Source organism: Campylobacter hepaticus (assembly GCF_001687475.2).
Lineage (GTDB): Bacteria > Campylobacterota > Campylobacteria > Campylobacterales > Campylobacteraceae > Campylobacter_D > Campylobacter_D hepaticus.
In genome coordinates this window covers 749,730-807,400 of record NZ_CP031611.1, presented here as the reverse complement: position 1 = coordinate 807,400, position 57,671 = coordinate 749,730, and the positions used below count along the sequence as shown (strand labels likewise).

Annotated in this window: 56 protein-coding genes and 3 tRNA genes (2 of these 59 cut by a window edge); 45 read left to right on the top strand and 14 right to left on the bottom strand. The window is 28.5% G+C overall.

Going from position 1 to position 57,671, the window contains the following annotated elements; all coding sequences use genetic code 11:
• The 5 genes from ccaA to putP form a co-directional block, all read left to right on the top strand.
• A protein-coding gene (ccaA, locus tag A2J15_RS04000) for an aspartate chemotaxis receptor CcaA (protein ID WP_066779406.1) crosses the window boundary here: on the top strand, positions 1-1,475 show its 3' portion. Its footprint begins 628 nt before the window's first position; 1,475 of the gene's 2,103 nt are visible here — the last part of the coding sequence; the start codon falls outside the window, past its left edge; the stop codon is at positions 1,473-1,475.
• 77 nt (positions 1,476-1,552) lie between these two features.
• Positions 1,553-2,125 (top strand): sulfurtransferase-like selenium metabolism protein YedF, encoded by a 573-nt coding sequence (gene yedF / locus A2J15_RS03995; protein WP_066779409.1) that lies wholly within the window; start codon positions 1,553-1,555, stop codon positions 2,123-2,125.
• Positions 2,126-2,131: 6 nt separating this feature from the next.
• Positions 2,132-3,154, top strand: a complete 1,023-nt coding sequence (gene selD, locus A2J15_RS03990; protein ID WP_083074311.1) for a selenide, water dikinase SelD — start codon at positions 2,132-2,134, stop codon at positions 3,152-3,154.
• A gap of 133 nt (positions 3,155-3,287) precedes the next feature.
• On the top strand, positions 3,288-6,797 hold the full coding sequence (locus tag A2J15_RS03985) for a proline dehydrogenase family protein (RefSeq protein ID WP_066779413.1): 3,510 nt from the start codon (positions 3,288-3,290) through the stop codon (positions 6,795-6,797).
• A gap of 2 nt (positions 6,798-6,799) precedes the next feature.
• Entirely contained in the window at positions 6,800-8,281 is a 1,482-nt protein-coding gene (gene putP, locus A2J15_RS03980; protein WP_066779415.1) for a sodium/proline symporter PutP, read from the top strand.
• A 31-nt stretch (positions 8,282-8,312) separates the two neighbouring features.
• On the opposite strand, the gene gltS is transcribed toward putP, so the two are convergent.
• The 4 genes from gltS to yedE all read right to left on the bottom strand — a co-directional run bounded on the left by gltS (position 8,313) and on the right by yedE (position 12,099).
• Entirely contained in the window at positions 8,313-9,503 is a 1,191-nt protein-coding gene (gene gltS, locus A2J15_RS03975; RefSeq protein ID WP_066779418.1) for a sodium/glutamate symporter, read from the bottom strand.
• Positions 9,500-10,372 (bottom strand): formimidoylglutamase, encoded by an 873-nt coding sequence (locus A2J15_RS03970; protein WP_066779421.1) that lies wholly within the window; start codon positions 10,370-10,372, stop codon positions 9,500-9,502. The genes gltS and A2J15_RS03970 overlap by 4 nt, the downstream gene beginning before the upstream one ends.
• 276 nt (positions 10,373-10,648) lie before the next feature.
• Positions 10,649-10,876 carry a sulfurtransferase-like selenium metabolism protein YedF gene (gene yedF, locus A2J15_RS03965; protein ID WP_066779425.1) on the bottom strand — a complete coding sequence of 76 codons (228 nt, stop codon included), beginning with the start codon at positions 10,874-10,876 and terminating at the stop codon, positions 10,649-10,651.
• Between the two features lie 11 nt (positions 10,877-10,887).
• Entirely contained in the window at positions 10,888-12,099 is a 1,212-nt protein-coding gene (yedE, locus tag A2J15_RS03960; RefSeq protein WP_066779430.1) for a selenium metabolism membrane protein YedE/FdhT, read from the bottom strand.
• Positions 12,100-12,248: 149 nt separating this feature from the next.
• Between yedE and A2J15_RS03955 the strand changes: the two genes are divergently transcribed.
• From A2J15_RS03955 to A2J15_RS03810, 30 genes are all read left to right on the top strand, one after another.
• Positions 12,249-12,346, top strand: a tRNA-Sec gene (locus A2J15_RS03955).
• Positions 12,347-12,369: 23 nt separating this feature from the next.
• On the top strand, positions 12,370-13,620 hold the full coding sequence (locus A2J15_RS03950) for an adenylosuccinate synthase (RefSeq protein ID WP_066779432.1): 1,251 nt from the start codon (positions 12,370-12,372) through the stop codon (positions 13,618-13,620).
• Positions 13,617-14,045 (top strand): flagellar export protein FliJ, encoded by a 429-nt coding sequence (locus A2J15_RS03945; RefSeq protein WP_066779435.1) that lies wholly within the window; start codon positions 13,617-13,619, stop codon positions 14,043-14,045. Before A2J15_RS03950 ends, A2J15_RS03945 begins: the two co-directional genes overlap by 4 nt.
• Entirely contained in the window at positions 14,038-14,556 is a 519-nt protein-coding gene (locus A2J15_RS03940) for a MotE family protein (protein WP_066779438.1), read from the top strand. The genes A2J15_RS03945 and A2J15_RS03940 overlap by 8 nt, the downstream gene beginning before the upstream one ends.
• A gap of 82 nt (positions 14,557-14,638) precedes the next feature.
• Positions 14,639-15,190, top strand: coding sequence for a DUF507 family protein (locus A2J15_RS03935; protein WP_066779441.1), 552 nt, complete (start codon positions 14,639-14,641; stop codon positions 15,188-15,190).
• Positions 15,190-16,308 carry a glutamine-hydrolyzing carbamoyl-phosphate synthase small subunit gene (gene carA, locus A2J15_RS03930; RefSeq protein ID WP_066779443.1) on the top strand — a complete coding sequence of 373 codons (1,119 nt, stop codon included), beginning with the start codon at positions 15,190-15,192 and terminating at the stop codon, positions 16,306-16,308. The genes A2J15_RS03935 and carA overlap by 1 nt, the downstream gene beginning before the upstream one ends.
• Positions 16,305-16,964 carry a sulfite exporter TauE/SafE family protein gene (locus A2J15_RS03925; protein WP_066779446.1) on the top strand — a complete coding sequence of 220 codons (660 nt, stop codon included), beginning with the start codon at positions 16,305-16,307 and terminating at the stop codon, positions 16,962-16,964. Before carA ends, A2J15_RS03925 begins: the two co-directional genes overlap by 4 nt.
• On the top strand, positions 16,961-18,166 hold the full coding sequence (locus tag A2J15_RS03920; protein WP_066779448.1) for a PAS domain-containing sensor histidine kinase: 1,206 nt from the start codon (positions 16,961-16,963) through the stop codon (positions 18,164-18,166). The genes A2J15_RS03925 and A2J15_RS03920 overlap by 4 nt, the downstream gene beginning before the upstream one ends.
• Before the next feature lie 14 nt (positions 18,167-18,180).
• Positions 18,181-18,861: a butyrate response regulator transcription factor BumR gene (gene bumR / locus A2J15_RS03915; protein WP_066779451.1), complete on the top strand. Its 681-nt coding sequence runs from the start codon at positions 18,181-18,183 to the stop codon at positions 18,859-18,861.
• 122 nt (positions 18,862-18,983) lie between these two features.
• On the top strand, positions 18,984-20,450 hold the full coding sequence (gene ccoN / locus A2J15_RS03910) for a cytochrome-c oxidase, cbb3-type subunit I (protein WP_066779454.1): 1,467 nt from the start codon (positions 18,984-18,986) through the stop codon (positions 20,448-20,450).
• Positions 20,451-20,462: 12 nt separating this feature from the next.
• Complete coding sequence (ccoO, locus tag A2J15_RS03905; RefSeq protein ID WP_066779460.1) at positions 20,463-21,128, top strand: cytochrome-c oxidase, cbb3-type subunit II; 666 nt, start codon at positions 20,463-20,465, stop codon at positions 21,126-21,128.
• 4 nt (positions 21,129-21,132) lie between these two features.
• Entirely contained in the window at positions 21,133-21,396 is a 264-nt protein-coding gene (locus A2J15_RS03900; protein ID WP_066779463.1) for a cytochrome c oxidase, cbb3-type, CcoQ subunit, read from the top strand.
• Positions 21,396-22,259 carry a c-type cytochrome gene (locus tag A2J15_RS03895; protein WP_066779468.1) on the top strand — a complete coding sequence of 288 codons (864 nt, stop codon included), beginning with the start codon at positions 21,396-21,398 and terminating at the stop codon, positions 22,257-22,259. Before A2J15_RS03900 ends, A2J15_RS03895 begins: the two co-directional genes overlap by 1 nt.
• Entirely contained in the window at positions 22,256-22,471 is a 216-nt protein-coding gene (locus A2J15_RS03890; RefSeq protein WP_116980488.1) for a DUF4006 family protein, read from the top strand. Before A2J15_RS03895 ends, A2J15_RS03890 begins: the two co-directional genes overlap by 4 nt.
• The gene (locus A2J15_RS03885; RefSeq protein WP_116980487.1) at positions 22,468-22,569 is read left to right on the top strand and encodes a hypothetical protein; all 102 of its coding nucleotides are present in this window, start codon (positions 22,468-22,470) and stop codon (positions 22,567-22,569) included. The genes A2J15_RS03890 and A2J15_RS03885 overlap by 4 nt, the downstream gene beginning before the upstream one ends.
• Positions 22,566-23,165 carry a hypothetical protein gene (locus A2J15_RS03880; protein ID WP_066779475.1) on the top strand — a complete coding sequence of 200 codons (600 nt, stop codon included), beginning with the start codon at positions 22,566-22,568 and terminating at the stop codon, positions 23,163-23,165. Before A2J15_RS03885 ends, A2J15_RS03880 begins: the two co-directional genes overlap by 4 nt.
• On the top strand, positions 23,152-23,673 hold the full coding sequence (locus A2J15_RS03875; RefSeq protein ID WP_066779478.1) for a FixH family protein: 522 nt from the start codon (positions 23,152-23,154) through the stop codon (positions 23,671-23,673). Before A2J15_RS03880 ends, A2J15_RS03875 begins: the two co-directional genes overlap by 14 nt.
• Positions 23,670-26,036, top strand: coding sequence for a PD-(D/E)XK nuclease family protein (locus A2J15_RS03870; protein WP_066779481.1), 2,367 nt, complete (start codon positions 23,670-23,672; stop codon positions 26,034-26,036). The genes A2J15_RS03875 and A2J15_RS03870 overlap by 4 nt, the downstream gene beginning before the upstream one ends.
• Entirely contained in the window at positions 26,033-28,795 is a 2,763-nt protein-coding gene (locus A2J15_RS03865; RefSeq protein WP_066779485.1) for a RecB-like helicase, read from the top strand. The genes A2J15_RS03870 and A2J15_RS03865 overlap by 4 nt, the downstream gene beginning before the upstream one ends.
• Before the next feature lie 83 nt (positions 28,796-28,878).
• Complete coding sequence (rplM, locus tag A2J15_RS03860) at positions 28,879-29,304, top strand: 50S ribosomal protein L13 (protein ID WP_066779488.1); 426 nt, start codon at positions 28,879-28,881, stop codon at positions 29,302-29,304.
• A 2-nt stretch (positions 29,305-29,306) separates the two neighbouring features.
• On the top strand, positions 29,307-29,696 hold the full coding sequence (rpsI, locus tag A2J15_RS03855) for a 30S ribosomal protein S9 (protein ID WP_066779492.1): 390 nt from the start codon (positions 29,307-29,309) through the stop codon (positions 29,694-29,696).
• A gap of 124 nt (positions 29,697-29,820) precedes the next feature.
• Positions 29,821-30,789, top strand: a complete 969-nt coding sequence (cadF, locus tag A2J15_RS03850; RefSeq protein ID WP_066779495.1) for a fibronectin-binding outer membrane protein CadF — start codon at positions 29,821-29,823, stop codon at positions 30,787-30,789.
• On the top strand, positions 30,789-31,433 hold the full coding sequence (locus A2J15_RS03845) for an HAD family hydrolase (RefSeq protein ID WP_066779498.1): 645 nt from the start codon (positions 30,789-30,791) through the stop codon (positions 31,431-31,433). The genes cadF and A2J15_RS03845 overlap by 1 nt, the downstream gene beginning before the upstream one ends.
• Positions 31,434-31,517: 84 nt before the next feature.
• Positions 31,518-35,078 carry a pyruvate:ferredoxin (flavodoxin) oxidoreductase gene (gene nifJ, locus A2J15_RS03840; RefSeq protein ID WP_066779501.1) on the top strand — a complete coding sequence of 1,187 codons (3,561 nt, stop codon included), beginning with the start codon at positions 31,518-31,520 and terminating at the stop codon, positions 35,076-35,078.
• A gap of 20 nt (positions 35,079-35,098) precedes the next feature.
• Entirely contained in the window at positions 35,099-35,395 is a 297-nt protein-coding gene (locus tag A2J15_RS03835; protein WP_066779503.1) for a transformation system protein, read from the top strand.
• Positions 35,373-36,791: a pilus (MSHA type) biogenesis protein MshL gene (mshL, locus tag A2J15_RS03830; protein ID WP_066779506.1), complete on the top strand. Its 1,419-nt coding sequence runs from the start codon at positions 35,373-35,375 to the stop codon at positions 36,789-36,791. Before A2J15_RS03835 ends, mshL begins: the two co-directional genes overlap by 23 nt.
• Positions 36,784-37,392: a TniB family NTP-binding protein gene (locus A2J15_RS03825; protein WP_066779509.1), complete on the top strand. Its 609-nt coding sequence runs from the start codon at positions 36,784-36,786 to the stop codon at positions 37,390-37,392. The genes mshL and A2J15_RS03825 overlap by 8 nt, the downstream gene beginning before the upstream one ends.
• A gap of 3 nt (positions 37,393-37,395) precedes the next feature.
• Complete coding sequence (locus A2J15_RS03820) at positions 37,396-37,971, top strand: transformation system protein (RefSeq protein ID WP_066779512.1); 576 nt, start codon at positions 37,396-37,398, stop codon at positions 37,969-37,971.
• 1 nt (position 37,972) lies between these two features.
• Positions 37,973-39,520: a GspE/PulE family protein gene (locus A2J15_RS03815; RefSeq protein ID WP_066779519.1), complete on the top strand. Its 1,548-nt coding sequence runs from the start codon at positions 37,973-37,975 to the stop codon at positions 39,518-39,520.
• Complete coding sequence (locus tag A2J15_RS03810; RefSeq protein WP_066779515.1) at positions 39,517-40,695, top strand: type II secretion system F family protein; 1,179 nt, start codon at positions 39,517-39,519, stop codon at positions 40,693-40,695. The genes A2J15_RS03815 and A2J15_RS03810 overlap by 4 nt, the downstream gene beginning before the upstream one ends.
• A gap of 34 nt (positions 40,696-40,729) precedes the next feature.
• Here A2J15_RS03810 and A2J15_RS03805 read toward each other — a convergent pair whose 3' ends face one another.
• The 4 genes from A2J15_RS03805 to A2J15_RS03790 form a co-directional block, all read right to left on the bottom strand.
• Positions 40,730-43,324 (bottom strand): autotransporter outer membrane beta-barrel domain-containing protein, encoded by a 2,595-nt coding sequence (locus tag A2J15_RS03805; protein WP_116980485.1) that lies wholly within the window; start codon positions 43,322-43,324, stop codon positions 40,730-40,732.
• Positions 43,325-43,680: 356 nt separating this feature from the next.
• Positions 43,681-44,361: a portal protein gene (locus A2J15_RS03800; RefSeq protein WP_066776453.1), complete on the bottom strand. Its 681-nt coding sequence runs from the start codon at positions 44,359-44,361 to the stop codon at positions 43,681-43,683.
• A gap of 20 nt (positions 44,362-44,381) precedes the next feature.
• A complete protein-coding gene (locus A2J15_RS03795) occupies positions 44,382-44,609 on the bottom strand; it encodes a hypothetical protein (protein WP_455906010.1) in 228 nt (75 codons plus the stop codon).
• A 25-nt stretch (positions 44,610-44,634) separates the two neighbouring features.
• Complete coding sequence (locus tag A2J15_RS03790) at positions 44,635-45,429, bottom strand: portal protein (RefSeq protein WP_066776459.1); 795 nt, start codon at positions 45,427-45,429, stop codon at positions 44,635-44,637.
• 482 nt (positions 45,430-45,911) lie between these two features.
• Between A2J15_RS03790 and A2J15_RS03785 the strand changes: the two genes are divergently transcribed.
• The 3 genes from A2J15_RS03785 to A2J15_RS03775 are packed head-to-tail and all read left to right on the top strand — an operon-like array spanning position 45,912 to position 48,187.
• A complete protein-coding gene (locus A2J15_RS03785) occupies positions 45,912-46,610 on the top strand; it encodes a helix-turn-helix domain-containing protein (protein WP_066776463.1) in 699 nt (232 codons plus the stop codon).
• The gene (locus tag A2J15_RS03780) at positions 46,603-47,010 is read left to right on the top strand and encodes a hypothetical protein (protein WP_066776469.1); all 408 of its coding nucleotides are present in this window, start codon (positions 46,603-46,605) and stop codon (positions 47,008-47,010) included. The genes A2J15_RS03785 and A2J15_RS03780 overlap by 8 nt, the downstream gene beginning before the upstream one ends.
• A gap of 22 nt (positions 47,011-47,032) precedes the next feature.
• A complete protein-coding gene (locus tag A2J15_RS03775; protein WP_066776472.1) occupies positions 47,033-48,187 on the top strand; it encodes a tyrosine-type recombinase/integrase in 1,155 nt (384 codons plus the stop codon).
• A 233-nt stretch (positions 48,188-48,420) separates the two neighbouring features.
• Here A2J15_RS03775 and A2J15_RS03770 read toward each other — a convergent pair.
• Positions 48,421-48,496 (bottom strand) — tRNA-Met (locus A2J15_RS03770).
• A gap of 33 nt (positions 48,497-48,529) precedes the next feature.
• Positions 48,530-48,604: transfer RNA gene (locus A2J15_RS03765), tRNA-Gln, on the bottom strand.
• 93 nt (positions 48,605-48,697) lie between these two features.
• On the opposite strand from A2J15_RS03765, the gene A2J15_RS03760 reads away from it, so the two are divergent.
• Genes A2J15_RS03760 through lpxD form a run of 5 tightly spaced genes read left to right on the top strand, consistent with a single transcriptional unit; the run spans position 48,698 to position 53,305 of the window.
• Entirely contained in the window at positions 48,698-49,717 is a 1,020-nt protein-coding gene (locus tag A2J15_RS03760) for a bifunctional 3,4-dihydroxy-2-butanone 4-phosphate synthase/GTP cyclohydrolase II (protein WP_066776474.1), read from the top strand.
• Between the two features lie 13 nt (positions 49,718-49,730).
• Positions 49,731-50,174, top strand: a complete 444-nt coding sequence (locus A2J15_RS03755) for a GatB/YqeY domain-containing protein (RefSeq protein ID WP_066776477.1) — start codon at positions 49,731-49,733, stop codon at positions 50,172-50,174.
• Positions 50,175-50,184: 10 nt separating this feature from the next.
• Complete coding sequence (locus A2J15_RS03750) at positions 50,185-51,888, top strand: acetolactate synthase large subunit (RefSeq protein WP_066776480.1); 1,704 nt, start codon at positions 50,185-50,187, stop codon at positions 51,886-51,888.
• On the top strand, positions 51,885-52,349 hold the full coding sequence (gene ilvN, locus A2J15_RS03745) for an acetolactate synthase small subunit (protein ID WP_002852211.1): 465 nt from the start codon (positions 51,885-51,887) through the stop codon (positions 52,347-52,349). The genes A2J15_RS03750 and ilvN overlap by 4 nt, the downstream gene beginning before the upstream one ends.
• Complete coding sequence (lpxD, locus tag A2J15_RS03740) at positions 52,346-53,305, top strand: UDP-3-O-(3-hydroxymyristoyl)glucosamine N-acyltransferase (RefSeq protein WP_066776483.1); 960 nt, start codon at positions 52,346-52,348, stop codon at positions 53,303-53,305. The genes ilvN and lpxD overlap by 4 nt, the downstream gene beginning before the upstream one ends.
• Here the strand turns inward: lpxD and queA are convergent.
• The 4 genes from queA to hemW are packed head-to-tail and all read right to left on the bottom strand — an operon-like array spanning position 53,300 to position 56,569.
• Entirely contained in the window at positions 53,300-54,319 is a 1,020-nt protein-coding gene (gene queA / locus A2J15_RS03735; protein ID WP_066776485.1) for a tRNA preQ1(34) S-adenosylmethionine ribosyltransferase-isomerase QueA, read from the bottom strand. The two genes, lpxD and queA, sit on opposite strands and share 6 nt — an antisense overlap.
• Positions 54,316-55,050: a twin-arginine translocase subunit TatC gene (gene tatC, locus A2J15_RS03730; RefSeq protein WP_066776488.1), complete on the bottom strand. Its 735-nt coding sequence runs from the start codon at positions 55,048-55,050 to the stop codon at positions 54,316-54,318. The genes queA and tatC overlap by 4 nt, the downstream gene beginning before the upstream one ends.
• Before the next feature lie 14 nt (positions 55,051-55,064).
• Positions 55,065-55,451 carry a Sec-independent protein translocase protein TatB gene (gene tatB, locus A2J15_RS03725; protein ID WP_066776491.1) on the bottom strand — a complete coding sequence of 129 codons (387 nt, stop codon included), beginning with the start codon at positions 55,449-55,451 and terminating at the stop codon, positions 55,065-55,067.
• Between the two features lie 50 nt (positions 55,452-55,501).
• A complete protein-coding gene (gene hemW / locus A2J15_RS03720; RefSeq protein WP_066776494.1) occupies positions 55,502-56,569 on the bottom strand; it encodes a radical SAM family heme chaperone HemW in 1,068 nt (355 codons plus the stop codon).
• Between the two features lie 95 nt (positions 56,570-56,664).
• On the opposite strand from hemW, the gene A2J15_RS03715 reads away from it, so the two are divergent.
• Entirely contained in the window at positions 56,665-57,135 is a 471-nt protein-coding gene (locus tag A2J15_RS03715; protein ID WP_066776497.1) for an RNA pyrophosphohydrolase, read from the top strand.
• Positions 57,136-57,137: 2 nt separating this feature from the next.
• A protein-coding gene (locus A2J15_RS03710) for an aspartate kinase (RefSeq protein ID WP_066776500.1) crosses the window boundary here: on the top strand, positions 57,138-57,671 show its start. The gene runs 669 nt beyond the window's last position; only the first 534 of its 1,203 coding nucleotides appear in the window; its start codon is at positions 57,138-57,140; its stop codon lies beyond the right edge, outside the window.

The window sequence follows — 57,671 nt, the reverse complement described above, 5'->3', positions numbered from 1 at the left end:
TGGGCGTTGTGGGTATGACTTTAGATTTTTCAGCGGTTTCTAATTATTTTCTTGATCCTAATACCCAAAAATATGATGGGGAATTAAGAGTTCTTTTACGATCAGATGGTCTTATAGCTATACATCCAAATGAAACCTTAGTATTAAAAAATTTAAAAGATATTAGCCCTAATCAAAAGACTCAAGCAATTTATCAAGCCATGAATCAAGGACAAAGTGGAGTGTTTAATTATATAGCTTCTGATGGTGATGATTCTTATGCTGCAATCAATAGTTTTAAAGTTCAAGATAGTTCTTGGGCTGTAATGGTAACTGCACCTAAATATTCAGTTTTTGAGCCTTTGAAAAAATTACAATTAATTATTATTAGTGCTTCTTTAATTTTTATTTTTATTGTTTTAGGCGTGGTGTATTATTGTGTTAAAAAAATTGTTGCATCAAGATTACCTATTATTCTTAGTTCTTTAGAGTCATTTTTTCGTTTTTTAAATCATGAAAAAATTGAACCTAAAGCTATTGAAATTCGCACTAATGATGAATTAGGTGCTATGGGTAAAATTATCAATGAAAATATTGAAAAAATTCAAAAGTCTTTAGAGCAAGATCAAGATGCTGTAGATGAATCAGTTCAAACTGCTAAAGAAATTGAAAAAGGTAATTTCACTGTAAGAATTACTAAAAATCCTGCAAACCCTCAACTTATAGAGCTTAATAATGTTCTTAATAGAATGCTCAGTGTTTTACAAAATAAAATTGGGTCTAATATGAATGAAATTAATAGGGTTTTTAATAGTTATAAAGATCTTGATTTTAGTACAGAGGTGTTTGAACCTAGAGGTGAAGTTGAAATTACTGCTAATATTTTAGGCAAAGAAATCAAAGAAATGCTTATTGCTTCTTCCAATTTTGCTAAAGATTTAGCTCATCAATCAGAAGAATTAAAAAGTTCTATGCAAAAACTTACTGATGGTTCTAATGCTCAAGCTAGCTCTTTAGAGCAATCAGCTGCAGCTGTTGAAGAGATTAATTCTTCTATGCAAAGTGTGAGTGGAAAAACAGTAGAAGTTGCTTCACAAGCTGATGATATTAAAAATATTGTTAATGTAATTAAAGATATAGCAGATCAAACTAATCTTCTTGCTTTAAATGCTGCTATTGAAGCAGCACGTGCGGGTGAGCATGGTAGAGGATTTGCTGTTGTGGCTGATGAGGTAAGACAACTTGCAGAAAGAACAGGAAAGTCTTTGTCTGAAATTGAAGCTAATATTAATATACTTGTACAAAGTGTTAATGAGGTTGCAGAGTCTGTTAAAGAGCAAACAACAGGTATTGCTCAAATTAATGATGCTATTGCAAAACTTGAAAGTGTGACTAAAGAAAATGTGGAAGTTGCAAATGCTACTAATGGTATAACAAATGAGGTAAATCGTATAGCAGGTGCTATTTTAGAAGATGTGAACAAAAAGAAAATTTAACTTTTTTACCTCCTTGATTTAAAGACAAAAAAAGCAAGAAAAGATTATTATTGTCTTTATTGAATTAAGGAGGAATGATGAGAATTGATTGTAGAAATCTTGAATGTCCTAAGCCTGTTGTTGAAACAAAAAAAGCTCTTTGTGAACTTAAAGATAATGAAATTTTAGAGATTTTGTTAAATTCTACTATTTCTAAAAATAATGTTTTAAAATTTTTAAATTCTTTAAATTTGTATGCTGAGATTGAAGAAAATGATAATGAGTTTTGTATAAAAGTAAAAAAACAAAATATTGATTTTTCTAAAACTAATATTCATGAATATAAAGTTTTGTTTTTAAAATCGGATAAAATAGGTAGTGGTGAATTAGGAAAAAATTTATTTGTAGGATTTTTAAATACTTTAAAAAATATAGAAAATTTACCTGATAAAATTCTTTGTGTGAATGAAAGTGTTTTGATAAATACAGATAAAAATCATTTAGCATATTTAGCTATGAAGGATCTTGAAAATTTAGGGGTTAAGATCATAAGTTGTGGAGCTTGTTTGGAATTTTTTAAAAAGAGTAATGAGCTTGAAATTGGGCATATTGGTAATGCTTATGAAATTTTAAATGAGCTTTTTGGTAGGGCAAAAATTATTAGTTTATAGGAAAATATGGAATATAAAAATCAAAATTTAACACATTTTACAAAAGCGGCAGGTTGAGCAGCGAAATTAAGCCCGGGTGGTCTTAAAACAATTTTAAATTTCATGCAAACAAGTCCAGCTTTGTTAAGTAGTATCGGTAATAATGAAGATGCAAGTGTTTTTCAAATAAGTCCTGATTTGGCTTTAGTGCAGACTCTAGATTTTATCACTCCTATAGTAGATAGTGCTTATCATTTTGGTGCTATTGCTGCAGCTAATGCTTTAAGTGATGTTTTTGCTATGGGCGCACAAGTAATTAATGCTTTAAATATAGTGGGTTTTGATACTTTTAATCATGATTTAAGCCTTTTAAAAGAAATATTAGAAGGTGCTAATGATAAGGTAAGAGAATGTGGTGCTTTAATTGTAGGAGGACATACTATAGAGAGTAATGAGCTTTTTTTTGGACTTAGTGTTACAGGAAAAGTACATCCTAGACAATTTGTTGCTAATAATAGCGCAAAAGAAGGTGATTTAATCCTTTTAACAAAGCCTTTGGGAACAGGTATTTTAAGCACTGCTTTAAAAGCTCAAATTTTAAATGAAAAATATTTAAATTCTATGCTTAAAAATATGATGGCTTTAAATTATAAAGCTAGTCAAATTGCACTTAAATTTGGGGTAAATGCAATGAGTGATGTTACTGGCTTTGGATTTTTAGGGCATTTAAAAGAAATGTTAAATGATCATATTTCTTTTGCTATTTTTAAACATGAACTTCCTTTTTTAGAAGGAGTGCATGAGTATTTTAATATGGGTTTGATTCCTAAAGGAGCTTATAAGAATTTAGAATTTATGCAAGAATTTCAAACTCATTGTAATGAAGAACATTTGTTATTATGCGATCCTCAAACTTCTGGTGGGCTGTTAATGGCTATAGATGAAAATAAGGCTTTGCAGTGCCTTAAAAATTTAGAAGATGAGAATATTGAGGCTAAGATTGTAGCTCAGGCTGTGATTAGACAGGAATATAAATTTATTTTTAATTAATTTTTGTTACTTATATACTCATATATATCTTCATAAAATTTTTTTATTCCTTTTTTTAAAATGAATAATCTTATTTTTATTTTATTTATATTATTTTAACCAAAGACCTTATTTTATCATTAGGAGATTAAAAATGATACAAAAAGTTTTAGCTTTAGCTGAAGAATTGCAAAATAAAATACAAGTAAATATTTCCCATTCTGAAAAAGAATTTCATGCTAAAATGCAAAAACTTTTAAGTAATCCTAAAAATAAAGTTATGCTTATTGAATTACTTGATCGTTCTTTTAGATGTAGGGATAAAAAAGCAAGTTTTGAACTTATAGAATATACTTTAAATAAATACGGTATAGCAGATTTTTTTAGTGCTTTTGAAAAATTTTTACTTGTTACTTTTTTAAATTTTGGTAAATTTGTACCTAACTTAAGCGTACCATTTTTTGTAAAACATTTAAGAGAAGATACTAAAGCTATGGTTTTGGATGCAAATCCTAATGTTTTAAAGCCTCATATGCTTAAAAGAAAAGATCGAGATAATATTATTTTAAATGTTAATTTAATCGGTGAAGAGGTTTTAGGTGAAGCTGAAAGCAAATACCGTATTAAAAAATATGAAGAAGCTTTAAAATCAAATTATATTACTTATATTTCTATTAAAATCACTACTATTTTTTCACAAATCAATATTATTGATTTTGAGTATTCTAAAAATGAAATTGTTAAAAGACTTGATGATTTGTACGCTTTAGCGTTAGTAGAAGAAAAAAAACAAGGCCTGAGTAAATTTATCAATCTTGACATGGAAGAGTTTAGAGATTTAGAACTTACTGTTGCAGCTTTTATGGAAAGTGTGTCTAAATTTGATATTAAAGCAGGTATTGTTTTACAAGCTTATATTCCTGATTCTTATGAATATCTTAAAAAACTTTTTGTTTTTTCAAAAGAAAGGGTTTTAAAAGGTATGAAGCCTATTAAAATCCGTTTTGTTAAGGGTGCAAATATGGAAAGTGAAGAGACTATAGCAAGTCAAAGAGGTTGGGAGCTTCCTACTTTTTATAAAAAAATAGATACTGATAGTAATTATAATAAAATGCTTGATTTTGTTTTGCAAGATGATAATTATAAATATATAAATGTAGGAATTGCAAGTCATAATATCTTTGAAATAGCTTATGCTTATACTCTTATTCATGAGGCAGGAGCTTTGGATTCTTTTACTTTTGAAATGCTTGAAGGTATGAGTTTACAATGTTCTTATGAATTGTCTAAAATGCATGATTTAATTCTTTATGCTCCAGTTTGTGATGCAAAACATTTTAATAATGCTATTGCTTATCTTGTAAGGCGTCTTGATGAAAATACTAGTGAAGATAATTTTATGAGATATTTTTTTAATATAAAAGTTGGAGATAGTAATTGGAATGCACAAAAAGAACTTTTTTTAAATTCTTTAAAGGGCATTAAAACTCTTGATAATAGTACACATCGTACTCAAGATAGAAATAAAATTATAAACAATGTAAATACTACTTATGAAAGTCAGATTTTTAAAAATGAAAGTGACACTGATTTTATTTTAGAGCAAAATAGAGTATGGGCTAAAAATATAAAAGCTAAATATGAAAATTTACAAAATTATGATGTTATGCCTATAATTGGGAATTTAGAACTTGATAAAAATACTTTAAATATTTTAGAAGTTAAGGATAAAATTAAAAATAGATTAATAGGAAAAGCTTATTTAGCAGGAAAAAAAGAAATTGAACAAGCTCTTGAAGTAGCTAAAAATTCATCTTATGTGAAGAAAAGTTTTGATGAAATTCATTTTATTTTGTCTAAAGCTGCAAATTTAATGAGAGAGCGTCGTGGAGATTTAATAGGTTTAGCAGCTCTTGAAGTGGGTAAAACTTTTTTAGAAATTGATCCTGAGGTTAGTGAAGCTATTGATTTTATAGAATTTTACCCACATTCTTTAAAAATTTTAAAAGAGCAAAATAAAAAAACTCAATTTAATCCTAAAGGTATAGGTGTGGTAATTGCTCCTTGGAATTTTCCTATAGGTATTTCAGTAGGAACTATAGCAGCACCTTTAGCAGCAGGAAATGTGGTTATTTATAAACCTTCTTCGCTTTCAATTTTAACAGGTTATATGCTTTGTAAATGTTTTTGGGATGCAGGAATTAGTAAAGATGCTTTGATTTTTTTACCTTCTAAAGGCAGTGATATTTCTAAGCATTTGCTTATCGATAAAGCGATTAAATTTTCAGTTCTTACAGGAGGAGAAGATACCGCTTATGCAATGTTAAAAGCTAATCCAACTTTACTTTTAAGTGCTGAAACGGGTGGAAAGAATGCTACTATAGTGTCTAAATTTGCAGATAGAGATAGTGCTATTAAAAATATTATTCATTCTGCTTTTAGCAATAGCGGTCAAAAATGTTCAGCTACTTCTTTGCTGGTTTTAGAAAAAGAAGTGTATGAAGATGAAGAATTTAAAAAGACTTTAGTCGATGCTGCTGCTTCTATGGCAGTGGGGGATCCTTTTGAATTTAAAAATAAATTAGGCACTTTAGCTGATAAACCCAGTGTTAAAGTGGAAAAAGCTTTAAATGAACTTAAACCTTATGAAGAGTGGGTTTTAAAGCCCCAATTTTTAGATGATAATCCTTATTTAATGACCCCAGGCATAAAATATGGTACTAAAAAAGGTGATTTTACTCATATGAATGAGCTTTTTGTTCCTATTTTAAGTGTAATGAAAGCTAAAGATTTAAAAGAAGCTATTGAGATAGTTAATTCTACAGGTTATGGTTTAACTGCAGGTTTTGAAAGTTTAGATGAAAGAGAATGGGAATATTTTCATACTCATATAGAAGCTGGAAATATTTATATTAATAAGCCTACTACAGGAGCTATAGTATTGCGTCAACCTTTTGGTGGGGTTAAAAAATCAGCTATAGGGTTTGGTAGAAAGGTAGGGATTTATAATTATATTACTCAGTTTTTAGATATAAGTACTAATGAGACTGATGATAATTTACTTGATAATGATTTTATTAAAGCTTTGGAAAAAATAAAACTAAAGTTAAATAAAGAAAATGAAAAAACTTTAGAAAATGTTATTTTAATGGCTAAATCTTATGTTTATCATTATAAAAATGAATTTAGTCTTTCAAAAGATTATGTAAAAATACGTGGGGAGGAAAATCTTTTTTCTTACACCAAAATTAAAAATTTACTTTTTAGAATATGTGAAAATGATAGTTTGCAAGATATTTTAGGTGTGATTGTTGGAGCAAGTGTTTTAAATATTCCTCTTAGTATTAGCTATGATGAAAATACTAAAATGAATTTGGTAAAAGAATTTTGCAAGGCTTTAAATTTAAAAATTGATTTTTTTAATGAAAGCAAAGCAAAATGTATTTTAAATTTTAAAAAATTTGAAAGAATTCGTTATCATGCAATAGCTAGTGTAGAAGATGAAATTTATATACAAGCCGCAAAAGAAGCTAAGATTATTATCAGAGATAAGCCATTGTTAAATGGTCGTTTTGAGTTTTTATTTTATCATAACGAAAAAAGTTTAAGCATATCTTTTCATCGTTATGGGAATTTGGGTATAAGAGCACTTAATAAGGAGTAAATATGGAAACAGTTCAAATTAATACCCCAATAACAATAATGTTTGTAGCTTATGCTGCTTTAATGCTTTATATAGGTTTTTATTTTTATAGACAAAATAAAAATACAGAAGATTATTTTTTAGGTGGTCGTTCTATGGGACCTGTGGTTTCTGCATTAAGTGCAGGAGCTTCTGATATGAGTGGTTGGCTTTTACTAGGTTTGCCAGGAGCTTTATATGTTAGTGGTTTGGTTGATTCTTATATTGCTATTGGATTGACTATAGGAGCTAGTTTAAATTGGATTTTTGTAGCTAAAAGACTTCGAATTTATACTAGTGTTATTGCTAATTCTTTGACTATTCCTGATTATTTTGAGACAAGGTTTGATGATGATAAGCATATATTACGTGTAGTATGTGCTATAGTAATTTTAATTTTTTTTACTTTTTATGTATCTTCAGGGCTTGTAAGTGGAGCTAAACTTTTTGAGAGTACTTTTGGAATTGCTTATGAGTATGCATTAACTATAGGAACACTTATTATTGTAGCTTATACTTTTTTAGGTGGCTATAAAGCAGTTTGTTGGACAGATATGATTCAAGGGCTTTTAATGATGAGTGCTTTAATTATTGTACCTTTGGTAATGCTTTTTCATTTAGGAGGTTTTAATGAAGTTATATATACTATAAAAGAGCTTAAACCTCAAGCTTTATCTATGAAAGAAGGAGTAGGAATTATAAGTATTATTTCTGCACTTGCTTGGGGGCTTGGATATTTTGGACAACCTCATATTTTAGTTCGTTTTATGTCTATTCGTTCCACTAAAGATATTTCTAGTGCTACCTTTATAGGTATTTCTTGGATGATAATTTGTCTTTTAAGTGCTTGTTCCATAGGTGTTTTAGGTATTGCTTATGTGCATAAATTTCAATTAAATCTTAGTGATCCTGAAAAAATTTTTATTGTAATGTCTCAACTTTTATTTAACCCTTGGATAGCAGGGGTTTTACTTTCTGCTATTTTAGCTGCTATTATGAGTACAGCAAGCTCCCAGCTTTTAGTTTCAAGTTCTACTATAGCAGAAGATTTTTATAAAAAAATCTTTAAAGAAGATGCACCTGCGCAAGTTGTACTTAATTTGGGTAAAATTGGTGTTTTAATTGTGGCTATTATAGCATTTTTAATTTCTACAGATAAAAATTCAAGTGTTTTAAGCATAGTTTCTTATGCATGGGCAGGTTTTGGAGCAAGTTTTGGTTCTGTAATGCTTTTTTCTTTATTTTGGAGTAGAATGACTAGAGTAGGAGCAATTTTAGGAATAATAACAGGAGCTTGTATGGTGGTTCTTTGGAAAAATTATTTAGCACAATGGTTTAATCTTCCTATTTATGAAATAGTACCAGGATTTATAGCTGCTTCTATTGTTATAATTATTGCAAGTTTGCTTACTAATGTAAGATCAGGAACCAAAGCTGCTTATGAGAGAATGCTAAAAGAGCTTTAAATAAATATTCTCGCAAATTGCGAGAATATTGTTATGCAAAAAGATTAATTAAATAAGTATTTAAAGGTATTGCTACAATATCAATCAAAACAGCACCACATAAAGGTACAATTAAAAACGCTTGTTTAGAAACAAGACCATATCTAGCACAAGCTGCACTCATATTTGCTACTGCATTCGGAGTGGCACCTAAACCATGTCCCATAAGTCCTGCACACATGATGGCGCTATCATAATTTTTTCCACATAATCTAAAAACTATGAAAACTGCAAAAAATAATAAAGCTAAAATTTGTACCAATAGAGTGATAAAAAGAGGGGTAGCTACAGCACTTAATTGATTTATTTTTAAACTCATCATAGCCATAGTTAAAAAAATGCCAAGGCTTAATTCACTAATAGTATCCATAGTATATTGATTGATATTAAAAAAATTGAAAATATCATTGATATTTCTTACTATAATAGCAATTAACATAGCTCCAACATAGCTAGGTAAAGAATATCCACTAAGTTGTGTAAAATAAGAGCTTAAGTAAAATCCAATACACATAAGGCACAATATTAAAAATAAAGATTTTAAGAAATCTTTATAACTTGCAATATGAATTTCGTGTTTTAAAGGATCAGTATCTTTAATATCTTGATTGGTTGTGATTTTTAAATGGTGTCTATTAATAAGATATCTTGCTACGGGTCCACCTAATAAAGAACCAAAAATTAATCCAAAAGTTGCAGCAGCTAATGCTAAAACTTTGGCATTATTTAAATTACCTAATTCTTCAACCATACCACCAAATGCTATGGCATTTCCATGTCCTCCTTCTAGGGAAACAGCACCACATAAAATTCCATATAATTTATTTAAATCAAATAAGCTCATCATAGAAATACCGATAAAATTTTGCATTAAAGCCATAAACCAACAGCACCCAAGATAAATTAAAAGCATTTTACCACCTACTTTAAGGAGTTTAAAACTTCCACTTAGACCTATTATAGTAAAAAATGCTACCATTAATGGGGTTTGTAAACTTGTATCAAAATCAACTTGAATTTCAATAAAAGTTAAAAAATAGAGTATTATACTAACTAAAAATCCTCCTATAACAGGGGCTGGAATGCAAAATTTTTCTAAAATTAAAAAACGTTTTTTTAAAAACATTCCAAATAATAAAACTCCAATACTAAGAGTTAACACGCTTAAACTTTCAAATTTCATATTGCTCCTTTGCTTAATAAAAAATATACTAAATAAGCCACGAGTTTGGCTGTATGATTATCTATATCAAATCGAGGATTAAATTCACAAATATCTGCTAAAAAAACTTTATTACTTTGAAAAATCAGTCTTAATAAGGGTAAAATTTCTTTTAAACTAATGCCAAAAAGCGCAGGAGCACTTACACCAGGTGCAATATTTTGTGAAAATACATCCACATCTATACTAAGATAAATAAATTCATGTTGTTTTAAGAATTTTTCAATCAATTCTTGAGATTTTTCAAATTCAATATCTAATACATAATTTGCTTTCATATTTTCCATGGTTTGAAAAAGAGCTTGAGTGTTAGATAATTTATTTGCACCTAAACAAAGATAAGAAAAATTATAATTATTTTCTTTAGCATATTCGTAAGCTTTATAAAAAGAATTTCCAGAAGTATGTAAATCTTGTATTCTTACATCAAAATGTGCATCAAAATTGATAATTCCCACGCTTTTTTTATAATCTAAAAGTGCTTTAATAGGTCCTAAAGAGCTTTCATGTCCGCCACCTAAAATTACTCCATAATGATTGTTTTTTAAAATTTCTAAACATCGGTGATAGAGTAAATGATCACCTGTTTCTAGTGTATCGAAATTCTCAATATCTCCTAAATCATCAAAATTGAAATTATCATGTATAGCAAAATTAGCCATATGATTTCTTATGATTTTTGGAGCTAATTCGCTACCTATTCTTCCATGATTTCTTTGTACTCCTAAAGATGAGCAAAATCCTAGTAATTTGTTATTTGAGTGTTTGTTTAAACATTTAAATAGTCTTTGATGAATGATTTCATCACCGTCATTTCTTCCTTGCCACATTATTCCTCCTTTTTGGTTTAATTACTATACTAAAGTGTTTTTTAATATTTTTTTACACTAGACTAATATAAAATATTCTTGTGTATTTTAGTAACAAAGATTATTAATTTAAATTTATAAAAATCTTTATATTTGATTTTTATTTAAATATTTAAGCTTGTTTTTAATTTATTTGATTTGTAAATTGTAAAAAACAAGAAGTGTAGTATTTTTATAAATTTAAGATTTTATTATACTTGATTTTTAAATTATAAAATGAAATTTTATTGTAAATTTTTAAGGTTTTTGAATTAGAAATCTAAGTGTTGGACCATCTTGATCAATTTTTAAAACCTTAAAGCCATAGTTTTTTGCATCTTGAGGTATAGAATTAATGCTTTGTGGACAATCACATAGTGCTTCTAAAATATCTTTGCTTTTTAATTGTTTTAAAGCTTCAAGCGTTGCAATAGCAGGATATGGACAAGGTTCACCTTCTAGATTTAAAGTATAATTTATGTTCATTGATTTAATCCTTATTTATGTTTTTTAAAATTATTTAATAAATGTTTTTTATATATTAAAATAAAAATAAACATGAAGGTAAATAAAATAAGATTTAGAATAAATCCATTTAAATGACCCAGTTCATTTAATAAATTGATTTTTATCCCATGTTTAAATAAGGTAGGTAAAAAATCATAAGTTAAGGCTAAGATCATGGTTCCTAAAATATTTGCTAAGCCTACTATTATAAAATGTACTTGTCCTTCAAGGGCGCGATAAGCCCATCCGCATTCGCATCCACCAGCAAACACTATGCCAAAACCAAATAAAAAGCCTCCCAAGGCTAATGCAGGGGAAAGTTCTAAGGTTTTGCTATTGTGTCCTTGTGAAATAAAAATGAAAGCAATAATTGAAGCTAATATCATAGCTATGATTGCAGATTTAATGGCATTATCTCTTCCAAATAAAAATAAATCTCTAAAACAAGAAGTAAAGCAAATTTGTCCACGCGCAATGAAAAAACCAAAAATAAAACCAAATACAAGTGCTAAAGTGAGTAAATTATTTTGGTTTTCTATTTTTAAAACAGTATTGGTGATAAAAAGATAAAATACCCAAAATAAAAAGATTATAAAAAATGCTATGCCTATGATAAAATAAAGTTTTGCTCTTTTTTTATTATAGATTAAAGGTTTATTGATTTTATTCACACATTGTAATTTTGCTTTGGGTTTAAAAAAAGAGTTATTGCAAATTTTTACACCAAAATAAATTCCTAAAATCATAAAAAAAGTAAAAAACCAAGTATGTAAGGAAAAATAAGGTAAGCCTGTAAAAAAGTTTGCTAAATTACATCCAAATGCGAGTCTTGCTCCATATCCTGAAAGAATTCCACCAAATATGGCTTGAAATACACGTATTTTGCTAGCAGGCAAACGCCATTTTATTTTATTTGCTAAAAGTGCAGCAATAAAACATCCTATAAGCATACCTATAAGCATTAATCCATCAGTTCTTGTTAGAGGATTTCCATTTAAGTTTTGTTTTTGATAATAAGAAAAATTGTTTAAGTTTATACCTAAAAGTTCTAAAAACTCTCCACCCCAACGTGTCATTTCTCCAGTAACTGCCCATACGCTACCAAAAACTCCAAAATATATTGCACTTAAGATTCCAAGTATAATTATAGTGCGTGAATTATCCCAAAAATTAATTAAATATTTATGTTTAAAAGAATTCAAAGAAAGTCCTAAATTAAATGTTATATCAAAACTTGATACTAAAATGCAAAAATTATAACTTAAATACAATATAAAGTCAAAGTTTTATTTTTATTAAATTTTATAAATTTATTTTGTTTTTCATGAAAAATAGCTATAATTAGAATTTTGGAAGATTAGCGTATCTGGTGATCGCCACTGACTTCAAATCAGATGAAAGGGTAGTTGACTATTCTTTGGGGAGTTCGATTCTCTCATCTTCTCGCCAATAGAGTAAAATCAAGGAAATTTATGAATAAAGCAGACATTATTGTCGGTATCCAATGGGGTGATGAGGGTAAAGGCAAGATAGTTGATAAATTATGTGAAAATTATGATTTTGTTTGTAGAAGTGCAGGCGGACATAATGCAGGACATACTATTTGGGTTAATGGAGTAAGATATGCGCTTCATCTTATGCCAAGTGGTGTTTTGCATCCAAGATGTATTAATATTATTGGAAATGGGGTTGTTGTTTCACCTGAAGTTTTGATTGCTGAAATGGCTCAATTTGAAAATTTAAGAGGTAGATTATATATTAGCGATAGAGCTCATTTAAATTTAAAACATCATTCTTTAATAGATATTGCAAAAGAGAAACTTAAAGGTAAAAATGCTATTGGAACAACAGGAAAAGGTATAGGACCTTCTTATGCAGATAAAATTAATCGCACAGGACATAGAATAGGAGATCTTTTAGAGCCCCAAAGGCTTTGTGAGGCTTTGATTAAAGATTTTCAAATCAATAAAGCTTTTTTTGAAGTGCTTGAAATTGAAATTCCTGATGCTGAAGAAATGCTTAATGATTTAAAGCGTTTTAGTGAAATTTTAAGTCCATTTATTACTGATACAACAAGAATGCTTTGGAAAGCTTTAGATGATAATAAAAAAGTGCTTTTAGAAGGTGCTCAAGGTTCTATGCTTGATATTGATCATGGAACTTACCCTTATGTTACAAGTTCAAGTACTATTTCAGCAGGTGCTTTAACAGGACTTGGTTTAAATCCTAAAGAAGTGGGTGATATAATAGGTGTTGTAAAAGCGTATGCTACAAGAGTAGGAAATGGAGCTTTTCCTAGTGAAGATAAGGGAGAAGATGGAGAAAAAATTGCACAAATTGGTAAAGAAATTGGCGTAAGCACAGGACGTAAAAGACGTTGCGGATGGTTTGATGCTGTTGCAGTGAGGTATACAGCAAGGCTTAATGGACTTGATGCTTTATCTTTAATGAAATTAGATGTTTTAGATGGTTTTGAAAGAGTAAAGATTTGTTATGCTTATGAATACAAAGGTATGCAAATTGATTATATGCCAAGTGATTTAGAAAATGTTAAACCTGTTTATGAAGAATTAGATGGTTGGGATAAAGTGTTTGGTATTAAAGATTATGATTTATTGCCAGAAAATGCAAAAAAATACATTTTAAGACTTGAAGAACTTGTTGGAGTTAAGATTAAATATATTTCAACAAGTCCTGAAAGAGATGATACTATTATTTTATGAAAAGCAAATACGAATCTGTTTTAAAAGTAAGAAAACAACAACTTGATAAAGCACAAAACAATCTTAATAATGCTAAACAAAGACAAATGCAAAATGAACTTGCTTATGAGTTTGCACGTAAAGAGTGCGAGACTTTAAGTGCCTTACCAAAATCAGGTTCTATTGCACAATTAAGATCAAATTTGAATATGGCTCAAGTTGGACGTGAAGCTTTAGCAAGAGCTAAAGAAAAAGTAGAACTTTCTAAAAATGAAATCAATCATTATCAATTTTTATATAAAAAAGCGTATTTAGATTATGAAAAAGTAAAATTTTTAAAAGCAGAAGAACTTAAACAAAAACAAAAAGAACTTATTAAAGCTGAAGGGAAATTTTTAGATGAAATTGCAATAAGTCGTTTTTTTAAAGGAGATAAAAATGAGTAATAAATTGGTATTTTTATTATTATTTTCCAGTGCAGTTTTTGCTACACAAAATGATTGTGAACAGTATTTTGAATCTAAAAAAGCACAAATTGAACTTCAAACAAGAGAATTTGATGAAGCTAGACAATCTTTAGAGGCTTATAAAGCTTCTTTTGAAACTTTACAAAAAGAAAAACTTGAAATTTTACAAAAAAAAGAAGCAGAAGTTAATGCAACTTTAGCAAAAATTGAACAGTTAAAACTTGAAAATGCAAGACTTTTAGAAGAGCAACAAAAAATTTTAAGCTCCATTGAAAATAAGACTCAAGGCAGGGTGAGGGAAATTTATTCTCAAATGAAAGATAGTGCTATTGCAGATGTCTTAAGTCAAATGGATCCAGAAAGTGCAAGTCAAATTATGTTGTCTTTGCAATCACGTAAAATTTCTGGAGTTTTATCTAAAATGGATCCTAAAAAGGCTAGTGAACTGACTTTACTTTTGAAAAATTTAGATAATAATTTAAGTAATTAAACACTTAAATTTTTCATTTTTAACATTCTTTTACCAAAAATAAGTTATTATTTTATACATTATTAAATAAAAGGTTTTTAAGATGCGTATAAAATTGCCACATATTCCTTATATTGCAAATAAAATGATGTTAGATCTTGCACATTCTTCTTTTGTTGAAATTAAAGATCAATTAGAAAAACTTAAAGTTAGTATAATCGAAGTTTTAGAAAATGATATTTTAAATGAAAAAAGATTAGATGAAAAAGTTAAAGAGCTTTTAGAGCAACAAGAAGATGAAATGGAGTTAATGCAAATAGATCGTAAAAATATGTTTTGGCTTGTAAAGAAAAAATTAGCTCCTGAATTTGGCGTAATCTTAGATTCTGAAGACCATCATAATCATTTAGCTCATCAAATTTTAAAAGAACTTATAGAAAATGATTATATTAATTTTATAGTAAGTGAAAATAGAGTGAAAAATCTTATTTTTTCAAGTATAGAAGCTTATCTTAAAATTTATGAAAAACTTGAAGATGAGGTTTATGAAAAAATTAGTAATTATAAAACAAAACCTATTCCAGGTAGTGAAGAATATGAACTTATATTTGAAAAACTTTACCAAGAAGAGCTTAGAAAAAAAGGTATGTTTTAATGAAAGCTTATATTTATTTAGAAAATGATATTTATTTGAGTGCTAAAGCTTTTGGAAAAGGTGGAACTTATTTTGGAGAACTTGTTTTTAATACTTCTTTAACCGGTTATCAAGAAATTATTTCTGATCCATCTTATGCAGGACAATTTATTGTTTTTTCTATGCCAGAACTTGGTATAGTAGGAACTAATGAAAATGATAATGAAAGTAGGGCTATTTTTGCTAGTGGTATTTTAATGCGTGAACTTAGTTCTACTTTTTCGAATTTTCGTGCTCAAGAAAGCTTGCAAGAATATTTAGAAAAATATGGAAAAATAGGTATTTATGAGTTAGATACTAGATATTTAGTAAAAATGATAAGAAATAATGGGAATTTAAGAGCAGTTATTTCAACTGAAATTTCAAATAAAGAAGATTTAAAACTTGCTTTAGAAAAATCTATGAAAATTGATGAGATTAATTTTATAAAAGAAGTGAGTACTAAAAAAAATTATTCTCATAAACAAGGTGTTTGGAATGCCAATTTGCAAAAATTTAACGATGCTAAAAGAAGTGCAAAAAAAGTTGCTGTTATTGATTATGGTGTAAAAATAAATATTTTAAATGAGCTTGTAGAAGTTGGTTTTGAAGTAGAAGTATATCCTTATAACACTAAAGCAGATGAGTTGATTGCTTTGTATAAAAAAGGTGAAATTCAAGGTGTGTTTTTATCTAATGGTCCAGGTGAACCAAAAATTTTAAAGCAAGAAATTGCAGAAATTAAAAAATTAGCTGAGGCTAAAATTCCTATGCTTGGAATTTGTTTAGGACATCAGCTTTTAAGCAATGCTTTTGGTTATGAAACTTATAAAATGAAATTTGGGCAACATGGAGCAAATCATCCTGTGATTAATCTTGATACAAAAACGGTAGAAATTACTACTCAAAATCATAATTATAATGTTCCAGAGGAATTATCTCAAATAGCTATTATTACACATAGAAATTTATTTGGTGATAATGTAGAGGGTGTAAGATATAAAAATTATCCTATTATTTCAGTGCAGCATCATCCAGAAAGCTCATCGGGTCCTCATGAGAGTAAATATATTTTTAAAGAATTTATGAATTTAATGTGAATATAGATTTTTTAGCTATTATTGGCATTGCTTTTTTGTCAAGTTTTGGACACTGTTATTCTATGTGTGGCGGTTTTACCTTAGTTTTTATGAACCTAAATTCAAAACATAAGAATCTGTTTTTATTAACTTTTATTTATCATTTATTTAGAATTTTTGCTTATATTATATTAGGAATAATTTTTGGATCCTTTGGAAACGTATTAGCGCTTAATGCTAAGATTCAAAGTTTATCTTTTTTTATTCTTGGTATATTTATGGTGATTTTAGGTTTTGCTTTAATTTATAGAGGTAAAATATTATTTTTTATTGAAAAAAATACTTTTTTTGATTTTTTTATAAAAAAAATTATTAAAAAAAGTGCCCATTTTAAAGGACTAAAATCAGCTATAGTTTTAGGGTTTTCAAACGGTTTTGTTCCTTGCGGTTTAGTGTATTTTTTCATAGCTAGCGCAATGAGTAAACAAAATATTGTTGAAAGTATTTTAATAATGATGATTTTTGGAATATCAACTTTGCCAGCGATGTTGTTTTTTTTAAAAATTTCTCAATTTTTTAATAATTTTTTTAAAAAAATTTTTAATTATTTGTCATATGGCATTATTATTTGCTATGGTGTTAATCTTGCTTATATAGGCTTTAAGGCTTTTAAATGAAAGATTTTTTTGAAAAACAGTTTTTAAAAGCTCTTGAAAAAAATATGATTTTTTCAAGAGCTGATTCTGAAGGAAATCTAACTTTTGTAAGTAATAAACTTTGCAAAATAAGTGGTTATACTAAAAAAGAACTTATAGGGCAAAAGCATTCTATTTTTAAGCATCCTGATGTTAAACAGTGTTATGTTGAAGAACTTTTGGGAAAACTTTCATGTAAAAAACCTTATGAGGTAATTTTTAAAAATATTGATAAATCAGGTAAAACTTTTTATCTTGAGACCTTATTAATTCCTATTTTAAATAAACATGATAAATTAGTAGAAATTATAGCTTTTTCTCGCGATATTAGTAATATTTTTAAACTTAATGAAGAGCTTGCCTTTAATCATGCTAAATTACGCGAGCTTAGTATAAATCTTGAAGATACCATTAAAAAACATAAACAAGAATTTATTCAATTAAGTAAAAAATTTGAGAAAAAATTACAAATTGCTTTGGAAAAAAATGAACAAGATATTAAGATTGTTTATGAAGAAATTTTAAAATCTTCATTAGAGCAAATGATTTGTGATATAGCACACCAATGGAGGCAGCCATTAAATGAACTTGGCATTGCTATGTTTCAAATGAAGCAAAATCTTAAAGATGAAAAAGGATTTGCTGAAATTTATTCACAATCAAAAGATATGATTAAAAATATGTCAAAAAGTATTGATATATTTAGAACTTTGTTTAATAATAATAAAGGAGTGCAGCCGTATGTATTTGTAGAAGAAACTTTAAATAAAGCTTTAGAAATAATTTTTGAGATTATAGAAAAAAATCATGTAAAGATTAATATCATTTCAAAAAGAGATTATAAAGTTTTAGCATATGAAAATGGTTTAATAAGGGTTTTTATTAATTTAATTTTTAATTCCATAGAGGCATTTAAAAATAAAAAAAGAAAAATTATTACAATTAATTTTTTAGAATTTGGAAAAAATTATTTAAAAATTAAAATAAAAGATAATGCTGGTGGTATCGATAAAGAAAATTTAGATAAAATCTTTCAACCTTATTTTACAACAAAACATCCTAGTCAAGGTATAGGAGTGAAGCTTTATATAAGTAGACAAATTATTGAAAGTTTCCAAGGAAAAATAAAAGTTAAAAATGAAAAAAATGGAGCTTGTTTTGAAATATTTTTAAAATTAAAATAAAGGAAGGAGTTAAAATGTTGCAAGATCGCAAAGATTTAATAATACTAGTAGTAGAAGATGAAGCTAAAGCTAGAGAATCATTAATAAATATATTAAGTAATCGTTTTAGTAAGGTAATAGGAGCTCAAAATGGAGACGAAGGATTTAAAAAATTTAAAAAATTTAAACCAGATTTAGTTATTACAGACATTGCTATGCCTATTATGGATGGTCTTGATATGGCACGAGAAATTAAAGAAATTTCAAATGACGTGCCTATAGTAGTTTTAAGTGCATATTCTGAAAAAGAAAGACTTTTACGTTCTATTGATATAGGTATAGATAAATATTTAATCAAACCTATTGATATAGAAGAATTATTTAAAGTTTTAGATTCTTTAGTGGATGAAAAAATTGAAGTAAATATGCTTGTAAAAATTTCTAAAGAATATCAATTTAATAAAACAAAAAGAACTTTAATTCATAATGGAGAAGAAATTGTTTTAACTAAAAAAGAATTGGCTTTTGTTTCTTTGCTTTTAAAACAACCCGGAGTTTTGGTTTTACATGAAGATATCAAGAAAAATGTTTGGATTGGTGAACATGTAAGTGATACAGCCGTAAGAACTTTTATTAAGAGGATAAGAGATAAAGTAGGGGAAGAATTTATTAAAAATGTACCGAGTCTAGGATACAGAATAAATATAAATAAATAGGAGTTATTTAGCCTTAAAATAGGCTATTGCAAATCATTAATAAAATGATTATTTTAAGAAAAAATGTATGATTAATATTCTATAATATTTTTTCGTTATTAAAATTTTTAAGGAGAAAGTTGATGCACCCAGGTAATGCATTAAATTATGATTATACGATTGCAAAATATTTTATGTTTGCAACTATATTCTTTGGTATTGTTGGTATGGCTATAGGTACTCTTATAGCTTTTCAAATGGCATATCCTAATCTAAATTATTTAGCAGGAGAATATAGTACTTTTTCAAGGCTTAGACCTCTTCATACTTCAGGTGTGATTTTTGGTTTTATGCTTTCAGGAATTTGGGCAACTTGGTACTATATAGGACAGCGTGTTCTTAAAGTGAGTATGATTGAATCAAGGTTTTTAATGTTTATAGGCAAATTACATTTTTGGCTTTATATTATAACTATGATTTTGGCTATTATATCTTTATTCATGGGTATAACTACGTCTAAAGAATATGCTGAGCTTGAATGGCCTTTAGACATTCTTGTTGTTGTAGTTTGGGTTTTATGGGGAGTAAGTATTTTTGGTCTTATAGGAATTCGCCGTGAAAAAACTTTATATATCTCTCTTTGGTATTATATAGCCACATTTTTAGGTATTTCTATGCTTTATCTTTTTAATAATATGGAAGTGCCAACTTATTTTGTTACAGGAATGGGTAAATGGTGGAATAGTGTATCAATGTATGCGGGTACAAATGATGCTTTAGTACAATGGTGGTATGGACATAATGCTGTTGCATTTGTATTTACTGTAGGTATTATTGCTCAAATTTATTATTTTTTACCAAAAGAAAGTGGTCAACCTATTTTCTCTTATAAACTTTCTTTGTTTGCATTTTGGAGTTTAATGTTTGTTTATCTTTGGGCAGGTGGTCATCACTTGATTTATTCTACTGTGCCTGATTGGATGCAAACTATGGGTTCAGTTTTCTCTATAGTTTTAATTTTACCTTCTTGGGGTTCAGCAATTAATATTTTACTTACTATGAAAGGCGAATGGGGTCAACTTCGTGAGAGTCCATTGATTAAATTTATGATTTTAGCGTCGACTTTTTATATGTTTTCAACACTTGAAGGTCCTATTCTTTCAATTAAATCTGTAAACGCTTTAGCACATTTTACAGATTGGATTCCAGGACATGTTCATGATGGGACTTTAGGATGGGTTGGATTTATGACCATGGCAGCACTTTATCACATGACTCCCAGAGTTTTTAAAAGAGAACTTTATAGTAAATCTTTAATGGAAATGCAATTTTGGATTCAAACTACAGGTATAGTGCTTTACTTTACTTCTATGTGGATTGCAGGTATTACTCAAGGTATGATGTGGAGAGCTACTGATCAATATGGTAATTTATTATATAGCTTTATTGACACTGTGGTGGCTATTATTCCTTATTATTGGATTAGGGCTATTGGTGGATTATTTTATCTTATTGGTTTCTTTATGTTTGCTTATAATATTTATAAGTCAATTGTTTGCGGAAGAGTGCTTGATAAAGAGCCAAAAAGCGCTTCGCCTATGGCAGCATAAAAAGGAGAAAATATGTTTAGTTGGTTAGAAAAAAATCCATTCTTTTTTGCTGTAGTGCTTTTTGTTGTTATTGCTTATGCTGGTATTGTTGAAGTTTTGCCTAATTTTGCTGAAAATGCAAGACCTATTGAAGGTAAAAAGCCTTATACGGTTTTACAACTTGCAGGACGTGCTATATATATTAAAGACAGTTGTAATGCGTGTCATTCTCAACTTATCCGTCCTTTTAAATCTGAAACGGATCGTTATGGTATGTATTCTGTAAGTGGTGAATTTGCTTATGATAGACCTTTTCTTTGGGGTTCAAAAAGAACAGGGCCTGATCTTGCACGTGTAGGAAATTATAGAACAACTGATTGGCATGAATATCATATGTGGGACCCAACTTCTGTTGTTCCAGATTCTATTATGCCTTCATATAAACATATGTTTAAAAATAGTGCAGATATAGAAACTGCTTATGCAGAAGCTTTAACTGTAAAAAAAGTTTTCAATGTTCCTTATGATAGTGAAAATGGGACAAAACTTGGATCTTGGGAAGAAACTCAAGCTTCTGTTAAAGAAGAAGCTCAAGCTATAATCGATCAAATGAAAAATCAAGAAGTCAAAGATGCTTTTGCTAGAGGCGAAATTAAAGAGATTGTTGCTTTGATAGCTTATTTAAATAGTTTAAAGTAGGACAATGGAAAATTTATTGATAGTCTTTAATGTGATTAAGAATTTACTCACATTAAATTTAACAGTTATTCAAAGACATGAGTGGGAAATTTTTCAAGGTTATGGATTTTTCGGGCTTGTAATGTTTTTATCAATAGGATTGTATTTTTATTGGTATCACTTATATAGATCAGAGAAAAAAGGTGAAAGAAATTATGAAAAATACGCTAACCTTGTTTTAGAAGATGATATTGATGATAGAGTATTAGAAAATAAAAGGAGTGCTTAATGCAATGGTTAAATTTAGAAGATAATATTAATCTCTTATCTTTAATTGGAGCTATTCTTATTGTCTTAATCACATTGTTTGTTGTGAGTAGGATGTTTAAACAAATGAAAGAAAAAAAAGGAGAATCAGAACTTAGTAAGGATAGCTGGGATGGAATAGGAGAATATAAAAATCCTATTCCTACTGGCTGGGCTATAATATTTCTTTTAACCATTGTTTGGGTTATTTGGTATTTTTTATGGGGATATCCTTTAAATTCTTTTTCAAGTATAGGCCAATATAATGAAGAAGTAACGAGTCATAATGCAAAATTTGAAGAAAAATTTAAAAATTTATCCACAGAAGATAAAATAGCAATGGGTCAAAATATTTTTCTAGTTCAATGTTCAGTTTGTCATGGTATTACAGGTGATGGAATCAATGGAAAAGCTCAAAATTTAAACATTTGGGGTAGTGAAGAAGGTTTGGTTGAAGTGATTAAAAAAGGTTCCAAAGGTATGAATTTTCCAGGCGGTGAAATGCCTAGTGCTTCTGATTTAGGTATAAGTGAAGAAGATATTCTTGCTATTGCAGCTTATGTGGCTAAAGATCTTTCAGCTATTAAAAAAACTGCAAATGAAAATTTAGTAGCTAGAGGTAAAGAAGCTTATGCAACTTGTGCTGCTTGTCATGGTGAAGATGGAAAAGGTCAAGATGGAATTTTCCCTGATCTTACAAAATACGGTTCTGCATCTTTTGTAGTAGATGTTTTAGATAAAGGTAAGAACGGCTTTATAGGAGCGATGCCAAGTTTCCCAGGATTTAATGATATTCAAAAAGAAGCTGTTGGCGAATATGTAATTTCTCTTTCAAGAGGTGAGTGATGGAAAATACAAATAGAAGTGTGTTCTCAGGTGTTATGGGTATGTTAATTGTTACAGTGATATTACTTGTGATTTTAGCTGTTTTAACGATTTGGGGGCTTAAATCTCAGCAAGAAGTGATGCAAAAACCATATCAACTTAAAAATATAGAAAATGTAAAAATGCTAGGTTCAAAAGAGCAAGATTATAGAAGTATAAAGGAAGCCCAATGAATAAAACTTTAGAGTATTTAATCGTTATTGGTTTAGTTGTTACTGCTGCAATTACTGCTTGGTCGGTTTTAACTGTAAATCACCTTCACATAGGATGAAAAAAATATTACAAGGTGGCTTTTTAGCCATCTTTTTATCTATTTTGTTATTCTCTAAAGCTTTTGCTCTTGATGCTGTGCTTTTTAATGAGAATGTTTTAAGCCAAAAAGTAAGTAATGAGATTAATCTCATAGGAAAAGAACTTTATGAGAAAAGCGGTATTTTTGTTGGTGTTGCTATAGGAGATAAAACTCAATTTGAGACCTTATTACAAATACAAGAAAAGCTTCCTAAGTCTCATATTTTACTTCTTTTATCTAAAGATTCTCATAGGGTGGATATTGTAGGTTCAAAGGGTGCTTTAGCTTTAATTGATAAAGAAGCCATACTTCATCCTTATCCTGGTACAGGATCTATTTTACCTATATTGGCTACAAATAAAGGTGATATTTATAATGCAGCTATATTAAATGGTTATGCTGATATTATAGAACGTGTAGCAAAATCTAAAAATATAAAGTTAGAGCATTCTATAGGTAATGCAAATCGTGATACTATAAATATTTTAAGGATAATTATTTATGGATTTATTTGTTTTGCTTTATTGTATTATGTACAAAGAAGAATAAAAAGGAGAAAAATTGACAAAAGTTAAAAAAAGTTTTTGGCCTTATGGCATTTTATTATCACTTTTAGCTATAAGTATTGCTTGTATCGTGACTATTTTTATTGCGAGCCATTATCCTGTATATGAAGATGATTTTTATTTTGATTCTTATCAAAATGTTGAAAATAATTTTAATGAAATACAAAAACAACAAGCAAATTTTGATAGATTTTTTAAAGTAAATTTTAAAAATGATAAAAAGATTTTTGTTGGTGAAAGATCTGTTTTGGCTTATGAGGTGGATAGAAATTCCTATACTGCAAATTTTAAAATTTCCCCTTTAGAAAATTTAAATCCCGATAATTTAAAAGTTCAAATTCTTCTTACAAGACCTTTTACTAAAGACTTTGATCAACACTTAAATGCTGAAATTAAAAATGGTATATTAAGCATTGCTTTGCCTAAATTAGAAGAAGGTAGATGGACGCTTAAATTAAAGATTAGTGCAAATGATCAAACAGTAGGATTTTTTACTTATGAATTAAATGCTAAATGAAATTAAGAATTTTTAGTTCCTCAAGGCAAATTAGAGAGTATTATAATCAAAATAAACAAAATAATGCTTTATTAGACCATGCTATTAATATAAGTGATTTTTTAGATAAAGTTTGTTTAAGTAATTTTCATAAAGCAAGCTCTTATGAGAGTTTGCTTTTAATGCGAGAAGCTTGTTTAAAAAGCAAGGATTTGGAAAAAAAATTAGGAATTTCAGCAGATTTTTTTATTTTTTTAAAAAATAATGAATATCTTTTTTCTTTTTTTAAAGAATTAAGTTTAGAGAAAAAAAGTATAAAAGATTTGAAAAATAATGATTATTATGCTACTTATAATGAACACTTAGAAATTTTAGATACGGTGTATCAAAATTATCTTGATTTGCTTGAAAAAAATTCTTGTTATGATACTCTTTCTTTACCTAAAAAATATAGCCTTAATAAAGATTTTTTAGATGAGTATGAAATTATAGTTTATAATTTACAAGGTTTTTTAAGTAAATTTGAAGAAGATTTATTGAATGAAATTTCTCAATTTAAAGAGATAATTTTAAGCTTTAAAACTAGTAAATTTAATCTTGAATACCTTGTAAAACTTGATTTTTTAAAAACATTTAATTTGAAAAATAATACCTATTATGAGATTAATCTTTTAAAAAAAGAGCTTTTAAAAGAACAAAGCATTAAATCTAGAAATTCTAATATCAAACTTAAGTCTTTTGAATTAAGAAGTTTGCAATGTGCTTTTGTAATGGATGAAATTTCTCATTTTGTTCGTAAGGGTTTAAAACCTGAAAATATTGTTGTTATTACTCCTGATGAGAATTTTTGTGATTTTTTAAGACTTTTTGATAAGTATAATATGCTAAATTTTGCACATGGAATTAGTATAAAAGAAACTTTATTTTACCAAAAATTGAAAGCTCTTTATGAGAGTGCTAATAATATTTCTTTTGTTTATAAGGATCAAGAAAATTATTTTGAAGATATGCAAATGAGTTTTGATTATCACAATACACTTTTGCATTATTTAAAACTTGATTTTATAGAATTTAAAGATAAATTTGATGAAGTGTGTTCTTTTGAATATTTTAAAAAGCTACTTGATTTATTTTTAGAAAATGAAAAACAAGAATTGATTTATTTGGTGCAAAAAGAACTTTTTTTTATTAAAGATTTATTAAAAAATCAGTCTTTAAAACTTAAAGAATTAATTGAACTTTTTTTTATGCAAATTAAACAACTTACCCTTAGTCATGTAGGAGGAGGTAAGGTTACAGTAATGGGTCTTTTAGAAAGTCGCGGGCTTTGTTTTGATGGGGTGATTTTGGTAGATTTTAATGAAGAATTTATTCCAAAAAGAAGTGTGAATGAACTTTTTTTAAACAATGAAATACGCAAAAAAGCAGGACTTATTACTTATGATAAAAGAGAGAATTTGCAAAGGTTTTATTATGAAAGTTTGATTAAAAACGCTTTAGAAGTAAGTATTTGTTTTGTGCAAAATGAAGAAAAAAGCAAATCACGTTTTTTAGATGAATTGGATTTTCATTTTTTTAATGAAGAGTATATAAGTGAAGAAGCTTATCTTGATGCTTTAAAATTAGATTATAAGGGTATTAAACCTAATTTAACTCCTTTAAAAGCTCCTATTTTAAAACATAATCCTTTTGAATATCCACTTTCTTTTAGCCGTTTTAATTTATTAGAGAATCAAAAAAGAACTTATTATTATCGTTATATTTTAAATTTGGATGAGCCAAGAGTTTTAAATGAAATAAATAAAGCAAAAAATCAAGGCAATTTTATTCACAAAATGCTTGAAATTTATTATAAAAAATATCAAAATAATGATTTTGATATAAAAATTTTTACTCATTTATTAGAGCAAGAATATAAAAACTATAATATCACTAAGCTTGATCTTGAAATATTTAAATTAAGATTTTTAGACTTTGCTAAAAATGAAAAGAAACATTTTTCAAAAGGATATTATGTGCTTGATACAGAATTGCAAATGAATAAAATCTTAAAAATTGGAACAGATATGATTGAACTTAAAGGGACTATTGATCGTATTGATCGTTTTGAGGGTGGAAACTTAATCCTTGATTATAAGAGTGGAAAAATACCTGATAAATCTTATCAACTTGCTTTTTATCAAGCTTTATATGATGAAAATGCTAATGCGAGTTTTTATGATTTAAAAAATATGAAAATTTTAGATCAAAAGGCTAAAAATTTAGATGAATTAAAGCAAAGATTAAAAGATTTGATCCTTGAAAGTAAGGAAGAAATGGAATTTGAAAATAAAGAAGATCAATATTGTCCTTATAAACTTATTTATAAAAAAGAATTAAAATGATTTTTAAACCTTTTTTAGCTCTACAAGCAAGTGCAGGAAGTGGGAAGACTTTTGCTTTAAGTGTGCGTTTTATAGCGCTTATTTTAAAAGGTGCTAAGATTAATGAAATTTTAGCTTTAACTTTCACTAAAAAAGCAGCTAATGAAATGCAAAAAAGAGTGATTGATACTTTTTTAAACTTAGAAAAAGAAAGCAAGATAAGCGAATGTCAAGAGCTTTGTAAGCTTTTGGACTTAGATAAAAAAGAACTTATTCATTTAAGGGATCTTAAAAAGGAAGAGTTTTTAAGATTTGAGCTTAAAATTAGTACTTTTGATGCGTTTTTTGCCAGGATATTGCGTGTTTTTGCTTTAAATTTAGGATTGAGTAGTGATTTTATTCTTAGTGAAGAAAAGCTTGATGTAGGAGAAATTTTTTTAAAACTTTTAAATTTGGAGGAATTAAAAGCTTTAGCTTATTATGTTAATTCAACCAGTGAAAAAGAAAATTTTTTTAATGAACTTGAAGATTTTTATAAAAATGCATATTTTAAAACTTATCCTAAAGTTTTAAATCCTTCTAAGGATTTAATTAATAGGCTTTATGTTGAGCTTAGATCTTATTGTTTGGGTTTAAATTCTGTAAAACATTATACTGATTTATGTAAAAATTTTAAAAGCGAAGAATTAGATTTGGCTGAGTTTATGCAATCAAGCTTGATGAAAAAATTTGAACAAACACAATATTTACAAGATTTAGACCATCAAGATCTTAATTTTAAAACTAAAAGACTGGAGTTAATTCAGGCTTTAAATGTTTATGCTAAAGAACTTGAATATTATAAGATTGTTAATTTGATGAACCTTTTAAAACATTATGGTGAAGCTAAAAATATACTTCATAAAGATAAAAATATTTTAAATTTTAGTGATTTAAGTAAAAGGGTTTATGATCTTATTAGAAGTGATTTTAAAGATATGATTTATTTTCGTTTAGATGGTTTTATTTCTCATTTATTGATTGATGAATTTCAAGATACAAGCGTGATTCAGTATCAAATTTTACGTCCTTTGATTAGTGAACTTGTTTCAGGTGAAGGGGTGAAAAAAAAGCGTACTTTTTTTTATGTAGGAGATAAAAAACAAAGTATTTATCGTTTTCGTCAAGGCAAAAAAGAATTATTTGATTTGTTAAAGCAAGATTTTCTTCAAATTCAAAGTGATAGTTTAAATACGAATTATCGTTCTAAAGAGCTTTTGGTTTCATTTGTTAATAAAACTTTTAAAGATAAAATTAAAGGCTATAAAGAACAATTTGCTTTAGAGAGTAAAAAAGGTGGATTTGTTCGTGTTGTAGAATCTAAAGAGCAAAAAGTTAAAAATCAAGCTCAAGAGATTAAAGAACAAACCTTAAAAGCTTTACTTGGGCAAATCAATTTTTTAAAATCTAAAAATATTTCTTATGATGACATTTGTATTTTATGTTGGAAAAATAATGATGCAGATATGGTTTTAGATTTTTTAAAAGAACAAAAAATTCCAGCATTTACTCAAAGTAATGTTTTGCTTGAAAACAAGGCTAGCGTAAAACTTGTTTTAGAATATGCAAAATATTGCATTTTTTCAGATGCTTTTTATTTGGTGTTTTTAAAAGAACTTTTAGGTTTTCAACCCCAAAAAATTCATCTTGATTTTTCAAAAAATACTATGGAAAATGTACTTATTTTGATAAAAGAATTAAGACTTGATTTAAATGATAGGGCTTTAATTCAATTTATAGAATATGCTAAAACCAAAGAAAATATTTTGCAACTTTTGTTTGAATCTTGTACTTTGAAAATAGTTGGTGAGCAAAATATGGGTATTAGCATCATGAGTGTACACAAATCTAAGGGTTTGGAATTTAAACATGTGATTTTACTAGATAGTCTTTCTAAGTATAATCAAAATAACGAAAATATAATGCTTGAATATGATATAAATGAAGGTTGGCAGCTTCATATTAAAGATAAGATAAGATCAATAACTAAAGAACCTACTTATGCTTTGTTTATGCAAAATATTATGCAAGCAAATTATGAAGATGATATTAACAAACTTTATGTAGCTTTTACAAGAGCTAAAGAAAGTTTGATCATTATAAAAAGAAATGAAACTTGTGTTAATAAAAGTTTTCCAAGCTATTTTATGGGTGAATTTTTAAATATAAATGAGCAAGAAATAGGGGAATTAAAGCAAGAAGAGCAAGCATTTGTTGCTAAAGCACCCATGCTTAATAAATTACAAGAATTTGAAAAAATTGCCCCTCAAGAACTTCAAAGTGAAGATAAAATTGATACTAAGCAATTATATTTTGGAAATGCCTTTCATTTTTTTATGCAAAATTTAAAACTACCAAAGGGTGAAAATTTTATAACACTTATGCAAATGTGTAAAAATCAATTTAGACATTTTTTAGATGAAAAAGAATTTGAGAAATTGTTTAAAAGGATTAAGATTTTATTAAATCAAGGAGAATTTCAAGCTTTGATTGAAAATAAAAAGCTTTTAAAAGAGCAAGTTCTAAGTTTTAATGGAGAGATTAAACGTTTAGATTTGCTTGCTATGGATGAAAAGCAAGCTTTGATTATAGATTATAAAACAAGTTTGACTATGATTGATAAAGACAAAGAGCAAGTAAAGCATTATAAAATTGCTATTAGTGAAATTTTGCAAAAGGATGTAATAAAAGCTTTTATAGTGTATTGTTTAGAGGATGAAGTTAAAATTTTAGAAGTATAAGCTTTATTTTTTCTTAAATTAAGTAAAAATTAATACTATTTTTTATACAATCACATTTTAAATTTTTGGCAAAGGTAAAAAATATGACAAAGATAACAAAGCCAAACGAAGTAAAACGAGAATGGATTGTTTTAGACGCAGAAGGTAAACGCTTTGGTCGTCTTTTAACTGAAGTAGCAACAATTTTAAGGGGTAAAAATAAAGCTTGTTTTACTCCAAATGTAGATTGTGGTGATTATGTAATTATTATTAATGCTTCAAAAGCCGTATTTACAGGTGCTAATAAGGCAGAAGATAAACTTTATCATAGGCATTCAGGATATTTTGGAAGTGTAAAAAGTGAAAAATTTGGTGATTTGCTAGAAAAAAATCCTGTAAAATTATATAAATTAGCGGTTAGAGGTATGCTTCCTAAAACGAATTTGGGCAGAGCAATGCTTAAAAAATTAAAGATTTATGCGGGTAGTGAACATCCGCATACTGCACAAATTGCTAAAGAAGGAAAATAATTATGGCAACAATATATGCAACAGGTAAAAGAAAAACTGCTATTGCAAAAGTATGGGTAAAACCAGGTAGCGGTAAAATTAGTGTTAATGGTGTTGATTTAAACACTTGGCTTGGCGGACATGAGGCTATTAAGCTGAAAGTGGTTCAGCCTTTACTTGTGACTAAGCAAGAAACTTCTATGGATATTAAAGCAACAACTTTAGGCGGTGGTTATAGTGCTCAAGCTGAAGCTTTAAGACATGGTATTTCTAAGGCTTTAGCAGCTATGGATGCAGATTTTAGGGCTTTATTAAAACCTAAAGGACTTCTTACTAGAGATAGTAGAACAGTTGAACGTAAAAAATATGGACGTCGTAAAGCAAGAAGAAGCCCTCAGTTTTCTAAACGTTAATTTTTTAGGTGGTTTATATCCACCTTTTATATTTTTTATCAATTTCATTCTTTATTTTTTATATTCTATGATATACTTTTAAAATCAGAATTTTTAATTTATCAAAAATAATGAAAGGTTTCTTATGAAAAAGTTATTGTTGTGTTTAGGCTTAGCTAGTGTTTTATTTGGTGCAGATAACAATGTGAAATTTGAGATTACTCCAGCTTTAAATTATAATTATTTTGAAGGTAATATAGACATGAAAAATCGTTATGCACCAGGTGTTAGACTTGGATATCATTTTGATGATTTTTGGTTAGATCAATTAGAATTTGGTTTAGAGCACTATTCTGATGTTAAATATAAACAAGCAAATAAAATCACAAATAAAACCACAGATATTACAAGAACTTATTTAAGTGCTATTAAGGGTATAGATTTGGGTGAGAAATTTTATTTTTATGGCATAGTAGGTGGGGGTTATGAGAGTTTTACACATGCTGAACATGCCAATAAAAGCGGTGGTTTTGGACATTATGGAGCAGGCGTGAAATTCCGTCTTAGTGATTCTTTGGCTTTAAGACTTGAAACTAGAGATCAAATCAATTTTAACCGTGCAAATCATAACTGGGTTTCAACCTTAGGTATTAGTTTTGGTTTTGGTGGAAAAAAAGAAGAAGTTGCACAAGAAGAAGTTCATGATCATAGTTCTGAGGTAAAATGTCTTGTTGAACCAAGAGAAGGTGCTTTATTAGATGAAAATGGTTGTGAAAAAACTATTTCTTTAGAAGGACATTTTGCTTTTGATAAAACTACTATTAATCCAACTTTCCAAGAAAAAATCAAAGAGATTGCCCAAATTTTAGATGAAAATCAAAGATATGATACAATCCTTGAAGGTCATACTGATAATATAGGTTCAAGAGCTTACAATCAAAAGCTTTCTGAAAGACGTGCTAAAAGTGTTGCTCAAGAGCTTGAAAAATATGGTGTAGATAAAAGCCGTATTCAAACTGTAGGCTATGGTCAAGATAATCCACGCTCAAGTAATGATACTAAAGAAGGTAGAGCAGATAATAGAAGAGTGGATGCTAAATTTATTTTAAGATAATGCATAAAACTATTTTATTTGATTTAGATGGTACTTTAATTGATTCTACAAATGCTATATTAAATTCTTTCCAAGGGGCTTTAAAAACCCTTGGTTTACATTCTAAAAATAATGAAGAAATTAAAAATCTCATAGGTTATCCCTTAGAAGAAATGTTTAAAATGCTTTATAAGCATGAAACTCATTTAAGTAAGGACTTTGTTTTAGCTTATGCTGAAGTTTATAAACAAATTTATTTAGAGCAAACTGCTTTATTGCCTAAAGTCAAACAAGGTTTAGAACTTGCATATGAGATGGCAGATTTGGGTATTGTTACAACAAAAGGCGGTAGATTTACCCCGATTTTACTTGAGTATTTAGGTATTAAACCTTATTTTAAAGTTTTAATTAGTCTAGAAGATGTTACCCATCCAAAACCTCATGCTGAACCTATTATTTTAGCCTTAAAAAGATTAAATAAAACTCAAAAAAATGCTTATATGATAGGTGATACTCTATTAGATATTCAAGCTGCAATAGCTGCAAATATTACTCCACTTGCTTTAAGTTGTGGTTATGGTAAAAACGATGAATTAAAAGCTTATTCTAAAGTATTTTCAAGTGCATATGAGGCTATAAAGTATATAAAATCTATAAAAGATTAAATCAATTTCAATTTTTGTTAAACGCCTTTTAAGAGAATTTATTGTAAATTGATGGCTAAAAATATTAATTTAAGGAAGGTCTCAATGGATAAAATTATGAAAACTATGGATGGAAATGAGGCTGCTGCATACGCTGCATATGCTTTTACCGAAGTCGCTGGAATTTATCCTATTACACCTAGTTCTCCTATGGCTGATTATACTGATATGTGGGCAGCTGCAGGAAAGAAAAATCTTTTTGGAGTTCCAGTAAAGATTGTAGAAATGCAAAGTGAAGCAGGTGCTGCAGGAAGTGTACATGGATCATTGCAAGCAGGATCTTTAACTACAACTTATACAGCCTCTCAGGGATTGTTGCTTAAAATTCCTAATATGTATAAAATTGCAGGACAGCTTTTACCCTGTGTTATCCATGTAGCAGCACGTTCTTTAGCAGCTCAAGCTTTATCTATTTTTGGCGATCATCAAGATATTTATGCAGCAAGACAAATAGGTTTTGCTATGCTTTGTTCTCATTCAGTGCAAGAGACTATGGATTTAGCTGGTATAGCACATTTAGCTGCTATTAAAGGAAGAGTACCATTTTTACATTTTTTTGATGGTTTTAGAACTTCTCATGAGATACAAAAAATTGAAGTGATGGATTATGCACACTTTGATAGATTATTAGACAGAGAAGCTTTGCTTGAATTTAGAAACAATGCTTTAAATCCAGAAAATCCAAAAACACGCGGAACAGCACAAAATGATGATATTTATTTTCAAACCAGGGAAGTAAGTAATCGCTTTTATGATGCCTTACCTGATGTTGTTAATGAATATATGCAAGAGATTTCAAAAATTACAGGTAGAGAGTATAAACCTTTTGTGTATTATGGTCATAGTGAACCTGATCGTGTTATTGTGGCTATGGGATCTGTAACTCAAGCGCTTGAAGAAGTGGTTGATTATCTTAATACAAAGGGTGAAAGAGTAGGAATTTTAAAAGTTTATCTTTACCGTCCATTTAGTTTAAAATATTTTTTTGATGTTATGCCAAAATCTGTACAAAAGATTGCCGTTTTAGATAGAACTAAAGAACCAGGAAGTCTTGGAGAGCCTCTTTATCTTGATGTAAAATCAGCCTTTTATGGAAAAGAAAATTGCCCTATTATTGTGGGAGGAAGATATGGACTTTCTTCAAAAGATGTTGATCCTGCTCAAATGATAGCTGTATTTGAAAATCTTAAGCTTGATAAACCAAAAGATGGCTTTACAGTAGGTATTGTTGATGATGTAACTCATACTTCATTAAACACAGGAGAAAAAATTTCACTCAGTGATGAAAGTACTATAGAATGTTTGTTTTATGGACTTGGTGCAGATGGAACTGTAGGGGCTAATAAAAATTCTATTAAAATTATTGGTGATAAGACAGATTTTTATGCTCAAGCTTATTTTGCTTATGATTCTAAAAAATCAGGTGGTTATACAAGAAGCCATTTGCGTTTTTCTAAAAAGCCTATTCGTTCAACTTATCTTGTTTCTACCCCACATTTTATAGCTTGTTCTGTTGCAGCTTATCTTGAAATTTATGATGTTTTAGCAGGAATTCGCAAAGGCGGGACCTTTCTTTTAAATAGTATTTGGAATACAGAAGAAACTATAAGACAATTGCCTGATGATGTTAAAAAAACTTTAGCTCAAAAAGAGATTAATTTTTATATTATTAATGCAACTAAATTAGCTCGTGATATAGGTTTGGGTAATCGTACTAATACTATCATGCAATCAGCCTTTTTTAAACTTGCAAATATTATTCCTTATGAAGATGCACAAAAATTTATGAAAGAATTAGCTTATAAATCTTATAGCAAAAAAGGTGATGCTATAGTTGAGATGAATTATAAAGCTATTGATATGGGTGCTGATGGACTTGTTAAAGTTGAAGTGGATCCAAATTGGAAAAATTTAGAAATTAAAGAAAAAGAACAAATTAACAATTATAAAGGTACTGAATTTGTTGAAAAGATAGTTAAACCTATGAATGCTGCTAAAGGTGATGATTTACCTGTTTCTGCATTTTTAGGTTATGAAGATGGAAGTTTTGAACACGGTACTACTGAGTATGAAAAGCGTGGTGTTGGAGTTATGGTTCCAAGATGGATAGAGGCAAATTGTATTCAATGTAATCAATGCGCTTCTGTTTGTCCTCATGCAGTTATTCGACCATTTTTGATCAATGATGATGAAATGTCAAAAGCACCTCATGGAGTAAAAGAACATGCTTTAGAGGCTAAGGGAACTAAGGGAGAGAAATTAAGCTTTAAAATTCAAGTTTCTCCGCTTGATTGTACAGGATGTGAGCTTTGTGTGCATGAATGTCCTACTAAAGAAAAATCTTTAGTTATGGTTCCGCTTCAAGAAGAGATAGATTTTGGTGAACAAGAAAATGCTGATTATTTGTTTAAAGAAATCACTTATAAAGATGATATTTTAAATAAAGAAAGTACTAAAGGAGCACAATTTGCTCAGCCTTTATTTGAATTTCATGGTGCTTGTCCAGGTTGTGGAGAAACTCCTTATATCACTTTAATTACAAGATTGTTTGGTGAGAGGATGATAGTGGCTAATGCAACAGGTTGTAGTTCTATTTATGGCGGTTCTGCACCTTCAACTCCTTATAGAAAAAGTGTAAAAAACGGACACGGTCCTGCTTGGGGTAATTCACTTTTTGAAGATAATGCAGAATTTGGTTTGGGTATGAAAATTGCTACTGAAAATACCAGAAATCGTATAGAAAATATCATGAATGAAAATATGCAAGAAGTACCAAATGCTTTAAGTGCTCTTTTTAAAGATTGGATTGCTAATAAAGACAATGGTGCTCTTTCAGTTGAAATTAAAGATAAAATGATTCCTATTTTAGAACAAAATAAAAATATCAAAGCTGTTCAAGATATATTAGAACTTAAGCAATACTTAAGTAAAAAATCTCACTGGATTTTTGGTGGAGATGGTTGGGCTTATGATATTGGTTATGGCGGGCTTGATCATGTTTTAGCAAGTGGAGAAAATGTTAATATTTTAGTACTTGATACAGAAGTTTATTCTAATACAGGCGGTCAAAGCTCAAAATCTTCTAGAACAGGAGCAGTAGCACAGTTTGCAGCAGCGGGTAAGCCTATACAGAAAAAAGATTTAGGGCAAATTGCTATGACTTATGGTTATATTTTTGTGGCCCAGGTTAATTCAACAGCAAATTATACTCATCTTATTAAAGCTATTACTGCAGCTGAAGCCTATGATGGACCATCTTTGGTGATTTGTTATTCACCTTGTATAGCGCATGGTATTAAAGGAGGACTTGGTTATTCAGGAGAGCAAGGTGAGCTTGCTACAAAATGTGGTTATTGGCCTCTTTATACTTTTGATCCTCGTTTAGAAGAACAAGGCAAAAATCCTTTAACTTTGACAGGAAAAGAGCCTGATTGGGATTTATATGAGCAGTTTTTAATGAATGAAGTGCGTTATAATTCTTTGAAAAAGTCAAATCCTAAGCATGCTGCTGAACTTTTTGATCGCAATAAAAAAGATGCTCAACGTCGCTATAGACAACTTAAGCGTATTGCTATGGCTGATTATAGTAATGAGGTTGAAAACTGATAAAATATATTTTTAGTACAATCTTATTTTTTAGCTTTTTAATAGCACAAAATGATTTTGAAGATAAGAAAAAATATACAGATTTTCTTAAGCTTCAAAATCCCTTCATAAACCCCACTTTTGAAAAATTACAAGCAATTAAAATTAGTGCTATCATGTTTGATAGAGTAAAAATAGATGATAAATGGTATAAAAAAGGTGATAGTATTGATGAAGCTATCATTAGCAAGATAGATACTCAAGAAATTAAAATACAATATGATAATTTAGAATTTGTTATTCCAATAAATAAAAATGGTAAGATTAGTATTAATTAGTTGTTTGTTTTGTTGTCATCATCTTTTTGCAATAGATTGTCAAAAACGCCTTTTTGATATTAGCATTAATGAGAAAGTAAGCATACAAGAAAGTCTTGATGAATTAGCAAGATATTGTTCTTTTAGCATTATTGTTAAGGATAAAATTGCTAAAGCAAAACTAGAAAATCTCCAAAATTCTGTTAATATCCATCAAATGAGTCTTGATGAAATTTTTAATTTTTTCATTAAGGAACATGATCTTGATTATGATTTTGATGGAAAAATTTTAAGAATTGTAGGTATAGATACAAAGATTTTTAAAATAAGTTATATTACTTCTGTTAGAGAGGGTCAAAGCATTACTAAAGCTTCTGTAGATTCAAAACCAAGACAAAGTGAATATGGGGGAGGTTTTAATGATATGGAAGATAATATGATTAAAAGTATGGAGAAATTTGATTTTTGGCAAAATATAGAAAAAGAGATTACTACATTATTGAAAAATTCTCATGAAAATTATGAGTTTAAACCCCCAATCATCAATTCTAATGCAGGTCTTATTATCGTTACGGGGACAAATTCACAACTTCAAAGTGTTAAAAATTATTTACAAAAATTAGAAAATCGTCTTAAAAAACAAGTTATTATTGATGTGAGTATACTTGCTGTTAATCTTAATCAAAGTCATTCTAGCGGGATTAATTGGCAAAATTTTAATATAGATTTTCATTCTCAAACAAGTAAGAATGAAAATTCTTTTATACAAATTCAAAATGGTCAGGGTTTTGTTAAAAATTTAGGTTTAAGGGCAAATTTAAATTTTGATTCTGTTATTAATTTTCTTTCTCAAAATGGTAAAACCAGTGTGCTTTCTAATCCAAAACTTATGGCTTTAAACAATCAACAAGCAATTATTTCTGTAGGAGATACCATAAATTATCAAGTTAAAGAAAGTTCTAAAGGGAATGAAAATGGTGTAATTATTAGTGAAAGTTATAATAATTATTCAGTTTTTATAGGTATTTTGCTTAATATCTTGCCTGAGATTTCTGATGATGGTAAGATTACATTAAGAATTAATCCAAGTTTGAGTGATTTTAAATACCCACAGGATAATAAAAGACAAAAAGAACCCCGTAACATTGCCCCTGATACTGTGCAAAAAAAGCTTTCTAGTGTAGTGCGTATGGAAAATAATCAAACTTTGATTTTAGGTGGACTTATTTCTCATGATAAAACTAATGATAATAATGCTGTAAATATTTTATCAAAACTTCCTATTTTTGGACCCCTTTTTAGGAGTGAGAATGTGCGTTCTAATACCACTGAGATTGTTTTTATCATCACTCCGAGTATAGTTGATTATGCTCATTTACCCAGTCTTAAAGATTTAGGATTTAAATATTATGAATAAGATCATTCCTTTTAGAGAAGCAATTTTTCATCAAATGGATAAGATTTTATCAAATAATAGGGCTTTGATTTTTTTATGGGGAAAAAGTGGGTGTGGAAAAAGTGTATTGTTGCAAAGATTAGCAAAAAAATATCAAATTGATTTTATTCATGAAATGTTTAAAGATGAGATTTTTTTAAAAGAAAAAATAGAGTTTTTAAAGCATAAAGGACAAAAATTAATTATTTTAGATGAAGTAGGAAAATATAACCACGATATGTTAGAAAATATTAGAATTTATAGTGATACTATGAGTTTTGTTTTAGCTTCACATAAGTATTTAAATCTTTTTAAAAAAGAATATTTTAAAAGTCGTTTAAGCGCATCTTTTGAACTTAAAAAACCTGATCTTAAAGAACTTGATGATTATATTAAATTAAAATTTGGGCTTAGTTTTTCAACATCATGTCTTAAAATTTTAAAAAAAATTGCTAAGGGGAATTTAAGATATTTAGATAAGACTTTAAAGACTTTTTGTGAGATTAATATTTATTTTGATAAAAATAAAACTCAAGAATATATTTTAAAACTTAGTGCTTTAGAAAACGGTTTATTAAGGTAGTATATGCAAGAAAGAATTGATGAGCTAGAGGCTAGGTATAAATATTTTTTGCTTAAAAAATATTTAAAATATTTATTTTTTGTGATTTTATTTTTTATAATAGGGTTGAGTTTTTTTGTGTTTTTGCAAAAATATAAGCAGCAAAAAAATATTTATCTAAAAGCACTAGAATATAAAATCAATTTAGAGCAAAAGCTTGCTAAGGCGCAAATTTTGCAAGAAAAAAATAAAATTGCTAAAGAAAGATTAAAGCCACAAATATTAAAAACAGAAGAAGAAAATACGAAAAAGATAGAAATTAATTCACGAAATTTAAATATTTCGCATTTGCGTAAATCTTTTTATGAAAATCCAAGTTATGAAAAGGCTTTGAATTTGGCAAATAAATATTTTGATATTAAAGCTTATAAAAAGTCAATATTTTGGGCTTTAAAAGCCAATGAATTAAATAAAGAAAAACAAGATTCTTGGTTGGTTTTTGCAAAAGCTAAAAGGGCTTTGGGAGAAGAAAAAGAAGCTCAAAGTGTTTTAGATGCTTATGTGAATTATTATGGTTTTATGGAGTTTAATGCAAGATAATATGGAAGCAATTTTTCAAGCTTATATTAATGATAACATGAGTCTTGATCAAATTTGTAAGCAATGCTCTTGTAGTGTGGATGAATTTTTTCAAAAATTAGCCCATTTTTATAAGATTGATTTTATAGATTTAGATCAGTATGATCATTTTATTTATGAGAATATGCCCTTTTCTTTATTTGAAAAATTTAGATTTTTACTGATTGAAAATGCGAATGGGTTTTTAATCGTTAGGTCTAAACCTTGTTCTTTAGAACTCTTAGAACAAGTTAAAAATTTTGTATTTTGTGAAAATATGAGTATGGTTATTGCCAATGAGTTAAAAATTACTAAAATTTTAAATCAAATTCGTATACAAGAAAAAATGAGTAAATTAAGCACTAAACTCAGGCTTGAGTGGCAAGAAAAAGAAAAAAAAGATGATCAAAGTTGCATTAGTCAAATTTTTGATTTTTTACTCAATGAAATTTTACCTTTTAATGCTAGCGATATGCATATAGAAGCAAGAGCTGATGATGCTTTAATTAGATTTAGGGTTGATGGTATTTTGCATCAATTGCTTGAGTGTCAAAAAGATGTTTATGAGGCTTTAGTTTTTTATATCAAATTTTTAGCTTGTTTAAATTTAGCCGAATCAAGAAAGGCACAAGATGGGAGTTTTACATTAGATTTTAAAAATGAAAAATATGATTTTCGTGTTTCATGCTTGCCTTTGATTTATGGAGAGAGTATTGTAATAAGAATTTTAAAACACAATAAAGCAATTTTAGAATTAAACAAATTGAATTTGGGAGATAAGAATTTACAAATTGTCAAAAATACCCTAAAACGTTCCCATGGAATGATTTTATTAACAGGTCCTACAGGAAGTGGTAAAAGTACAACCTTATATGCTTGTTTAAATGCATTAAAAAGTATAGAGAAAAAAATTATTTCCGTAGAAGATCCTATAGAGTATAAAATGCCTTTAGTCCAACAAATTTTGCTTAATTCTAAAGCCGGGGTTGAATTTAATAATATCTTAAGAGCAATTTTAAGACAGGATCCAGATATCATTATGATAGGGGAAATTCGTGACGAAGAAAGTCTTGATATAGCTTTAAAAGCATCTTTAACAGGACATTTACTTTTAAGTACCTTGCATACTAATGATGCTTTTTCTACTATTGATAGGCTTTTGGATATGAAGGCAAAAGCTTATTTAATAGCTTCAGCCTTAAGTCTTATCATAGCCCAACGTTTAGTTAGAAAACTTTGTCCTTGGTGCAAGCAAGAAAGTCAAAAATCTTATGCAGAATTTCAAGGAGATTTTTTTGAGGCTAAAGGATGTGAGTATTGTCATTATAGTGGATTTTATGGGAGAGAATTGATTGCTGAGTGTTTAAGCATTGATGAAGAACTATCTTGTGCTATAAGGGAAAATAAGGATAAAAAAACCCTAATCGAACTTGCTAAAAAACAAGGTTTTACAAGTATGTTTGAACAAGGTTTGCAAAAAGCTAAAGAAGGTATTACTAGTATAGATGAACTTTTTAGGCTTGTAAGATGAAATTTTATGAGATAGAATTTCTTAAAAATAATCACTCCTATAAACAAATCATAAGGGCTAAAAATTTAAATAGTGCTCAAGCAAAAGCCTTGTCTAGGAATTGGAAAATCATACATATTCAAGAATTTCAAAAGTTTCATTTTGTAAGATTAAAAGGTGAAAATTTTATATTCTTTTTTAAGGAATTGGCTTTATTGTGTGAAGCTGGTTTAAGTGTTCAAGAGGGTATTAAACAAATATATCTTGCGCGTTCTTGTAAAATTATAAAAAGGGTATTAGATAATTTAATTTTAGCACAAAATTTAAATCAAGCTTTTAAAAATGCTTATTTTGGACTAAACTCAGCAGAATTAGCTTTAATCCATATGGCTGAAAATACAGGAAAAATAAGTGAAGTTTTTAGACAAATTGCTAGTCTTAGGCAAAAAAGTATGGAGAATAAAAAACAAATTAAAAAAGCTTTAAGATATCCTATTTTAGTTTTTTTAAGTACCATTGGGGCATTTTTATTTTTAATGCTTTTTGTGATGCCAAATTTTAAAGATTGGTTTGAAAGTTTGGATGTGGAATTGCCACTTATTACGCATATCATGCTACAAAGTTATAATTTTTTAAAAATTTATGGAGTAGTGTTTCTTGCATTTTTTATTTTTTTATTTTTTACAATACTATTGTGTTATAAATATTTTGATTCTTTTGCATTGTATTGCGATTTTTTATTTTTAAAACTACCTTTATTTTCTCGTTTGATTTTATATAATCAAAACCATTATTTTTTTATCGTTTTTTCTCTACTTTTAAAGAGTGGAATTTCCATTTCCAAAGCTTTTTATCTAGCTAGTTCAGGGCTTGGAAATAGGTTTTTGATGTTAAAATATCAAAAAATTTTAGTTTTATTAGATGGTGGTTTTGAATTAAGTCAAGCTTTTAAACAAATGTATATTGTGGATTCTTTGGTCTTTTCTATGCTTAATATTGCCATGAAAAGTGCTAAATTAGAGCTTTTAAGCGAAGAAATTGCTAAGTATTATGAGCAAAAAAGTCAAAATATCATGGAGCAATTTTTAGTTTTATTAGAACCTGTAATGACTTTATTTGTAGCTTTTTTGGTTTTATTTTTAGCTTTGGGCATATTTTTGCCTATGTGGGAGCTTAGTGCTAAAATGCATTTTTAAAAAATCATTTAATATTCTAAGCCCCAAGATTTACCTACCACAAATAACTAAATTGAGCATAAGCAGTATGAGTAGTAGCATCTTTACTATTTTGAGCATTATAATTCATACTCATAATAAAGCTTTGATTTAAAGGCAGTATTAAAGAAGCATTTGCAAATCTTTGTATTCTTGCTAAGTTTATTTCATCTTCTACTTTAATAGTACCAAAGCGTGCTTTAGTATGTATAGTAGTATTCATATAAAGTTTAGCTCCTAATTCTATAGAAGTCTTTAAATAAGGTAACCAGTCTTTAAAATAAGCAAAGCTAGCCTTAGTAGAAAAAAGATTATTGATATTTTTATATATTCTTTCTCCTTTTTGTACACTAGCCCTACCTTTAATATCTTTTATACTATAAGCTTGCATATAAGATCCTTCATAACCTAAACCTATTTGAGGAGTAAGCATATGAGATCCTAAGATAAAATTCATTCCTAAATCTATACCTCCTCCATAAGTATAAGCATTAGGATTAGCACTAGCTTCATTATTGGCTATTTTCTTTAAGAACTCATTTTTAATAAAAGCTGCTTTAGCTTGAGCTTTAATATAGACTTCTTGATTATTGTCTGTATAAAATAAGGTATTAAAATATTTTATACCTGTATAATAAGTACGGTTTTTTACATCAAAATAATAAGAGTTCATCTTAGTATCTTCATAACCTGCATAAAAACTATAAGTTCCACTTTCTTTTAAGGTAGAATAAGCAAGTATATTACCTTTAATATGTCCTTTACTTTTTTCATTTAAAGAAAGTTCTACACTTTGAGAAGAAAAATAAGGTAGTATAACTAAGGCATGTTCTTTAATATTATCATGAGTATAAGTTTGTATATCACTTTGTATATAATCATTAATACTAGCATATAAATTATCTTCATTAAAAGTAAGATTAGTATTAAGATTAAAATGATTAGGATTAAAAGTTAAACTTAAATTCATATTATTCATTAAGCCATCTACAAAAGCATTTCTTTTAATGCTAGAAGCATTTAAAGATCTAAAGCTTGCTCCTATAATAGAAGCATTAAGATTAAAGTCTGTAGAGATTTTTCCACTTAAAGCATCATAGTTTAATATCATTTCTCCACCACCATTAGTTTTTATTTTTTTTATATTATTTAAACTTACTCCCTTAACAAGATTTTTAATATCATTAAGTTCATCCATATTAAGATTACCTTGATCAACTATAAGGTTTCCAACCATAACAGAATTAGCACTTTTTCCTCCTACTGTAAGGGTTTGGAGTTTATTATTACTTCCTGTACGTATAGTCCAAGAAGTGATATTAACACTACCACTTCCTTCATTGCTTATGTTATAGCCATCAGTATTTGTTCCTATAGAGCCAAAGTTATTAAGCATTAGGGTGCCTGAGCCAGAGTTTGTTATACCTCCACTTATGGTGGCATTTTCTTGGTTGGTTAGGTTTAGATTACCATTACCAGAGTTTGTTATACCTTTTGTTATAGAACCAGTGTTGTTAAGCATTACATCGCCTGAGCTTTCATTGCTAATATTTTCAATGCTAGCACCACTTTGGTTAGTTATCATTAAATTACCTGTTCCTTGATTTGTGATGCCTTGAGTTATAGTAGCACTATTATCAAGTATTACATTACCTGAGTTTGTATTCATGATAGAACCTGAGATGGTGGCACTATTGCTACCATTGTTTTTATTTTCTATCATTAAATTACCTGTTCCAGAGTTAGATATATTTCCTGTTACACTACCTTGGTTTTCTAGGCTAATGGTATTTGAACTTTTGCTTATGATATTACCTTCTATTTTTCCTTTATCTTTGTTTATTATGCCAGCTTTACCACTAGTTGAAGTGATTTGTCCTGATTCTTTTATAAGAATAGCTGCTTTGCTTTCTTCATCACTTTGTTGGCTTTCATCAAGGGAGCGGCGTTTTCTGCTTTTACCATTAGCATCAGCTTTTATGGTGCCTTCGTTGACTATACCACCTTCACTTCCTCCTTTAACTTCTCCAGCTACTATGATTTGACCTACGGTATTGTCTTTGCCAGTACCATTGCTATTCTTAACTTCTTGACTTTGTCCTATTTTTATCCCTGCTTGACCTCCAGAAACCTTGGCACCTTCTTGGATGTTTATTAAGCCTATAGAGACAGAAGTTTGCGTAGAAAAATCACCTATTACATCTACATTTATGGCATTTTTAGTCGCTTGTATGTCACTATTTTTTCCTAGAATGATATTTTCTATTTTTATGTTGTTATTGTTATTGGTTTTACCTTCTGAAATAAAAGTAATGCCATCTTTTTGTGCTTTTATAGTTCCATTATTGTAAAGATTAGTTATGCTACTTCTTGTTTCTATGAGTATACCTTGAGATTGTGAGTCAAGAGAGCCTGTATCGATAAGGTTTTGTACATTTACTGGGGTAGCATTTGGACTACGTATATCAATGGCTGCATAATTTTCATCTGTTGTAGTTGATTTTATAGTACCTGTGTTAATAAGGTATGTTATATCTCGAAATGTTCTTACACCTGATATTAAACCTGTATTAATAAAAGTATTAATAAATACTACGATTAAAACTTTCAAACCTTTGATTTTTCAAGGTTTGAGTTTTAAGTCTTATCTTGTGTGTCAAGATTGAGACAAAAAATAATTTAAATTACACTTTACGTAATTATAAATTAAAATAGCTTAAAAAAATATTAATTAAAATATACTTAAAAAATGAATTTATTTCAAAATAAAAAAATCTTTTTTATATATATTTATATTTATATAAATATATATTTTTTATTATTAAGGGTAAGTTAATTTTTTATTTATTATTTATATCCTTAATTTTCAATTAAAAATAAGGTATTATAGTCATTTTAAAGTGTGTCAAAAATGACACACTTTAAAATGACTATATAATTAAATATTTTATAAATATTATTTAATTTTTATTTATTTAAATCTGTTCTTTTGCCCATTAAATTATCTTTTCTCATTTGAAAATTAGCTTGACCGACATTATTTAAAGCCTTTGCTTTTTCATTGCTGATTTTTGCTTGAAGATATTGATTTTCTAGTGAATATCTTTCTTGTTTTAATTGCATTTTATGGTTTTGCTTTTCAGATTTTTCTTCTTCTTCATAATTTTGTATAATTTCTTTAATATCCCTATACGCTGAATTATCAGTATCTTCAAAGGCTAAAGGCAATATTTTAGAGGCTAGTTGAGGCATTATAGGCAGTATAGTTTTTATAATTTCTGCCCATGCTTTAAATCTTTCATCTCTTTTTCCTTCGGTTTTTGGAATATTTTTCAGTCTGATATCGTAATATTTTACGTTTATTTTATTTTTTATTTGAATTTCACCCTTTTCATCGCGTATAAATTCCCCATTTTCATTTTTTTGAATTTCATTTATGGTAAAATACCTTTCAAAATCATTTTTGTCTACTATCCTAAAAACTTGTTCGGCATCAAAATAGTGGCAAATTAAGCTTATAGCCTTTGCAAAGATCTCCTTTTCAAAACTTGTACAAGCTTCTATAAAGCTGTATAAAGATACAATTCCAGCGTTCTTTCTCTCAGTCATAGCATCACCACTTAAACGATTATTGGCTATGCCCAGCATTTCGTCATTAAATCCTGAAATTATTCTAGCGGAGTTTTTTTCTCTGCTTGTTTCTGACTTATTTGTATGATTTCATTGCTTTGTTTTTCAACTCTGATTTTTGATAATCCTCCTGATTTTACAGCTACAGCTGCATTATCAAGGTTAATATCTTGAGCAAATTTGTCAGGATCATCCACAGCATCGTTTTCAAAAATAATTTTAATAGATGAGAGCATATTTAAAATTCTATTTTCTGTAAAATTTATACTATCTACAATGGGTTTTAGATTTCTAAAAAAGCCATAGAATCGGGTTTTTATAATCTACTTTGAGTTTTTGGATAACATAGGGGTGATTTTTAGTTAAAAATGGGTTTTTTTCGTATTTGATAATGCCATAATCATCCCAGATATACCTATCCCATACCACATCGTTTTTTTCAGTGTTTTTGACCCAGCTTTCTGTAAAAGATATAATTTCTCTCCCATATGCATTTTTTAAAATTTTAAATCTATCTTTTAATTTAAAACAATTTTCAGCATCTTGTTTATCCATGAAAATCATATGGTGAAAATATTTAGCATCACTTGCATCCATACAAATGCTTAGGGGATCAATAAAAAAACAAAGAGGATTGATATTTTCCACACTAATAATTTTTTCGTTTTTGCCCAAAATATCTTTCTTATGCAGATTTTCGCACCACACCCTAGAAATTGCTATTCCAAGACAAAGGCTTAATTCGCTTTTTCTGCGTTCTTCTTCATATTTTTTTGTTGTTGATATGGTTTTAATAATATCTGTTAAAACAAGTGCTAAATCTTTATCCTCATATTGTTGGCCTTGTACTACAATATCTTGTTTTGAATTTGATTTAAAGCCTAAAATCTTATCCATAAGCATACCGAATATATTTTCAAATTGCGGAGGTTGACCCCTTTCTTTAAGTTGTGCAATCACATCATAAGGCAGTTGGTTCGCATGATAGTAATTGCATGCCTCTTCGTATTCTTTAAGTGCTAATAAATTTAATTCTTTGCTTTCTTTTAGCATATTTTTAAGTTCATATAATGTTTTTTTAGCCATTTTTTATCCTTGATTTTTAATGTAAATTTTATAAAAAAATAGACTTTAAAAATATATCTGTAATTTTATTTCAAAAAATAAATTATCAATATAATTTTACCCTTATAAAAAAAATATCCCTTTGGGTTTTTTAGTCCCCCTCCAATTATGAATTTTTAACCTTTTTTTAAATACAGAAGCCCAAAAAAATTTAAAAATCTAATAATTTATAGACTTTTTTTGAAATTTATAAAACCTATTTTTTATTTTTTAAAAAATAAAAAAAGGGGATTTTAATTTTTTTGACAAAAATTTTGTCACAAATTTTGTCACAGCAAAAAATATAATATTTTTAAACCTTGAAAAATCAAAGGTTTGAAAGTTTTAATCGTAGTATTTATTAATACTACGAACAAGATCGTTTAAATCAACATTATAGCTCTATATGAGTGAGTTCTTTTTACTTATCATTGTCGATTAAAAATACTTAAGAAAGATAGATTATGAGCAATTTAAATGTGGCAATGGTGCCAGCTTTTATAAGATATTCAAAAGATTTAAGTCCTATGGAAAAACTTATTTGGATTGAACTAAGTGTTAATATGAATGAACATGGATACTGCAAAGCTAGTCTTAATGACTTTGCAAAAGTATTTTATGTTAGCAAAAACACTATTTCAAGAGCCATTAATAAGCTTAAAAAATTGGACTTAATCGATATTGAAGAAAACTCGGGAAAAAAAAGAAAATTTTTAATTAAGAGGTTTAATAAGCATAATTTAACCTCTGAAGGTTTTAATTCATCTAAGAGTCATGATGAAGATTTAAAAAGCGATATTTTGCCTAAAAAGCTTGACGAAAAATTGTGGAAAGAATGGCTGATGCATCATAAGTGCAAGACTAAAAAAGACTACACAAAAATAGCTTTAAAAAGACTTGCAACAAGAATGCAAAAATTTTTTGATGAAGGAGTTGATGTTAATGATTTGATTAAAAAGGTCATAGAAAACAATTGGACGGGATTTTTGTTTTTAAAACAAGAAAATAAAACAAACGAAGATCTTATTAAATTAATCAAAAATCATGGATTTTATCTTAGTGATGTTATTAAAGCCCCTAAACGCAAATTAAAAGTTGGGAATGAATTTATAGAAGCTTTTTGTGAAAATGGAAAGTGGAAACTTAGGAGATTAAATGAGTAATTTTGCAAGTTTTATTGATGATTGTTTACAACGTTCATCTTATTCAGGTTTTGAGCTTGATTTGCTTGAAAGGCTTGTGAACTCCTTGCCGAAAAGGTGGTTAAAAGATTTTATCCAAGATGTTTACCTTGATAAATTAAATCTTAGCGGTTTTGGAAAAAGTCAATTTTCTTTACCAAGTATAAGAAAATATGTAGATTTTTTCTTTAAAAAAGATGCTAAATATAAAGCCTTAAAAACTGTAAAACAATATAAACAAAACCCTATCAGTTTGGATGAAAACATTAAAAAACTTATCGAAAAAAACATACAAATTAATGGTGATGGTCAATATTTGATTTCTGAACTTGAGTATTATTTTTATAATGAAATTACAAGTTGTGTTAAAGAATTAATTTAAGGAATATAAAATAGGAGAAATTATGTTAAAATGTAAAACCGATTTTATGTGCTCTAATTTTTTAGAGGATATGAAAATGAGTAAAAAAATTTATACTGTGAGAAATGATATCTTGTATGTGGATGTACAACTAAACAATAAGCGTTATCGTTTTAGCACAGGAAAAAAGGCTAGTTTATCTAATATTGATTGGCTTTGTAAAAATATAAATCAAGTGATCATTGAGCATGAAGAATTAAAAAGCCGTCCAAAATTTTGTGAAAAAAATAAAAACTATCTTTATGATTTTGCTATGCAATCTTTTGAAAGAAATATGAATTCTAGAAGAGAATTTACCACGATGGAATACAAGGCTATGTTTTTAAAACATATTTATCCATATTTTAAAAATAAATTAATGGAGGATATTAAGCCTGTAGACATTGCTTGGTGGCAAAGTGAGCTAGTTAATCAAGGACTTAGTTCTAAAAGAGTTAGAAATATAAGAATTGTCTTATCGTTTTTATACAATGAGGCTATAAGACTTAATTTAACATCTTTGACGCATAATCCTTGCACTTTGGCTGGTAAAATTCCTAATGCAAATAAGAGAAAAGATAAAATTAAACCTTTTAATTTAGATGAAGTTAAAAGGATTTTGTCTAAAAGCGATGAAGAGTTTAGACAAATGCTAATAATTTTATTTTTCACAGGCTTAAGAACGGGAGAAATCTTAGCGCTTAAATGGTCAGATCTTGATTTAAAAAATGCAAAATTATGTATTGAAAGAAATCTTAGAAGAGGTAAAATAACTCTAACAAAAACCGAAAATTCAGATAGGGTTATTGATCTTATGGAGCCTGTAATAAATGCATTTGAGTTTTTGAAATTAAATTATAAAAAACACGATGAGTTTATTTTTGTTAATTCTAAAAATGAAATTTTTTATGATGGCAGTTTTTTTGCTAAAAAGTTTAAAAAAATCGTAAGAAAAGCAGGAATTACAGGAAATAGGTTGTTTTACTGGACTAGGCATTCTTTTGCTTCTATCATGATAGAAGCAAAAATGAATATTAATTGGATAGCGAAAATGATGGGTCATTCTTCAGCAGCTATAACTTTAGAAAAATATAGTAGATATGTAGAAAGTAAAAATAATGATTTAGATAGCTTTGCTAAGAAAATATTAGTTTCTTAGCAACTAGCAACTATACTCTTAAGTTAATGTATTTTTTTGTCACACTTAAAAAATGCATGCGACAAAGAATTTTAGGCATTTTAAAAGCATTTTTTAGACACATTATAACTTGTGTCAAAAAGTCTTTAAAACAAGTAATATAGGGTATTAACTAGCTTTTTAAGCTTTAAAACTGTGTCAGAATTTGGTATATTTTATAATCCTTAATTAAATATAAAACTACCATTTTACCATGGTTGCGAAGGGGAGATTTGAACTCCCGACCTTCGGGTTATGAGCCCGACGAGCTAACCACTGCTCTACTTCGCGGCATGTAGTTGTACTATAAAGAATAAATAGAAGTGGATGGGGTAAAGGGATTCGAACCCCTGAATGACAGGACCAAAACCTGTTGCCTTACCGCTTGGCGATACCCCAAGATATATTTTTTTAAAATTGTGATTATAGTCAATTTTAATTTGTTTGTCAAGCAGTTTTGGTTATAATTTTAAAAATTTTCAAGGAATAAAAATGAATTTTGTTAGTGTAGAACAAGCAATAAAAGATTTACAAGAAGGAAAAATGCTTGTTATGGTGGATGCAGAAGATAGAGAAAATGAAGGGGATTTGATTTTTGCGGCTCAATTTAGCACTCAAGAAAAGGTTAATTTTATGATTAAAGAGGCTCGTGGTGTGGTTTGTGTAGCTTTAGATGAAAATTTAGCGCAAAAATTTGAACTTCCTTTAATGGTACCTCAAAATACTTCAAATCATGAAACCGCATTTACTATCACTGTAGATGCAAAAAATGCTACAACAGGTGTGAGTGCTTATGAAAGAAATATGACTATACAGCTTTTTGCAAATGATAATGCTACAGTTAATGATTTTGTACGTCCAGGTCATATTAATCCTTTAATCGCTAAAAAGGGTGGGGTTTTAGAACGTACAGGACATACTGAAGGAACGGTTGATCTTTGTAAATTGGCATGCTTAAAAGAAGCTTGTGTGATTTGTGAGATTGTAAAAGATGATGGTAGTATGGCAAGAAGGATAGATTTAGAAAATTTTTGTCAAAAGCATGGTTTAAATATGATAGCTGTAAGTGATCTTATTGAGTATCGTTTAAAACATGAAAGTCTTATTAGGCTTGAAGAAAAAAGTGAAAGTATTTTGGCTGGTTTTAAGGCGCAAAAATTTATTTTTCGCGATCATAATCAAACTCAGCACATAGCTTTTTGTTTTAAAGATATAAAAAAATGTGAAAATGTAAAATTTCATATTAGTGGGAGTGATTTTGAGCTTTTAACTTCAGATAAATTTTCAAAACTTTTAGATCAAATTCGTTTTCTTAGTGAAGAAGGTGGAATTATAGTCTTTATGCAAGGAGAAAAGTCAAGTGCTACCCAATATAAAAATTACGGGATAGGGGCTCAAATTTTAAGATATTTTGGTATAGAAGAAATTAAGCTTTTATCTCAAAGTTGTGATAAAGATTATATAGCTTTAAAAGGTTTTGGTTTAAATCTTAAAGCATGCAATTTTAATTAAATAAAGGAAAAAAATGACTCTAAAAGAACAAATTTTAAATGATATTAAAGAAGCTATGAAGCAAAAAGATGATTTTAAAAGAGATAGTTTAAGAAATTTAAATGCTGCTTTTAAACAAGTAGAAGTGGATGAAAGAATAGAGCTTGATAATGAGAGAATCTATAAAATTATAGCAAGTGAAATCAAAAAACGTCAAGATGCAAAAGAGCTTTATTTGAAAGCAAACCGTGATGATTTAGCTCAAAAAGAAGAACGAGAAATCACACTTTTTAAAATATATTTGCCCAGACAATTAAGCGATGAAGAATTAAATGTGTTTTTAAAAGAAATTATAGCACAATTAGGAGTTGAGTCTTTAAAAGATCAGGGTTTGGTTATGAAAGAAGCTAAGGCTAAGTTAGGATCAAGTGTAGAAGGCAGGAGGCTAAATTTAATGCTTAGAGAACTTTTACAATAATGGAGTATATATGAAAGAATTAAATGGTTCTGCAATGATTTGCGAAGCTTTAAAAGAAGAAAATGTTAAAATTGTTTTTGGCTATCCTGGTGGTGCTGCATTAAATATTTATGATGCAATTTATAAACAAAAATACTTCAAACACATTTTAGTGCGCCATGAGCAAGCAGCTTTGCATGCTGCAGATGCTTATGCAAGGATGAGTGCTCAAGTAGGAGTAGCAATAGTAACTAGTGGTCCTGGTTTTACAAATACTATTACAGGTTTGGCTACTGCTTATAGTGATTCTATTCCTTTGGTTTTGATTTCAGGGCAAGTGGCTAATTCACTCATTGGCACAGATGCCTTTCAAGAAATTGATGCGGTAGGAATTTCAAGACCTTGTGTTAAGCATAATTATTTAGTAACTTCTATAGAAGAATTCCCACGCATTTTAAAAGAGGCTTTTTATATTGCAAGAAGCGGTAGACCTGGACCTGTGCATATTGATGTGCCAAAAGATGTGAGTGCGACTTTGGGATTTTGGGAGTATCCTAAAAGCATTGTTATGAAAACTTATAAGCCTGTTTATAAAGGAAATTCTAAACAGATTAAAAAATTTGCAGAATTATTAAAAGAAGCTAAGAGACCTTTATTTTACCTGGGTGGGGGTTGTGTTAGTTCTAATGCAAGTGAAGAAATCAGAGAACTTGTACATTTAACAAAAATTCCTGCAGTTGAAACTTTAATGGCTCTTGGGGTTTTAAAAGATGATGATGTTTTTAATCTTAAAATGGCAGGTATGCATGGAAGTTATAGGGCTAATATGGCTTTAAGTGAATGCGATTTACTTGTAAGCATAGGGGCAAGATTTGATGATAGGATCACAGGAAAAACAAGTGAATTTGCTAAACATGCTACTATAGTGCATGTTGATATTGATCCTAGTTCTATTTCTAAGATCATTAGTGCACATTATCCTATAGTAGGAGATATTAAAGAAGTGCTTAAAGAACTTTTAAAAGAACTTAAAAAAGATGATTTTAACATAGATTTAAAACAATGGCATGAAACTTTAAATCGTTATAATGAACTTTATCCCCTTTCTTATGAAGATAGTGATGAAGTTTTAAAACCTCAATGGGTTATACAAGAGTGCGCAAGACTAGCTCCAGATGCAAGGATTATCACAGATGTGGGTCAGCATCAAATGTGGGTGGCGCAATTTTATCCTTTTAATTATCCAAGACAACTTGCAACAAGTGGAGGTCAAGGAAGCATGGGGTATTCTTTACCAGCGGCTTTGGGTGCTAAACTTGCAGTGGGTGATGAAGAAGTGGTGATTAATTTTGTAGGTGATGGATCGATTTTAATGAATATCCAAGAGCTTATGACTGCTTATGAATATGGCATAAAAACCATCAATATTATTTTAAATAATGCTTTTTTAGGTATGGTAAGACAATGGCAAAGTATGTTTTATAAAGAACATTTTTCAGAAACTGATTTGAGTGCGCAGGCTGATTTTGTAAAAATAGCACAAGGTTTTGGTTGTGAGGGATATCACATTTTAACAAAAGAAGAATTTACAAAAGCCTTTACTCAAGCTTTAAAAAGTCCTAAAACTTCTCTTTTAAATGTTGTAATAGATCGTTTTGAAGATGTTTTACCTATGGTGCCTGCAGGAGGTGCAATTTATAATATGATTTTGCCAAAGCCAAAGGATAAACAATGAGAAGAGTTTTATCAGTTATTGTACTCAATGAGCATGGGGTTTTATCGCGTATAGTAGGACTTTTTTCAGGAAGAGGATATAATATAGACTCGCTTACTGTGGCTCCTTTGGAAAATAAAGAATTTTCACGTATTAATATAGTAACTTCAGGAAATGAAAGAACTTTTGAGCAAATAGTTAAGCAACTTCATAAGCTTATTCCTACTTATAAGGTTATAGAAAGTGAAGAATTTATTGATAAAGAAATGGCTTTAGTTAAAATTCCTTTAAATGAAAATTTAGGTGGACTTGATGCCGTTTTGAAAGCTTATAATGGTACTATTGCAAATAGCAATGAAAATTTTTTATTTTTAATGGTTGCTGATGATGCTAATCGTATCGATAATTTTTTAAAAACAATTAAAAAATATAATCCTAGCGATATTGTTCGTAGTGGATCTGTATTGATGGAGATCAAATGAAATTAAGCGAAATAGTAGACTTTTTAAGTTTAGAATACCAAGGTGAAGATATAGAAATTACTGCTTTAAATTCTTTATTGAGGGCAAATTTTACCGAGCTTACTTATTGTGATGGTGAAAAACATGTTAAGGATATACCCAATACAGGTGCAGCTGCGATTTTAATATCTAAAGAGTATGAAAATTTAGTTCCTAAGGATACTAAGGCTTTAATTACTCAAAGTCCCCATTTAAGCTTTGCTTTTTTAAGCAAGCTTTTTGCTAAGCCTTTATTTAGCACACTTAAAGAGAAAAAACAAAATATTGCTAAAAGTGCAAAAATTATGCCAAATGTATATATAGGCGATAATGTTAGCATAGGTGAGCATGTAGTAATCATGTCAGGAGCTTATATAGGCGATAATGTTAGCATAGGAGATGAGAGCATTATCCATCCTAATGTTGTTATTTATAATGATAGTAAAATTGGAAAACAGTGCCATTTGCTTGCAAATTGTGTTATAGGAAGCGATGGTTTTGGTTATGCACATAATAAAAATGGCGAACATTATAAGATTTATCATAATGGTAATGTGATTTTAGAAGATTTTGTAGAAGTAGGAGCTTGTACTACTATAGATAGGGCAGTTTTTGATAGTACTGTTATCAAATCAGGCACAAAGGTTGACAATCTTGTTCAAATTGGACACAATTGCAATATAGGACAAAATTGTATTATTGTAGCACAAACAGGAATTTCAGGCTCTAGTGATTTAGGACGCAATGTCGTTATGGGTGGACAAAGTGCAACAAGCGGGCATTTAAAAATAGGTGATTTTAGTACCATAGCAGCACGTGGTGGGGTTAGTAAAAATTTAGAAGGTGGACGTGTTTATGGTGGTTTTCCTATTATGCTTCAAAAAGATTGGTTAAAGCTTCAAGCTAAAATAGCTATTCATTTTAAAGATAAATCATAAAATGAGCATAGCATCGCCATAAGAATAAAAACGATATTTTTCTTTCATGGCGAGTTCATAAAGTTTTAAGCATTGTTCTCTTCCTATAAAAGCTGAAACTAACATGATAAGAGTAGATTTTGGCAAGTGGAAATTGGTTAATAAATAATTTTGTCTTATAGGAGGATTATTTGGATGTAAAAACAGATCGCAAAAACCTTTGTTTTGTTTTGTTCTAGCGTAGTATTCTATGCTTCTTGTGACTGTTGTACCTACGCCTAAAATAGCTTGAGTAGAATCAATGACTTTGCAAGCATTTTTAGGAATGTTAAAAAACTCACTATGCATGTGATGATCTTTAATATTTTCACATTCTACACTTTTAAAAGTCCCAGCACCTACATGTAAGGTTAAATGATAAAATTTGTGTTTTTGACTGAGTTTTTTGAGTATATTTTGATTAAAATGCAAACTTGCTGTAGGAGCTGCTATGGCTCCCAAATTTTTTGCAAAAATACTTTGATAATCTTGCAAATCGCTATTTTCATCTTTTCTTTTAATATAGGGCGGTAAGGGTATGTGTCCAATTTTATCAAGGATTTGATAAAGACTTGAAGTATTTATGATTTTATTGTTTTGAAAAAACTGTACTTTGCGAAAGCCATTGTCTAAAAGTTCTATGATTTGTGCTTGTAAATTTTCTTGAAAATATAAAATTTCATCTTGTTTAACGCGTCCTTTAATTTGTACTAAAAATAAATCTTGAGTATGAAAGTTTTGGTGTAAAAAAAGTTCTATTTTAGCTCCGCTTTTTTTGGTCCCATAAATTCTTGCTTTAATCACTTTGGTATCATTAAAAAAAATAGCACAATCGGGCAAAAAATCTTGCAAATTTCTAAAAGTAGTATGGGTGATTTTACTATTTGCACGTTTAAAAACTAAAAGTTTTGTATCTTCTTTAGGATAACTTGGATAAAGAGCGATTAAGTCATTTGCTAAGTTATAATCATAGCTTGAAAGAAGTAAATCTTTCATGTGTTTTCTTCATCTTTAGATGCAGGATTTACTTTTTGAACGATTAAAATAGAAAGCCCATAGAGTCCACAAAGTGGTCCTGCCATTAAAAATTGAGATAAAATATCAGGCGGGGTCATAAAGGCTGAAAAAATAAAAATAATTAAAATGGCTATGCGTAAATGCCGTTTTAAAAAGCTATCATCAATAAGTCCTATTTTGGCAAAGAAAAAAGCAATTACAGGCATTTCAAAAGCTAAACCAAAGGCTACAACAACCTTTGTAAAAAAGTCTACATAAGTACCTATGGTGATTACAGGATTAAAGTCTTCATTTAAACCAAAATTGATTAAGAATTTAAAAGCTAAAGGAACTACCACAAAATAACAAAAACAAGTTCCTAAGGCAAACATAATACTTGCAAAACTGACAAAAGGCACTACAAGGCGTTTTTCATTATCATAAAGTCCTGGGGCTACGAATTTCCAAAATTGCCAAAAGATTATAGGTAGAGAAAGAATAAAAGCAGCAAAAAAACTGACTTTAATAGCAGTAAATAAAGCTTCTTGCACCTCTATAACATTTACATGTTTAGCAACTTCGGGTAAGACTGCTATAAGGGGAGCTTTTAAAATGTCTAAAATAAAGCTTCGAAAAGCAAAGCAGATAATAAACATCACAATAATACAAGCAACGCTTATAAAAAGACGCTTTCTTAGTTCTATTAAATGGGGTTTTAATTCTTCAAACATTTTTTTTCCATTTTTTATTTTTGTAAATCATGAAGATTTGCTTTTTCTTCTGTGTTAGATTTTTTTTCATTTAAATCATTTTGTATAGGTTCTTTTTTATCAAAAGTTAAATCCAGTTTTGTTTTATCTAAAATATCTCTTTTTAATTCATCAAATTCTTCAAAGCTAAGTTTTTTTCTTATGTTTTCATTCGCACTTGAAAATTCATCTTTGTATTTTTTAGCTTCTTCTTGAAGTTCATTGATACGTATTTCTTTTTCTATGCTTGATTTTGCATCATCTATATTGCGTTTAAGGGCTTTTAAAATTTTTGCTATTTGAACTATAGCTTCAGGAAGTTTCTCAGGTCCTAAAATTAAAATCGCTACAACTAAAATGACAATGATTTCACCAAAACTCATTATTTTATACTCTTTATTTTTTTAAAATATTTTACTTAAAAAACTTAAATTTAAGATGAGAGATACAAGGCAAGTTCATCAGCTATAGCAAAATTAGTATTAAAATATTTTTGATTTTTATGAAATATTTTTTTTTCTTTAAGCAAGATGTTGATTTTTTCTTTTTGTAAAGGATCAAGTTTTGTTTTATTAATGCCTATTATGCTTCTAAGACCTAAGAACAAATGTTCTAAATTTAAATCCTTATAGCTTAAGTTTTCTATGCTTCTAAAAGTAGGGTTTTGAATATAATCTTTTAAGGTTTTAAGCGTATAAAAACGTTGATTTTTATAAAATCCTACAGCACTTAAACCACAGGCTAGATAATTTTTTCCTTGCCAATAAGCAAGATTGTGTTTACATATTTTAGATTTGCTTTTTGAAAAATTACTGATTTCGTATTGAAAAAAACCAAGTTGTATGAGTTCTTTTATGAAAAATTTCATTAAATTAGGAGCATTTTTTTTAAAATGCTTTTTTTTGGCAAAAGCAGTATGAGGTTCTAAGCTTAAGGTGTAAGCACTTAAATGAGTGATTAAAGATTTGATATTTTGTAAATGTAAAAGTTCAAATTCAAGCATTTTTTTATTGTCTAATTTAGTATCATAAATTAAATCTATATTGACATTTAAAAATCCCGCTTTATAGGCATTTTCTAGGGCTTTAAAAATCATTTTTTGATCATGAATTCTGCCGAGGAAATGAAGTTTTTTAGGATGAAAACTCTCAACTCCTAAAGAAAGTCGGTTTATACCTATATTTTTCATAGCTTTTAGCCAATTTAAACTCGCTGAGTTAGGATTGGCTTCGCATGAAATTTCTATATTTGAACTAAAATAAGGACTTAAAATTTCAAAAATGGATTCATAATAAGATGCTTGAACGCAACTAGGTGTTCCTCCACCTATAAATAAAGTTTTGATTTGCTTGGTTTTAATATCGAATTCTTTTAAATGAAATTTAATATCTTTTTTTAGTGCTTGAAAATAAGCTTTTTCGTAATTTTGTTTTTTTAAGCTTGTAAAAGCACAATAATGGCATTTGCTTTCACAAAATGGAATATGAATATAAAAATGCATAAAAACCCTAAGAATAATTTATTGAATTTATATATTTTAATGAAAATTTATTTGATTTAGGTTAAAATGATATCTTAAAATAAAGGACAAAGATCGTGGAAAATAAGAAAAATTATAGATTAAATGTTGCTGCTATTATTCTATCTAGTTCTTATCCTTTTGAATGTAAGATTTTAATTGCTAGAAGAAATGATATGGATAATATTTGGCAATTTCCACAAGGTGGTATTGATAAAGGAGAAAGCATTAAAAGTGCTTTATTCCGAGAATTAAAAGAAGAAATAGGTACTGATGAGGTAGAGATTATTGCTCAATATCCAGAATGGTTAAGTTATAATTTTCCTGTTAAAATTGCAAAAAAAATGTATCCTTATGATGGACAAATTCAAAAATATTTTTTAGTACGTTTAAAACATGGAGCCAAGATTAATATTCATACCCAAGATCCTGAATTTGATGATTATCGTTTTGTAAACGTTAAAGACATTTTTGAAATGATTAATCATTTTAAAAAAAATATTTATATTAAAGTCATCAAATATTTTGAAGAGAAAGGTTATATCTAAAAATGCTTATAGTGCAAAAATACGGTGGAACAAGCGTTGGAACACTTGAGCGCTTAGAAGCAGTAGCTAAGCGTGTTATTCAAAGTGTAGAACAAGGCAATAAAGTTGTTGTAGTAGTATCTGCAATGAGTGGAGTAACCAATACTCTTATAGAACAAGCTAAATATTTTAGCAAAAACCCTAATGGAAAAGATATGGATATGCTTTTAAGTAGTGGAGAGCGTGTAAGTAGTGCTTTGCTATCTATAGCTTTAAACGAAAAAGGTTATCATGCTGTGTCATTTTCTGGAAGAAAAGCAGGTATTGTTACAGATAGTGTATTTACAAAAGCAAGGATTAATTATATCGACACGCAGTTTATAAAAACAGAACTTGAAAATGGAAAAATTGTGGTTGTTGCAGGCTTTCAAGGGGTAAACGAAAAAGGAGATGTAACTACTTTAGGAAGAGGAGGAAGTGATCTTAGTGCTGTAGCACTTGCTGGAGCGCTTCATGCAGATTTGTGTGAAATTTATACTGATGTTGATGGGGTTTAT

Bases quoted from the DNA above. Each gene is read 5' to 3' on its own strand.
- A2J15_RS03985 (WP_066779413.1), top strand. From the start codon at position 3,288: ATGATACAAAAAGTTTTAGCTTTAGCTGAAGAATTGCAAAATAAAATA.
- yedF (WP_066779425.1), bottom strand. From the start codon at position 10,876: ATGAACATAAATTATACTTTAAATCTAGAAGGTGAACCTTGTCCATAT.
- ccoO (WP_066779460.1), top strand. From the start codon at position 20,463: ATGTTTAGTTGGTTAGAAAAAAATCCATTCTTTTTTGCTGTAGTGCTT.
- A2J15_RS03785 (WP_066776463.1), top strand. From the start codon at position 45,912: ATGAGCAATTTAAATGTGGCAATGGTGCCAGCTTTTATAAGATATTCA.
- gltS (WP_066779418.1), bottom strand. From the start codon at position 9,503: ATGAAATTTGAAAGTTTAAGCGTGTTAACTCTTAGTATTGGAGTTTTA.
- A2J15_RS03970 (WP_066779421.1), bottom strand. From the start codon at position 10,372: ATGTGGCAAGGAAGAAATGACGGTGATGAAATCATTCATCAAAGACTA.
- ccoN (WP_066779454.1), top strand. From the start codon at position 18,984: ATGCACCCAGGTAATGCATTAAATTATGATTATACGATTGCAAAATAT.
- A2J15_RS03820 (WP_066779512.1), top strand. From the start codon at position 37,396: ATGCAAGAAAGAATTGATGAGCTAGAGGCTAGGTATAAATATTTTTTG.
- A2J15_RS03780 (WP_066776469.1), top strand. From the start codon at position 46,603: ATGAGTAATTTTGCAAGTTTTATTGATGATTGTTTACAACGTTCATCT.
- A2J15_RS03825 (WP_066779509.1), top strand. From the start codon at position 36,784: ATGAATAAGATCATTCCTTTTAGAGAAGCAATTTTTCATCAAATGGAT.
- A2J15_RS03865 (WP_066779485.1), top strand. From the start codon at position 26,033: ATGATTTTTAAACCTTTTTTAGCTCTACAAGCAAGTGCAGGAAGTGGG.
- A2J15_RS03945 (WP_066779435.1), top strand. From the start codon at position 13,617: ATGAAAAGCAAATACGAATCTGTTTTAAAAGTAAGAAAACAACAACTT.
- mshL (WP_066779506.1), top strand. From the start codon at position 35,373: ATGGTAAGATTAGTATTAATTAGTTGTTTGTTTTGTTGTCATCATCTT.
- A2J15_RS03885 (WP_116980487.1), top strand. From the start codon at position 22,468: ATGAATAAAACTTTAGAGTATTTAATCGTTATTGGTTTAGTTGTTACT.
- A2J15_RS03810 (WP_066779515.1), top strand. From the start codon at position 39,517: ATGAAATTTTATGAGATAGAATTTCTTAAAAATAATCACTCCTATAAA.
- A2J15_RS03940 (WP_066779438.1), top strand. From the start codon at position 14,038: ATGAGTAATAAATTGGTATTTTTATTATTATTTTCCAGTGCAGTTTTT.
- A2J15_RS03815 (WP_066779519.1), top strand. From the start codon at position 37,973: ATGGAAGCAATTTTTCAAGCTTATATTAATGATAACATGAGTCTTGAT.
- queA (WP_066776485.1), bottom strand. From the start codon at position 54,319: ATGAAAGATTTACTTCTTTCAAGCTATGATTATAACTTAGCAAATGAC.
- bumR (WP_066779451.1), top strand. From the start codon at position 18,181: ATGTTGCAAGATCGCAAAGATTTAATAATACTAGTAGTAGAAGATGAA.
- A2J15_RS03920 (WP_066779448.1), top strand. From the start codon at position 16,961: ATGAAAGATTTTTTTGAAAAACAGTTTTTAAAAGCTCTTGAAAAAAAT.
- lpxD (WP_066776483.1), top strand. From the start codon at position 52,346: ATGAAATTAAGCGAAATAGTAGACTTTTTAAGTTTAGAATACCAAGGT.
- A2J15_RS03755 (WP_066776477.1), top strand. From the start codon at position 49,731: ATGACTCTAAAAGAACAAATTTTAAATGATATTAAAGAAGCTATGAAG.
- cadF (WP_066779495.1), top strand. From the start codon at position 29,821: ATGAAAAAGTTATTGTTGTGTTTAGGCTTAGCTAGTGTTTTATTTGGT.
- putP (WP_066779415.1), top strand. From the start codon at position 6,800: ATGGAAACAGTTCAAATTAATACCCCAATAACAATAATGTTTGTAGCT.
- A2J15_RS03870 (WP_066779481.1), top strand. From the start codon at position 23,670: ATGAAATTAAGAATTTTTAGTTCCTCAAGGCAAATTAGAGAGTATTAT.
- A2J15_RS03790 (WP_066776459.1), bottom strand. From the start codon at position 45,429: ATGGCTAAAAAAACATTATATGAACTTAAAAATATGCTAAAAGAAAGC.
- A2J15_RS03800 (WP_066776453.1), bottom strand. From the start codon at position 44,361: ATGCTGGGCATAGCCAATAATCGTTTAAGTGGTGATGCTATGACTGAG.
- A2J15_RS03895 (WP_066779468.1), top strand. From the start codon at position 21,396: ATGCAATGGTTAAATTTAGAAGATAATATTAATCTCTTATCTTTAATT.
- tatC (WP_066776488.1), bottom strand. From the start codon at position 55,050: ATGTTTGAAGAATTAAAACCCCATTTAATAGAACTAAGAAAGCGTCTT.
- ilvN (WP_002852211.1), top strand. From the start codon at position 51,885: ATGAGAAGAGTTTTATCAGTTATTGTACTCAATGAGCATGGGGTTTTA.
- A2J15_RS03775 (WP_066776472.1), top strand. From the start codon at position 47,033: ATGTTAAAATGTAAAACCGATTTTATGTGCTCTAATTTTTTAGAGGAT.
- tatB (WP_066776491.1), bottom strand. From the start codon at position 55,451: ATGAGTTTTGGTGAAATCATTGTCATTTTAGTTGTAGCGATTTTAATT.
- A2J15_RS03950 (WP_066779432.1), top strand. From the start codon at position 12,370: ATGAATAAAGCAGACATTATTGTCGGTATCCAATGGGGTGATGAGGGT.
- hemW (WP_066776494.1), bottom strand. From the start codon at position 56,569: ATGCATTTTTATATTCATATTCCATTTTGTGAAAGCAAATGCCATTAT.
- A2J15_RS03935 (WP_066779441.1), top strand. From the start codon at position 14,639: ATGCGTATAAAATTGCCACATATTCCTTATATTGCAAATAAAATGATG.
- A2J15_RS03900 (WP_066779463.1), top strand. From the start codon at position 21,133: ATGGAAAATTTATTGATAGTCTTTAATGTGATTAAGAATTTACTCACA.
- carA (WP_066779443.1), top strand. From the start codon at position 15,190: ATGAAAGCTTATATTTATTTAGAAAATGATATTTATTTGAGTGCTAAA.
- nifJ (WP_066779501.1), top strand. From the start codon at position 31,518: ATGGATAAAATTATGAAAACTATGGATGGAAATGAGGCTGCTGCATAC.
- rpsI (WP_066779492.1), top strand. From the start codon at position 29,307: ATGGCAACAATATATGCAACAGGTAAAAGAAAAACTGCTATTGCAAAA.
- A2J15_RS03845 (WP_066779498.1), top strand. From the start codon at position 30,789: ATGCATAAAACTATTTTATTTGATTTAGATGGTACTTTAATTGATTCT.
- A2J15_RS03880 (WP_066779475.1), top strand. From the start codon at position 22,566: ATGAAAAAAATATTACAAGGTGGCTTTTTAGCCATCTTTTTATCTATT.
- yedF (WP_066779409.1), top strand. From the start codon at position 1,553: ATGAGAATTGATTGTAGAAATCTTGAATGTCCTAAGCCTGTTGTTGAA.
- A2J15_RS03750 (WP_066776480.1), top strand. From the start codon at position 50,185: ATGAAAGAATTAAATGGTTCTGCAATGATTTGCGAAGCTTTAAAAGAA.
- A2J15_RS03760 (WP_066776474.1), top strand. From the start codon at position 48,698: ATGAATTTTGTTAGTGTAGAACAAGCAATAAAAGATTTACAAGAAGGA.
- rplM (WP_066779488.1), top strand. From the start codon at position 28,879: ATGACAAAGATAACAAAGCCAAACGAAGTAAAACGAGAATGGATTGTT.